Here is a 51,252-nt window from a genome sequence, read left to right on the forward strand (position 1 = left end):
TCATTCCCGTCACGAGATTCGGCTCCGGTGTCTCAAGGAGCAGGTGGAAATGGTTGCCCATCAGCACCCATGCATGAACCCGCCAGCCATGGCTGCCGCACACTTGCTCAAGTCGCGACAGAAAAGCGCGCCGGTCGTCATCTGTCTTGAAAACGACCTTCCCACCATCACCACGTGCCATCACATGATACACCGCCCCAGGATACTGGTGACGCAACGCCCTCGGCATGACCAACCCCCATCACTCTGACGAGGTCAACTCAAGCAGAAATGTTGAAATGCAGCACCTGACCCCATCCACACATACCATAACACGTAACACCTATCGACCGCGCTGAGACAAACGGTCAATCTCCCGAAGCATGCTTGTCTCGCGTATCAACCTGTGATCATCTTCCTTTCGCCCATAATATGATTTTCTTATAATATCAACAACTCTCCATCCTTGAGACGTCTTTACGAGCACGAATTCAATTTGAAGCAGGCCCCATTCATCTTCCCAATTTTGCGCTGTCCGACTAACGATCACAGATGCTTTACCTGAAAAAACTTCCACATCTGTTACCTTCTGTTCAACGTAATTAGTCATTGAAGACTCAAGGGGAAGCAAGATTCCATAGCGAATCTCGGATTCACCCAGATCACCATTGCGGACTACACCAATGAGCTTCTGCGTAGTCTCTTCCGTGAAAACCCCCTCCGGGTTATGACGTTTAAGCGCGTTATCAAGGTTTTCTTGATAGGGAACTTCCAGCTCACGGCCATCCGGCCACGTTAGCGCTTCCTCAACCTTTCCTAGCACCTTAAGGATGTCCTCCTCGTCACTGATCGCCTCTGTGTCACGAAGGTTGCGACCACGGTGCAAGTCGTTAAACCCACATCCTACAAGGAGGACGGTGATCACATACTTTAACACGGTCTTCACCATCTATTGATCCGCTGAGAGATTCCGGGAGGGAGACTACTCGGGTATGCTCGTTGCGGCGTAACACAACACAGGTGTGTCCTTTAACACAACACTCTTTTACACTTTTGACGCTATCCCCACGTGTTGCCGACCCTGCAGCAATCCGATTTGTTCAGATAACCCCACCCCTTAATGACACCCTTAGAATTAACCACGTAATACCACCGACATGACGTGCAATCATTCAACCTAAGAGAGTATCTTTTGCCGCCACTAGCATCCTGCACATCGTAAATTGCGCCAGATTTCTCCCAAGCTGATATTGGTTTTCCGATGTAGCTTTCTACCATGTACTCGAAGTTGCCCTTCGTTTTCGGAAAGCCTGAGCAGGCCACCAAGAGGCTAGACAAAGTAAGAATCAGAGCTTGAACCAAAATCTTCATAAAGAGGCAATCAGTAGGTCCTTGTGGGGAAAAGAGAGAACACTACAAAAGGCGCAGCCAAGGGAACGTTTATTCCGCCGACGATGTCGCCAGCCAAACCTGGAATCAGTCATTGCCGGTGTATTCGATGCGATCCACCCGCTGGTTGAGCACCTCGCCGGGGAAACCGGAGGTCGGATTATCGCGGGTGTAGCGGACCCGGAAGTAGTTGCCGACCGTGTCCTCGACGCGCGTCACCGACCACGAAAGCGCGCCGCCGGGATCCCCCGCTGCGTCGGCCTTCTCCACACGGGCTTCCGCAGTATCCCCGAGGGTGAGAGTCAACCCGGACTTCGTTTCGATTTGCCACCATTCAGGGCCATGGTGAAGCTGGCCTCGGGCGGTGATCCGGGCGAAGGAATCCATCTCGGTGCGGTAGACCGAATCCGCCTCGCCATAGACTCCCTCAACCAGGACAAGGCGTTCGCCGTTGAAGAAGAAGCGGTCGTTCGGATCGAAATCCACGCCATCGATCATGCCGTCCTTGGCAAGCGTGGTACGGCCGCGGGCAATTTGTTGCAATCCGTTCAGCGACCAGCCGAGACCCGCGATGCCGTTCGCTCCATTCGACGAATAGTCGAGGGAGATCTTGGGCTCCATTCCGGCGGTCCCTTTCGGGATGTCGATCGGAATGCTGTAGGCGGCTGAGCCGTCACCACCCACGGTGAGCGAGCCTTTCAGGGCACCAACCGCGGTGTGCTGCCCGAGAATGGTAAGTGGCGGCACGGCACCGACCGGAGGAGGCGTCACCGAGGGAACCACGCCTTCGCCGCCCGAAGGACTCCAGATCGAATCGAGGTAATCCTCCAACCAGCTCTTCCCGGTGGCGGGATTGATTTCGTCGCGGTCATAGACGAGAGGGTTCGACCCGTTGGCGGTCTCCCACGCGTCGGGAAGCGCGTCCTTGTCCGCATCCGGGAAAAGCATGTTGTCGGGGTTCGCGGAAAGATCGTCGACCAATACATCCACCACGTCGCTGCCGTAAAAATCGAGGCTGCTGAGCAGGGCGGCCCGACCTTCGAAGCCGACATTTGCTGCGGCAAGCTGGCCATCAACGAACAGGTCCCAGACAAGCCGGGCACTGTCGTGCCGCAGGGTCAGTCGGACGTAGTCCGCAGCACGCGGTTCGACCGGATCGATGGAGAACCCGGGCGCGAGGCGATACCATTCCCCGACCTCCGCCGGATCGGCGGCGTCATCATTTCCGTCATAGACCCAGAACTCACCGGCAGCCCCGGCGTCATCGAGCTGGAACGCGGCCTGGCTGCCGTTGACGAAGAGCGAGGCGAGGCTACCTGCGGGATTCGCCGGAGGCTTGATCCAAAGATCAACAAAAGCAACGGTCTCCACTGGATCCCAGTCGAGCATGCGGCGCAGGCGAGTCTCGCCGAGGCTGGCGGTCTGCCCGACCCGCAGCGCCTGGCCACCGCCAAGGCCCTCGCCACCGGGACTCACCTCCGCCGTGCCCGAAATCAATTCCCATTCAGAATAGGCGCTGCTGGTTCCCGAATCGACCGCATCAAACGGCTGGAAGGTCGGTGATTCAAAATCGACCGGCGGCAGGTACGCCAGGACCGAGGTTCCGAGCATCGAGAGGTTGGCAAGAACTGCACCGGTCCAAGACAACCACGGGTTTTTCATGGAACGGTCGTAGATACCCCCCCCCGCTCAGTTCAAGCCATGTAGTGCGAAATCCTTCGCGCGGTTTTGCATTGACCAGAACGTTGGCTTGCGACCGAGCAATTTCCGCTGGCTGGTCGTGCTGATTGAGGCCGAGCGAGCGGGTGCCGGGTCCATCACCGGCGCTCATCCCTCCCCCGCCCCTTCTTTGATGGCGCTATTCGGCTTGCGCCCCGGCGAATCCCGCGCAGCTTCGGCGCATGCCGATTTCCCCGAAGCCAGGCACCGCCCTTCTCATCGTCGGTCATGGCTCCACCGAAAATCCCGACTCTTCCACTCCCTACTTCGATCACGCCGACGAGATCCGTGATCGACAGCTTTTTTCGGAGGTCCACTGCTGCTTCTGGAAGGAAGAGCCATCGATGCGGGAGGCGCGCTACCTCATCGAGGCCGACGAGGTCTACGTCGTCCCGGACTTCATCAGCGAAGGGTATTTCACCCAGGAGGTCATCCCCCGCGAACTGGAGCTCGAGGGTCCGACCACCCGGCGCCATGGAAAGACCTGGCACTACACCCTGCCGGTCGGCGTCCACGCGTCGATGACCGACCTCATCCTGCGACGGGCACGGGAAGTCGCACCCGATGTGGAGGAGGAGGAAACCACCCTGTTCATCGTCGGCCACGGCACGGGCCTGAACCAGAACTCGACGAAAGCCGTAAGGGATCAGGCCGAGGCGATCGCGGCCAGTGACGCGAAGTTCGCGGCGGTCATGGACACCTACATGGAAGAGCAGCCCTTCATCGCGGACTGGGCCAAGCTTGCCGAGACGCCCAATGTCGTGGTGGTTCCCTTCTTCATTGCGGACGGTCTTCACAGCTATCAGGACATCCCCGTGCTTCTCGGGATCGAGGAGGACGAGGGGGAAGCGGCGAGCCAGCGGGAGGTCTTCCGCCACAACCCCCACCACCTCCGCGGAAAGACCCTCTATTACTCCTCGGCGATCGGCACCGAGCGCCTGATGGCCGACGTCATTCTCGACCAGATCTCGGACTTCGATTCGAAACACCGCTCATGATCATCGACCGACTCGTTCAGGCTCTCGATGCCGGCATCGACCACATCGGCGAGGTCCGGATCCTCCGGGACGTGCAGGGTGCCGCCTACGCGCTGTGTCACCACGACGACGCGGGAGCCTTGGAAGACCTTGAAGTCCATCGTGGCCCTGGTCCGGCGCGGGACATCTCCACCTGGGCTGCCGACGGACACTACCGTTTCACCAAGGGCGAACTCTCGCTCAAGCGCGGCTGGTTGTTGCTCCTCGAAGATGCCACCCAACTCCGGCAGGCGCTCGACCTCCTATATCCGGCGGCGCTCGGGTTGTGGATCGCTCACGAGAACGGAGACCTCGATGTGCAGCATCTCCGGGAGAAGCTCGACCGGCAGACGGGCATGTACAAGTTCGCCCGCAACATCAGCGACGAGGGCGCCCAGAAGCTGGTCCAGAAGGTCTGCGGCCCGGGCAATTGCTGTGTGAAGAAGATCCTCTGGCAGCTCGACGAGCAGACTCCACTGGAAGACAGCGAGGCGAGCCGCTTCGACGGCACGCTGGCTCCGAACTCGATTCCGCTGCTCTGCCGCGAGGCCTGCAATCATTTCGTCGCCGAGTGCCGGAAGGCCTCCAAGGCCGAGTTCGAGGCGGCCCAGAAAACGGATTCGTAGGCATTCCGGCTCTTCTTCAAGAGACCGGCCTCACTTCCTCCGCCTGGATCACGGGGAGCACGCCGTCCGCGGTTCGGAGCAGCAGTTCGCCCTTGGATCCGATCCCCACGACCTCGCCGGTCTGCTCACCCCGGGAGGTCCGGAGCACGACCCGCCTCCCACTGAGCACGCAGCGGCGGCGGATTTCCTCAAGCATCGCCTCGAACCCGTCGCCGATGGAAGCACTCCGGCCGGCGAGCCGCGGCAGCAGCAGGTCAAGCACCTCGGCCGCCTCCCAATGGCGGCCATCCTCGATCAGGAGCGAGGTCGCCTCGATTCCGGGGTCGAAGTCGCGCATGCCCAGATTGAGGCCGATCCCGACCACCGCTCCATCGTCGGACGATTCCACGAGAATGCCGCCCACTTTCCTCTCCCGGATCCACAGGTCGTTCGGCCACTTCAGCCCCGCCTCGTAGCCCATTTTTTCGAGCGTTTCCGCGACGGCCAGACCCGCTGCCAGGGAGAGCCGGGGCCAGAGGGCGAGCGGCACCGTCGGACGCAGGAGCACGGAAAAGGTCAGGCTCTCGCCTTCGACGGACTGCCAGCGGTTCTGTCGCCTCCCCCGCCCCTGCGTCTGCCGCTTCGCCACCACCACCGTCCCCGGCGGGTATTCACTCCGGTGGAGATGATCATTCGTGGAATCCACCTCATCCAACCAGTGGATGCTCCATCCATCAGGCAAGTGGTCCGGGCTCATGGGTCCGACTCCACGAAGTCCAGCGCAAGGTCGAGCGAGACCGCCGAATGCGTGATCGCCCCCACCGAAACGAAGTCGACCCCAGAGGCGGCAATCGCCGCGACGGTCTCGAGCGTGACCCCGCCGCTCGCCTCCAACCGCGGCACTCCCTTCTTACCGCGCATTTCCACCGCCTCCCGAAGTTCCGAAGGCTCCATGTTGTCGAGAAGGATGTAATCGACCCCGTCGAGCCCCAAGAAATCCCGCACCTGCTTGAGCGTATCCGCTTCCAGCTCCACTTCGATTCCCGGCCGCTCGCGCTTCAACCTCCGGATCGACTCCTGCAATTGCACCAGATCGGTTTTCGTGACCAGGTGATTGTCCTTCACCATCGCGCGGTCGTAGAGGCCCATTCGATGGTTGGTGCCACCGCCCGCCACCACGGCCGACTTTTCCAGCAGGCGCCAGCCCGGGGTCGTCTTGCGGGTGTCGAGGATCCGTGCGCGCGCCCCCTGGATGCGGTCGACATACTGCCGTGTGAGGGTGGCCACGCCACACATCCGCTGGAGGAAATTGAGCGCGGTCCGTTCGGCGGTGAGAACGGAACGGGCCGCGCCACGAACCTCCATGACGCGGGCTCCCTTTCCGAGGCGGACACCATCCTTGAGCAGCAGTTCCACCTCAAGCCCCGGCGCCACCCGATGGAATACCTCCCTAGCCACTTCGCCTCCGGCCAGCACCCCTTCATCGCGGGCCACCACGAAGGCGCGGACCCGTGCCTCCTCGGGCACGAAATACAGCGAAGTCACATCGCCGGACCCGACATCCTCGGCCAGGGCCGCATCGATCAGCTTCAAAACAGACTCGTCCACGGACGGAGCTTATGCCGCCGGGCGCCGTCCGCCAATCCCGATGGCTTAATAACGCATGGTCACGCCGAAGTGCGTCCGGCTCCCCCGCCCGTCCAACCACCATCCGTGGTCGGCCCACAGGTCCACGTATTCGCTGACCCTCATCCGGATTCCCACGCCCGCACCGGACACCGAGGTGGTGGCCCCGCCATCGTTGCGGAGCCAGGCGTGATCGAAGAAGCCAACCCCGCGAACCCGAACCTGATCGCCCCCCCGCCACTCGGGACTGACGACCTCGAAGCTTCCCTGCACGCCTCCGTCCGCGATGAATTCGCGCTCGCCAATCCCGCGGACGGAGCGGTAGCCACCGGCGGCAAACTGCTCCGACGGCAGCAACCGGGAGTCCGCCCACTGCGCCGCCCCACGCAGGCCGAGCCGCCAATCCCCCCCGGGCGACCACCAGCCCTGGCCGGACAACCGCCCGAGCACGTAGCTGGAGTCCGCTCGTGGATCATAGGCCCTGAAGTCCGCGTCATCATTTCCGTCGACCAAGCCACCGGGCGATGCCAGCAAGCTGGCTGCCAGGACCACGCCGGCATCATCCCAGCGCCGCTCGGCCCGGTACGAAAGCTTCCCGTGAAGCAAGCGAACCTCACCCGGCGAAAAGGCCCCTCCCCCGAAGAGCACGAACTGGTCGGTCGCCTTGAGCTCGAAGCCACTGGTGAACTCCTGCTTCCACCGCCCCAACCTCGGCAGGATCATCCGATGTCCCATCGCGACGGACCACGAGGTGCCTTCGTTGTCCAGAATCCCGACCGCCGACGGCGTCCGGTTCTCCACCCTCGCATAAGCGGCATCGATTTGGAGGGTTTGCTGCAAGCGATGAAGCGGGATCTCCCAACTGAGCGCGTGGGCGTGAAGCGACGAAACGGGAATCCCGAGGACCGTCTGCCACGCGATGATCTGCTCGCCCCGGGTCATCCCGACCGCGCCCAGAAGAAGACGTTCCCTGCCGGCGAGATCGGGCCCGCTGTTCTCATAGCCGAGACTCACCCGCCATGGCCGGCTTTCCTCCAAACCGATCAGGATGTCCGCGCTTGCAGGTTCAAGCCCCGGCGACACGAAGAGCCTCGGTTGCCGGAACGCACTCCGCCCGAACCAATCCAACTGCCGGTCAAGGTCCCCACGTCGAAGCACCTCCCCTTCGACCAGCGAGATGCCATCTTGAATCAACTCGGCGTTTCCATACCGCGGCCTCGCGACGCCCACCCGTCCGATCCGGCCGACCTCGACGAACAACACCAACAGGCCGCCCTCGAAGTCCTGCCCGAGCGCATCCACCGCCACCACGGGATAGCCCTGACGATCGTAATGAATGAGGATCAGATCAATGACCTCAAGCAGTCGCGCTTCATCGAGAGCGGCCCCGAGAACCGTCTCCAGCCGCCCCGCCAGCCGGTCCGGCGCGGGCAGAATCAGCGTCGATTCCACCTCCAAACCCGGCGAAACTCCCTCGATCCGCCCGTCCTCCTGCCACGACCGGAGCCGGATTTTTGACAATTTCTCCGCCAGACGGATGCCGCGCCGGTCACCCGCCGGTTCGCCCGGACGAACCTCGGGCAGACTCTCGACCACCTCGCCCTGGGGAACCTCGGGCGCAATTCCGGGAATCAGATCTTCGCCCCGGATCCGCTCCGCAGGAGTCAACACCAACACACCTGCCGCGAGGACGATACAGGAAAGCCCTCTACTCCAAGCATTCGCTCGCCCCTGATTTGCCACGGCAAGAAATTAACGATGAAGGGCGATCGACCCAAGCTCAAAACCAGCACATCCAAATAGTTTGGAAAGCCAGCATTCAAGTGTTCTTAATTTTAAAATAGACCAGTTATTCGAGCTTCATACATCTGTAAGTTTAAACAACTTATCATAAGGTACGAAGGAACTAGTAATTTCTCGACGGCACCCTATCTGAAAGTTATTCACAACCAAAACCAACTTCCTGCAGGGGCATGCATACAGGGAAATTTCTACCATTCGCCGCACTCGCGGCCGCCAGCCTTACCACTACGGTCGCCGTAGCAAAAGACCCGGCAACCACCGTGATTCCACACGGTGTCATCGAAGATTCCGGCTGGGCCCTCGCCCGCCTGAACGATGGAGCGAACCCATCGAGCGGAACGCTGGACTTCCGCTACCCGGAGTCCAGCCGTCCGGTGCGCCTCTACCTCATCGACTCGGCGGTCGACAACACGAGCGGCTGGTTCGACGACAACGCCAACCTCACCTTCGTCCAGGGAATTCGCGTCGCGAGCGGCACCTCCTATGATCCTGGTAGCGAGACCGCCTCACTCGACCACGGCACCCGCATGCTGTCGGTGATCGCGGGGCCGGAGTTCGGAGTGGCCTGCGGCGTTCCGGTCGAACTCTACTCCTACGATATCTATCCGAGCGAAGGCTCGAACATCGCGCTTCTGGTGAGCGCGGTGGGACAGGCGACAGCCCGACATGAGATCGACAAGCTCTCGAACCCGGACTTGCTGGGCGTCATCTGCATCGCCAACGGAACCGGCGACCCGACACGCAGCCCGACCCTTCTCGCAGCCATCGACCAGGCGCTCGGCCAGGGCCTCGTGGTAGTGGTGTCGGCCGGCAACGACAACGCCGATGCACTCAATGGTCACAACCCGGCTCAGGTGATCAATCACGTCAAGGACGCCTACCTTCCTGCAGCCTACGGATCTTCACGCGACGGCCTCATCACGGTCGGCGCCTCGACCCAGGACAATGCAAAATCCCCGACATCGAACTTCGGAGCCGCGATCGACGTCTGGGCTCCCGGCGTCGAAGTCCCCACCTTCGACACGGCGAATCCGAGCGGCGGTCAGTCCTCCCCGATGAACGGAACGAGTCCGGCGGCGGCGATGGTTGCCGCCGCAGCGATCGCCGAACTCTCGCGCCAGCCCGGGCTCGATCCCGCCGGCGTGGAAGACGAGCTGAAGTCGCGGCTTTACGCCGCCGGAAGCGTCTCCATCGTTCAGATCGATGACGATCTCGATGCCGACGGCTCGGTGGATGAGTTGGAACGCTTCTTCGGCTATCCGATTGATGATGCGACCAGCGCGCCCCCGCCGGTGGGTTTCGTCGCCTCCGGCTCGACCTCCGAGCTTTCCTTCACCATCGATGCCGACCTGTGGCAGCCCGACAACCCGCTGGAACTCTCGGACTCTTCGGCATGGCGACTCCTTGGCTCTTCGGACCTGATCAACTGGGTCGTCGTCGACCCGGTGCTCGTCATTGGATCCGAGGCCGACGGTCGCCTTCCGGTGACAGCGGTCGCATCGAACGAATCGGTTCCGCCTCCCGCAGCCCCGACCGACCCCGAAACGGCACAGACCACCAATCCGGAGGCCACCGCACCGAAGGCCTATGTGGCCACCCCCGAGGAGATCATGGCGACCCAGGAACTCATTCGCCAACTCTTCGAGTCCACTCCCGAATTGTATCCCGAATGGTATTGGGAAACCTTGGGCGTCGCCTACGAGACCCAGACCGTGCCTGGCGAGGTGTCGCTGACGGTAACCCCCACCTCTTCGCAGCGGGTCTTCTACCGCATCGAGGTGATTCCCAACCCCTGAGGCTTGGGTCACCGGTTTGTCCGGGTGCCGCCGCGGACCCCACCGAAGAATGAGCTCCGGCTCGCCAGAACCGGCTTCCGCTCGTTCCGGGCCGTCTGAATTTTCTCCTTTTTCCGGTCGCGCATTGAGTCGGCCGAGGCACTCATCGGAGCTGAATAAGTAATCCTTCTCCGGTCGCTGACCGCCGAACCATCGGGGCGCTTGAGCGCCGGGATCCCCAGGCTGGCATCCCCCACCACCCCCGGGGCATCGCCGTCGATATGAGGGCGGATGACGGCGCTTACCTCGTTGAATAAGCCATCGAAGATTGAGTCGTTCGCGATAAAGCCTTGGGATTCATTGGAGATCCGGCCGGACTCGCCCACCCCGAAAAAGACCTGGGCGTTGCCCTCGCCGATCACTCCATTGTTGAGCACCTCCGCTCCGGCTGAAACCTCAATCTTGGGTGCACGAAGGCTCCCTTCATTGAAAACCGTTCCTGCGAGGGAGTTCTGACTGAGCCGACGTTCTCCCGCGCCAAGGATCTCGATATCACTTCCACCCCCGACCATCACACGACCGTTCGGGGCATCAAGAGAGGCTCCTGAGAAGATTCTCACATTCTGCCCTGCCACCGTCACATCGCGGGCCGTGGCTTCAAGGCTACCAAAGACAAGCACGTCTCCACCACTAGCACCGCTCAGAGTGAATCCAGCGCCGCCGGCGAAGAGCCCGGCATCGACGCCGAGCGTTGCCAGCGTCACGGATTCGGCCGTGATGGACCCGGTGATGATCAAATTACCATTCGGCGCGAAGAACCCGAGATTTCCGTTCGCGGTGATGTCACCGGCGATCAAATGGGTGCCGGCCCCATTGAGGTAGTTGGTGACCGTGTCCCCGCCGACAAAGTTGAAAACCAACTCGTCGTTTCCGGCGAGATTCATCTGACCCCAGTCGAAGACACTGTCGTCGCTGATCGTGAAAATCGTCTGCGAGCCATCGGCCGTGGCGACCGTTTCCCAAGTGGCGGTTCCAGGTGTCGTCAGGACAAAATCCTGCGCCAAGACGCCGCTGCAGAGCAGCAGAGACAAGCTCGGCAATGATCGAAGGGTGTGGGACATCGGAAAGTAAGGGTGGGACAGCCGATGCAGAAGCTAGGCTTAAATTTAAGGAAACTTACAGAATTGGGAAGCGAATTCTAAAATTTATTCAGATTCGGCCGACACCCGCGGATTCCCCCCAGAACCATTGCGGATGTCGGCCGATCGCTGAACACGTGCTGCAATCCCTTGGATTCCAGCCCATGAAAGGAAGTTCCGTCGCCGGGTGCCGACTGAGGCCTCCCCCCGGAAACCCCAGTGACCCGAGCTGTCGAGAACAACCTGTCATCACCACTCCCAATCGCACCTGAAATTCCTGATTTCCAAAATTCATTGAAAAGTTCATGATCAAGGTGATCCCCGCAGCCATGGGGCTGCCATTCCGCTGATGCGCTTCGTGTTCATATTCCTCGCAATCTGGCTGCCTGCTGCGGTGGGAGCGGTGGATTTTGAACGTCCGGCCGAAGCGGAGGCCCAGCTCAAGGAGCTGGTCGGGGAATGGGAAGCCGCTTGGGAAGCCGACGCCAACCCCGAGAACGCGATCGGACTCGCCACCAGCCTTCACGCACTCGGGGTGGTTGAGCGCCAGCTCGCACGGACCAATGCCGCCATCAGCCACCTCCGGAGGGCCTGCGAACTTCTCGAGCCCCACTCCGCGGAACTCTTGGCCGAGGCCCGCGAAGCGCTGGCGGTCGCGCTTCAAGATCGAGGCGATTTCCAGGAGAGCGAGGCCCTGCTTCGGGCCGTGCTGGACTCCCGCCGGAGGTCCGGGACGGAGGCCCCCCTGGCGCTTGCCCTGACCCTCGACCACCTGGCCCTGTCCCTGCTGCTGCAGGGCAGTTACACCGAGGTGCTTCCGCTTCTCGAGGAGGCTTCCGCCCTTCTTTCGGAAAGCCATCCCGCGGAGCAGGCAAGGGTCCTCGGCCACCTCGGCCGCTACCACCACACCCTCGGCAGCCACGCCCGGGCGATCGATTACTTCGACGAGGCGCTCGCGACCGACTTCCAGCAACCGGAGTTGCGCCTTTCGCTCCGGTCCCAGCGGGCCCTCGCCCAACTGCGGCTCGGCCTCACCGATGAGGCCGTGTTGGCGACCGAGAGCGTCGCCGACGACGCGCGCACGCTCCTGGCCGATACCCCGATCCGGGCCATCCCCTACATCAACAACATGGGCGCACTGGCGCTCTCGCTCGGCCAGCCCGGGGAGGCGGCTCAAGCCTTCCGCGAAGCGCGAGCCTTGATCACCGAAAGCCTCGGCGATCAACACCCCGCGCTGGCCGGCATCCACCACAATCTCGGCGTCGCCCTCCAGCAGGAAGGGTTGCTCGGGCAGGCGAGGGAAGAACTGCTCGCCGCGCGACGGGTCCAGAAGCTGCATCTTCCCGAAATCCATCTCCGGGTGGCCGAGACCCGGCGCGAACTGGCGGTCAACGCCATCCTCGACGACCTGCCGGATGCCGGAACGATCGCGCGCGAGGCCACCGCCGCCGGCCTCGCCTTGCTTGAGCGCCTCGTCGAAAGCGGCAGCGAGACCGAACGCCTGAACTTCCTCGAACGCTTCGACCTGATATCGCTGCCCTGCGAGATCGGCGATGCCCGGCTGATCGCCGACACCCTGATCGCGAGCAAGGCCCGGCTGCTCGACTCCCTGATCGGTGCAAGCCCGTCGACCGCCCCCCGCTGGCAGGACCTCTCGGCATCGCTACCCCCCGGCTCCGCCTTCATCGACTTTTGCCGCTACCAATCGGTGCGGGTCGGCGAGGCGGAACGCTACGGAGCGATTCTGCTGGTGGCGGGCGGCGAGCCCCAATGGATCGAGCTTGCCGATGCCGATGATCTCCAACGCTGGCTGGGAGCCTTCAAGGAAAGGCTCGACTGGAATGCGGCGCAGCTCGGCGGTGATGATTCGCCGGCCCCCGCCCTGACCCTGGCCGGCATCCTGGGTTTCCTTTACCAGCAGTTCTGGGCACCCATCGATGACCGGATCCCGGGTGAAATCCAGCATCTCGCCGTCTCCCTCGACAGCACCTCCCACTTCCTCCCGCTTCCCGCCCTGCTCGACCACGAGGGCCGCACCCTCTGCCACCGCTACAAGCAGATCACCCGGGTCGCGAGTGGCCGCGATCTCCTCGATGCCCGGGAGCTGCCCCCAATCGCGGATGTGCCATGGACGGTGCTCACGATTTCCGACTACCCCCGGACACCGGAGGCGCCCACCGGGCAAAGCCGTCTCGGCGAAATCCTCGGTCGCCTGGGCCCGCTCCCCGGGACCTCAAAGGAGGCAAAAGCCATCCGCAAGGTCGCGCCCCGAGGATCCCTCTTTCTGGAGGATGACGAGGTCACGGAACCCGCGGTGACCGCCCTCCCCGGGAATCCGGGTGTTTTGCACTTCGGCGGACACGCCTTCTTCGTCGGCGACACCCGCTCGGGGGCGCCGGTCGACTTCGACCTGGAATCCGACCAGCTCCTCGCCAGCGGCCTGGTGCTCCATCGCGGACTGACCACGGTGAGCGGAGTCCCCGGCGAAACCCCCGATGACGATCTGCTGTTCCCCGGGGAAATTGCGCGGCTCCCGCTGGGCCAGACCCGGCTGGTCACCCTTTCCTCGTGCGACTCCGGCCTCGGCACCTCGGTGGATGGCGAAGGCGTGCTCGGCCTGCAGCGAGCCTTCGCCACCGCCGGTGCCCGCGAGGTGGTGGTCGCCCTGTGGCCGGTCTCCGACCTCTCCACCCCCGATTTCATGCGCCGCTTCTACGAGCTCGCCGTCCACTCCGACCGCTCGGCCCAGAGCCTGTGGCAGGCCCAGGCCGAGCGGATCCCGTCACCCGACGATCCGGACTTCGAACAGGCAGTGCTCCGCTACGCTCCGTTTTTCATGACCCAGCACCACCCTCTGCAGACAGGCGGCCCGATCGAACCCGCCAAACGACGATCCCCGCTCTGGCTCGGGCTGCTTGGCGTGATTCTCCTGGCAATCATCGCCGCGATTCGACTCATCCGCAGGCTCCGGGCTCGCCCCGAAAAGCTTTAGTTTTAAGCATTTGAAGCTAATTTTGAGAACTTTTGAACGGTTTGGCTGAAAATAAATCTAAATTGAATGCTTGAACTCTCTTTATTTTAATATTTCATGGTGGCGTTCCAGCCATGACCCCCGCTGTTTGTCCCGAACAGTTGGAACGTTGCTGGCAGGCCTGCTGGACTCGTGCCCGCCGGCCTGTCGAAGGCGTTCTGATTACCGAAGAAGAGGCCGAGCGCATCGCCGAGCAGGCGATCCGCAATGCGTCCTTTGAGTTCGAGTCGTTTGACGATGAAGTTGCCTTCACCGCCCGTGCGATCGAGATTGCGGGGGAAGCGACGCGCGAATTGGTCGCCGCCAAGCGTCGCAGCGACGCGGATCCACAGCTGCACCACGATCCTGAGGATCGACGCTACGAGCGGAATCTGGATCTCGACCGGCTGCAGCGCTACGACCCGGATCGTGGCTTCAACGACCGCGAGTGGAACGGCCTTCCCGACCTCCTGAAGCCGCTCGCCCTCCGCACACTCCAGCGCAAGGGCATTTCCGGCCACGATGCCGAAGAGGTGTTCATGGATGCCCTCGTCGAGCTCGCCAAGGTGCGAAACTCTGACAACAAGGCGCCAATCCTCGATCCGACCGTCTTCGAGGAGCTCATTCCGCTCCACCTCCGGATCGTCGGCTTCCGGGCGATCGATTGGCAGCGGCGCCGCACCACGCTGAAAAACCGGCCCAACGACGGCGAGAGCTTTGATGCGCTCACCGACGACTCCGAGCGCCCGCTGCAGTTCGAGGATCCATCGGCGGATCCCGAAGCGCCGACTTTCGAGCACATCTACAAGGAATGCCGGGAGGTCCTGGACTCCGACGAGTGGGATCTCGTCTACACCCTCTTCGTCGCCCAGGCGGCGACCATCCAGGAGTTGATCGAAGAACAGGATTTCTGCCACCGGTACGGCCTCAAGCGCTCCGCCTCTGCCTCGACCCGCCGCCGGGTCCTGAACGAGCGGATCCAGACCGCGTTGGAAAAAATTCGAAAAACTTTGGTTGATTGAAAACAGTTACGAATTTCTACGATTGGAGGACTAGCCATGAAACTTGAACTTTCACCCCCACTTGAGTCAATCCGCCGGATCCTCGAGGGAAGTCTGCGCCTGAAGCCCGACGAGCCCGTTCCCAGCGTACCCGCCGGACTCCTTCACGATCTCAACCAGCGCTTCGCAACGCAACGCATCGTGATCGAACCGAGCCGCCAGCGGCGTTGGCTCGCCAGCCTCCGCGGCCTCGTCCGGACTCCCGCCTTCGGCTTGGCGGCCGCAGCGCTCATCGTGTTCGGAGTTCTGACTCCCATCGTCGGTCATGACCGTGGGCGCACCAACGCCGAATCGTTCAGGGGCGTTTCCACCCCGGTCAGCGCCCCCACCATGATCGTTCTCGTCGACAGTCCCGCGGGACTCGCCGACACCCTCGCCCACTCCCGCTCCTTCGAGGCCGACAGCGTGGTGGCCGTGACGGACCTCGCGTCCGCCGACCAGATCGCCGCTCCCAAGGTGGTGCTCAACTTCACCGATGCCACCCTCGCCGCGATCAATGACCAGGGCTATGTGGTGCACACCGCGCCCCTGCCGAAAAGCATCGCCGAGCTCAGCCTTCTGGTGGCCGACGCCCTGAGCCACCTCTGATCCTGGCGGACTTTCCCACTTGGAAGGCGACGCGGCATCCATGCAGACTGTGTGCATGCCGCGCTTGGCCCTGCTCCAGTCCCGGGGATTTCCCACCAAAGACGGTGCCTTCGAGCACCATGAGTCACTGATCCGAAAGGCCGCGTCCGGGGGATCCGCGATCATCGCGACCCAGGAGCTCTTCCTCACGCCCTACTTCTGCACCACCGAGGATCCGGCGCGCTTCGACCTCGCGGATCCGATCCCCAACGATTACACCGACCGGCTCGGCGCGCTTGCCGCGGAACTCGGGGTGGTCATCGTTTCATCCCTGTTCGAGAAACGCGGTGCCGGGGTGTTTCACAACACGGCGGTGGTCCACGATGCCGATGGCACGATGCTGGGCTGCTACCGCAAGAGCCACATCCCCCAGGACCCCGGGTTCGAGGAAAAGTTCTACTTCACGCCGGGCGATTCCGGCTGGCCGGTGTGGTCCACGCGCCACGGGCGCATCGGGGTCCTCGTTTGTTGGGACCAGTGGTTTCCGGAGGCGGCCCGCCTGATGGCCCTCGGAGGTGCCGAGATCCTGCTTTACCCCACGGCCATCGGCTGGCTCCCGAGCGAGAAGGACAGCCTTGGAAAGGCCCAGCACTGCGCCTGGGAGACCGTCCAGCGCGGTCACGCGGTGGCCAACGGCTGCTTCGTCGCCGCGATCAACCGGGTGGGCACGGAAGACGGCACCGAGTTCTGGGGACAATCCTTCATCGCCAATCCCTACGGCGAGGTCGTCGCCCGCGCCGAAACCGGCGACGAACAAGTCCTCATCCACGAGATCGACCTGGGTCAGGTCGAAGAGTTCCGGCGCATCTGGCCGTTCTTCCGGGATCGCCGGATTGATGCCTACGCCGGGTTGGGCCAACGCTGGACAGCCGGAACGCCATGACCCCGGCCGAACTGGGGTTTGCCATGCCCCCGGAATGGGCACCGCAGGAGGCGGTCTGGCTCTCGTGGCCGGTCCCCGATCCGCGTCACTGGGGCGGCTCCAAGCGGGACCGCATCGAGGCGGGGTTTGCCGAAATCGCGGCGGCCATTTCGGCGTTTGAACTCGTGCGGATCAACGCCACCTCCTCGAACCACCAGCGCATCCGCTCCCTGTGTGAGACCGCCAGGGCCGTGCCGGAGCGGATCGAGCTCTTCGATCATGCCCACGACGATGTGTGGTGCCGGGACCACGGCCCGATCTTCGTGCGGAATGGTGCCACCGGCGAGGTCGCAATCACCGATTGGGAGTTCAACGCATGGGGTGGAAAATTTCCCCCGTGGGACTCCGACAACCGGATTCCGCGTCGGGTGGCCGACTCGCTCGGCCTGCGCCGCTTCGAGGCCGGAATGGTTCTCGAGGGCGGCGCAATCGAGGTCAATGGCCGGGGCCAGCTCCTGACCACCGAGGCGGTTCTTCTCAACCCCAACCGCAACCCCGGCCTGAGCCGGGACGACATCGAGTCGCGCTTGCGGGATCACCTCGGCGTCCGGGAGATTCTGTGGCTGGAAAAGGGCATCGAAGGTGACGACACCGACGGCCATGTCGATGACCTGGTTCGCTTCACCGACGACCACACGCTGGTAGCCGCAACCTCGGCCAGTTCGCCGGACCGGGAAACCCTCGCCGCCAACCTGGAGCGACTCCGTGGTTTCCGCGGTCCGGACGGTCGGTCGTTCCAGATCCACGAGATCCCGCTTCCCGAGTCCTGTGAGGTCCCGGGCTGGCGGCTCCCGGTACTACCTGCATCGTATGTGAACTTCCTCATCGTGAACGGCGGGGTGCTGGTCCCGACCTTCCGGCAGAAGCGCAACGACGATCGCGCGCTCGGGATCCTGAAGGAACTGTTCCCAGACCGAACCGTCGCCGGAATCGACTGCCTCGAACTGGTCGAGGAAGGTGGCTCGCTGCACTGCATCTCGCAGCAACAGCCGGCGTAGGCTCCTCAGTCGACCGGAACGAGGTCCACCTTGCCGCCCTTCCGGACGATGCTGAACTGACCCCCGGTCCGTTTCGCGAGTTCCTTCATGGCGCCCTCAGCCTTCGGCTGCATCATCGCCACGGTATTGATGATGGTGTGGGTTCGTTTGGCCTTCCGCCCGAGATCCTCGGCCAACTTGACCATGTTCCCCCCCGTGGATCCGTCGGTCATGAAGAAAATGATCTGGGGAGCCGGTTCCATGTCGAGCGCCATCAGGAGCGCATCCTCCCAATCCGTCCCCCACACCAGCTTCGTCTCCTTGACGTGCTTGAGGGACTTGGAACGGCTCCCGTCGCCCGAAAGCCAATCCGGCTTGAGTTCCTTGCCGACGGGTTCCCAGGCGTGCGCGCCACCGGTCGTCTTCCACTTGTAGTCCCTGCCCTTGTAAGTGACGGTCGCGGTCTTGTTGCCCTGCATCTTCACCTCGCTCCCCGCCACCCAGGCAGGGCCTGCGAAGAAGATCATCTGATAGGCCATGCCCGGACCGATCTGGCTGATCGATTTTTCCAGCTCGGCCCTCATCAAGCCATCGCGCTCCCCGCGCATCGAGGCCGAGTAGTCGATCACGTAGCAAACCCGCTGCGCCGCGACGCTCTGCCGGAAAAAGGTCGTTCCGCCCCCACCCATGCCATCGATCGTGCCATCGGCCCAGCCCTGCCCGAGGTCGTCGCCGTATCCGAAGTCGGGAGAAAGCTCGCTGACATCCACCTCCGGCACGGGGATTGCGGTCGGCGAGGCGGCGTCGGCGACGATCGCCTTGGCCGCCGACATCGACGGAGCCGACGGTTTCGCCTTCATCTGCGACCTCGTCTTTTGCTTCACCTCCTCGTTCTCGCTCTGCGGCCCGGCGTAGGAGACGATCGGTGGATTCTCGCGGTTCAGCGCCGGAAGAAGCACAAAGGCGAGGACCAGCATCACCAACCCCACCACCAACAGGCCGATCACGATGCTGCTGATGCTGCTCACGCGCCGCTGTTGGCGAAGCCTCGCCTCCTGAGCATCGAGGATATGACGACCGACTCGCGACATTGAAGCAAACCTCGGGCATCTTCCCTCTGGATCAAGCAACTTGTCCGAAAAGCCTGGGATTCCGCAAACCAACGGGGTCCCGTGACGCTGACGGTGCCACGTGTTGCCACCCGGGTGCCGATGCCGCGCCCAATACTGATGAACGGCAAGTCCTATTTCTCCCGCGGCGGGGCCACCGATCCTCCCTTGACGACCTCGGGCACCAGCCAGGGATTGCCTCCCGGGTTGGCGTTCCCGGCAACGAGTTGCTCAAGCCGCCGGACGACCTGCTTTGCCACCACGGCGGGATCGGAAAGGTAGCCGGTGACCTCCGGGACCAGGTACTCGAGAAACGGCTCGCGGGCCAGTGACACCAGGCTCAGGTCCTCCGGTACCCGGAGGCCCGCCCTCGCCGCGCAGCCGAAAAGCGTCGCCACCTGCCGGGCACGCGTCGCGATCAGGGCGGTCGGCGGCTCCTTGAGCCGCATCGCCCGGACGAACAGGCGCTCGATTCCCGCCGTCGTCCCGTTCTCCGCCAGTTCCATCACCTCGAAAGCCTCTTCACCCGTCTCCCTCGCACCCTTGAGCGCGGCCTCCACGCCGCGGAGGCGGTCGGGCGGGGTCATCACCCCGATCTTGCGATGGCCCATCCGCCACAGCATGCCCGCCGCGTGGCGGGCGGTCGCCTGCCAGTCGATATCGAGAAACGGCAGAGAAACTCCTTCGTACGGCGTTCCCCTCACCAGGCAAGGCATCCGGTGGTCGGCGAACCAGCGCTGCACCGGGCCGCTCGAACGATGCAGGATCCACGCCCCGCGGCGTTCCCCCTCGATAAACCCATCGAGACGGCGCCCTGGTTGATTGGATTCATACCAGCCGGGGGCGAAGACCTCGAAGCTTCCCCCTTTCTCAGCGAGCGCCCGCCGGATGTGGTCGACCTCCAACAGCATCGGCTGACTGAGGCGCTCGAGTCGCTGGGGCGATAGCATGCCGATCCGCAGGCTCTTCGCCACACCCACCGGCGACTTCCTCCGCCCGCCCGCGACACGCCGGCGCTTGCCCGCCTCGGCGGGAGCAAGCAGGCCCTCGTGCTCCAGTTCCGCCAGGGTCAGGCGCACCGTATCCCGTCCGACCTGCAGCAATTCCGCAAGACGCCTCTCTCCAGGCAGGAAATTCGACCACTCACCCGCCTCGATTCGCAGCCGCATCACGCGCACGCACTCGGCGACCAAGCTGCCCCGCTGCGGCATCCATACCCCCTCCATGGATGCGGTATGGGCTATTCCCCGCCAGAACGCAACCGGTTTGACAAGAAAACCAGAAGAAGGCTCGGTGCTCCTGGTGCAGTCCGCCTCACCGACGATCCACTGTTCTGTCGGGATGGGTCGCGCCGTTGACCGCAGATTGAGGGGATTTAAAGGATTACGCAGATTTATGGATCTCTGAAGATCCGCGTAATCCCCTTAATCTGCGGTTCCCAAAAACTCCCAAGCTGTTGGACGCACTACACTAAGGCCGTGCCCAGTCCGGGACCTCCCCGTCGCCGGTTTTCTCGCCGTCGAGAACCCAGCCGAGATTGAAGCGAGCGATGGTGCCGGCCCCTTCGGGTCCGCCCTCGAAAAGCAGGTAGATCCAGCCCTCCGACGGCGTCCCGGGACGGCCGGCATCGAGTGAGGAATAGGCGAACCTCCCCTCAAACACCCGGCGACGCACCGGCCACGTCCGGCCCCCGTCGAAGCTTGTCCAGACGTGCCCGTTCTTCCGGCCGCTGGCGCTGGCGATGTTGCTGAAGATCAACACGTCACGCCCCAGCACCGGCAGGCGGACCAGACCACCCATCAGCCCGTAAGCGCTGTCGGCATTGCCGTCGGGCAGGACCGACGAGCGCTCGGGATCGACCCAGGTCGCGCCGCCGTCGCGACTCACCGCGCTCCAGCGCCACAGCGAGTCCTCTTTCGTCGGCGCCCAGTGCCGCCGGGTGTTGTAGTGCAGCGAGCCGTCGGAAAGCTCGACGATGCAGGCCTCGCCCGTCCCCATCACCGGCACCGGCTCCGATGCCTTCCATGAACGTCCGCCGTCATCACTGAACATCGCGTTGGTGTAGTGGGTGTGGAAAATCCCGCGGGGGTAGTTGTGCCGCCCGTACCAGCGCGTCGGCCGGATCAGGCGGCCCTTGTAGCGGCCGTGGCGGAGGCAGATACCATGCTCGTTCATGTGCATCGAGGGGACGTGCCCCATCGAGTTGGGATGAATCGTCGCCCCCCTCTTTTCCCAGCTGACCCCGTGATCCTTCGAGGCAAACACCGCCAGCGGTGCCGGGGGATGGTCGGCCTCGACGAAGGCGAAGATCTCACCGGAAACCTCGTCCACGGTCACCCCGCCCCCCATGAATCCCTTGGCGACCGGGATCGGATCGCTCCACGTCTCGCCCCCATCGGTGCTGCGCCGCAGACCGACCCCGCCGAAAACCGCCAGCACCGAGCCATCGGTGGCGACCACCACATTCGGAAACCGGTCCTTCGCAAACAGCGCCTTCATGCCAAAGGACGGTTCGCCGAGAAAGGCGTCGATCTTCCCTTCAAAATCGGAGGCCGGCTTGAAGACCGCATTGTCCTCGTTCCAGCCGACGCCGTCGAGAGCGCGCAGCGGAAAGGGAAAAGGGGCCAGAAGCAGGAGGGGAAGCAGACGTTTCACGAGGGAAGTGTAGTGCATCTACCCGATGCCCGGGAGCATGATCCGTAAGGCACCTCTCGGCCGCTCATCGGAAAGCAAAATGCTATCTTGGACGCATCCGCGCTGACAACCAACCGCCATCCGGTCGGCTCAGCCAACCAGAGCGCCCGAATTCTCCAACCTTGTCAGTTTCCGTCACCCTCCACCAGTTTCCCAACCATGCTGCGCACTGCCGCCACCGTCCTGATGCTGCTTTCCCTGCTTCCGGCAAGGGCCGCGCTGTCGTGGTCGGAACTCCCGCCGCTGCCGGACGAGCACGGCTTCGCCGGGGCGTTTGCCGGGGTTTCGGAAGGTTCTTTGGTCGTGGCCGGCGGGGCGAATTTTCCCGACGGCGCCCCCTGGGCCGGTGGCGAAAAGGTCTGGCACGACCGGATTTTCGTGCTGCCCGAGAGCGGCACCGAATGGCGCGAGGCCGGCCGCCTTCCCCGCCCGCTCGGCTACGGCGTGTCGATCACCACGCCGCGGGGCGTGCTCTGCATCGGCGGCTCCGATTCGCAGCGCCATCATCGCGAGGTCTTCCTGCTGCGGGCAAAAGGCTCGGAAATCGAAACCGTGCCGCTGCCGCCACTCCCCGTGCCGCTCGCCAACATGGCCGGCTCCCTGGTCGGGGAAACCGTCCACATCATCGGCGGCTCGGTCTCGCCCGACGCCACCAGTGCCTCGAGCCAGCACTTCGCCTTCGACGGATCCGAATGGACCGTCCTCGAGCCACTCCCCGGCCCCGGCCGGATCCTTCCGGTGGCCGGCAGCCGGGCCGATTCGCTCTTCGTCTTCTCCGGTGCGTCGCTCGCCGCCGATCCCCGGGGAAACCCGGTCCGCACCTACCTGCACGACGCCTGGAAGTACGACATCTCTAATACTTGGACCCGCCTCGCCGACCTCCCCCGCCCCGCCGTCGCCGCGCCGTCTCCCGCGCCCGCGGTGGGAGCCTCGCACCTGCTCGTGATCGGCGGCGACGACGGCACACTGGTCGACTTCCAGCCGAAATCGGATCACCCCGGATTCACCCGCGGGATCCTCGCCTACGACACGGTCACGGACACCTGGGCACCCTCCTCGGAGTTGCCGGGCCCGATGCTGTCACCGGTGACCACGCCGGTCATCGGGTGGTCCGGCGGCTTCGTCGTGCCGACCGGCGAGGTGCGCCCCGCGGTTCGCTCTCCGCAGGTGCTGCTGGCCGCCCCGCAGGTCTCAAAGACCGCGTTCGGCGCGTTCAACTGGTCGGTGGTCGCCATCTATCTCGCCGGCATGATCGGCGTCGGAGTGTTCTTCATGAAACGCGAGGCCTCGGCATCGACCGAAGCCTACTTCCGCGGCGGCCAGCGGGTGCCCGCATGGGTGGCGGGCCTCTCGATCTTCGCCACCATGCTCAGCGCGCTGACCTTCATGGGCATCCCGGCCCGCGCCTACCAGACCGACATCTCGTGGTACATCGGCCAGCTGCCGATCCTGCTGATCGTCCCCATCGTGGCCGTCTTTTACCTGCCGTTCTTCCGCAAGCTCGACCTGACCTCGGCCTACGAGTACCTTGAGAAGCGCTTTTCCCTCCCCTGCCGCCTGTTCGCCTCACTCTCCTTCACCGCCTTCCACCTCGGGCGGATCGCCATCGTGCTCTACCTGCCGGCGCTGGCGCTCGCCGCGGTGTCGGACATCGGGGTTGTCACGGCGATCATCGTCATCGGCGTGCTGTGCATCATCTACACCGTGATCGGCGGGATCGAAGCGGTGGTCTGGACCGACGCCATCCAGGCCATCGTCCTGATGGCCGGTGCGCTGCTGTGCTTCGGCCTCGCGGTCGGCCATGTCGAGGGCGGCTTCGCCGGCGTGGCCGAGATTGCCCGGACCGACCACAAGCTCTTCGAGAACCTGCGCTGGGATTCCTTCAGCATCGCCGACGGGACCACCTCGGTCGTCGTGCTGTTCGTCGCCTTCTTTTTCAACTCGCTGGTGCCCTACACCTCCAGCCAGGACGTCGTGCAGCGCTACGTGACCACCCGCGACCTGAACGCCGCCCGGAAATCGCTGAAGGTCACGATGTGGATGTCGGTCTTCGGGTCCCTGGTCTTCTTCCTCCTCGGAACGGCGATCTACGCCTTCTACAAGACCCACCCCGGGCGTCTCGACGCCACCCTTCCGGCCTCCGATTCCATCCTGCCCTTCTACATCGTCCGCGAGCTTCCGGTCGGGATCTCGGGCCTGGTGATCGCCGCCATTTTCGCCGCGGCGCAGTCCACCGTGTCCTCTTCGCTGAACAGCGTGGCCACCACCTTCGTCAAGGATCTCGACAGCCGCCTGCTGCGACCCGGACGAAACGACCGCACTTATCTGCGCAGCGCCCAGACCGTCGTCGTCGTGGCGGGAGTCGTCGGTGTCGGCATCGCCATCGCCATGGCGCAATCGAACATCGAGTCGGCGTTCAAGACCTTCAACACCATGATCGGCCTGACCGCCGGCTCGCTCGGCGGGCTGTTCGCGCTCGGCATCTTCACCCGCCGGGCTCACGGCAGCGGCGCGCTCCTCGGTGCCTTCGCCGGCCTGGCCACGGTGCTCTCGCTCCATCTCTCCAAGGCTCCGGTCAGCGGGCTGCTCTATGCCTTCATCGGCTTTGCCGCCTGCTCCCTCGTCGGCTGGCTGGCCAGCCTCGTCCTCACCGGGCGCTCGGATCCCGGACTTTCCCTTCACCACCCATGAACATCCCACTCCACGGGCTCGTCGCCGCGACCCACACACCCTTCCATCCCGACGGATCCCTTGCGCCGGAGGTGGTTCCCCTTCAGGCCGCCCACCTCTCGAAGAACGGGATCCGCACGGTCTTCATCACCGGCTCGACCGGGGAAAGCCATTCGCTGACCCGCGACGAACGCCTCGCCGTCTTCCGCGCCTGGGCGGAAGCGGCTCCGGCCCACGACCTCACCGTGGTGGCCCACGCCGGCTCGAACTGCCTCGAGGACGCCAAGGTCTTCGCCGCCGCAGCCGCGGATCTGGGCTTGGACGCCGTGGCGGCCCTGGCCCCGAGCTACTACAAGCCCGACGACCTCGACACCCTGATCGATTGCTGCGCCCTGATCGCCGGTGCGGCGCCGGGCCTGCCCTTCTACTACTACGACATCCCGGCACTCACCGGGGTCTGCCTGCCCATGCGCGAGTTCCTCGCCAAAGCCCCGGAACGCATTCCCAACCTCGCCGGCGTCAAGTTCACCAACGACGATCTCGATGACTACTCACGCTGCCTGAAGGTCGGCGACTTCGACATCCCCTGGGGCATCGACGAGCAACTCCTCGCCGCGCTCCAGGCCGGAGCCAGGGGTGCGGTCGGCTCTTCCTACAACTTCGCCGCCCCGCTCTATCGCAGGCTCATCCAGGCTTTCGAGGACGGGGACCTTGAGACCGCCACCCGGCTCCAGCGGGAAGCCATCGAACTGATCGAGGCACTCGCCGCGGTGGGCTATCTCGGCGCCGTCAAAGCCATCATGGAATGGCAAGGCGTGCCGCTCGGCCCGGCCCGGCTGCCGCTCGCAAACCCAAGCCCCGCCCAACTCGAGTCGCTTCACGAGAAATTCGACTCTCCTGTCCTCCAGCCGTGAGCGCGGACCTCGCCGACTTCTACCTGCGCCAGCTCCGGGACGACTGTCTGCCGTTCTGGTTCCCCCGCGCGGTCGATGAGCAGCACGGTGGATTCCTCCACTGCTTCGATCGCGACGGCACCCTGGTCGACAGCGACAAGTCGGTCTGGGCGCAGGGCCGCATGAGCTGGATGCTGCTCACCCTCTACCTGGAGATCGAGCGCCGTCCCGAGTGGCTTGCCTGGGCGGAAAGCGGCCTGCGCTTCCTCGAGGAGAAGTGCACCGACCCCGAAGACGGACGCCTGTTCTTCCATGTCGCCCGCGACGGCACCCCGATCCGCAAGCGGCGCTACGCCTATTCGGAGAGCTTCGCTTCGATCGCCTTCGCCGCGCATGCCGCGGCCACCGGATCGGATGAATCGGCGACCAAGGCGCGCGCACTCTTCGATCGCTTCACCGACTGGCACTTCACCCCGGGCCGCATCCCGCCGAAGTTCACCGAGGCCCGCCCCCTCACCTCCCTCGGGCCGCGCATGATCACCCTGGTCACCGCGCAGGAACTCGAACTCCGCCTCGGCAAGAACGACGAGATCAGCGCCTGGATCGACCGCTGCCTCGAGGAAATCGAAACGCTTTTCGTCAAACCCGACCTCCGCGTGGTGATGGAAAACGTCGCTCCCGACGGCTCGATCTCCGATCATTTCGACGGGCGCACCCTGAATCCCGGCCACGCGATCGAGGGCGCGTGGTTCATCATGGAGGAGGCCCGCCGCCGGGGCGATTCACGCCTGGCGAAGCTCGGCTGCGACATGTTCGACTGGATGTGGGGGCGCGGCTGGGACCGGGAACACGGCGGTCTTTTCTACTTCCGCGACGTCTTCGACCGACCGGTTCAGGAATACTGGCATGCGATGAAATTCTGGTGGCCGCACGACGAGGCGCTGATCGCGACCCTCATGGCCCACCAACTCACTGGCGAGACCGGCTATCTCGCCATGCACCGGCACTGCCAGCTCTGGGCCTTCGATCACTTCAGCGACCCCGAACACGGTGAATGGTACGGATACCTGCACCAGGATGGCCGACCCTCCTCCAACCTCAAGGGCTCGCTCTGGAAATCCTTCTTCCACCACCCCCGGGCCCTGCTGCTGTGCCACCAACTCGCTTCCAGAATGATCAAAGACTGAACGAAGCGCTCCCTGCCGAGCCAGCCTCGGCTCCCGCAGATGAAGGAAACGCCGCCCGATCCACACCGGGAACGCCGACGCCAACCGTGGATTTCACCGAATAAAACAAATAGAAAGCCGAAAAAGATAGTCGCTACGCAAGCCGATCGGCTATCAACACCGGAACTATTTCCATCCTTCGAACTGTCAGGAAGGTTCTCGACGGGCGAACCTTCAAATTCATTCCTTCAGACCATTCCGAGAACGGAACCATCCAACGTGAAAGCACTTCTTCCCACCCCTGCCGCGCACCGACCGGAGCTCGACCCGGAGTTCCTTCCCGCATCCTTGTGGACGCGCCAGTACCGGAGCCTCGGCGACGAGCACGGCACCCGTCCCATCGAGATCGAGTTGCTGCGGCCCGACGGTGCCGGGACGCGGCATGACGATGCACTTCTGCCCGACACCCCCGAATTTCACGAACTCAATCGCCATCACCTCGAACGGACCATCAAGTTCCTGTTGTGGGGCCGCGGCGGCAGCCGGGTCCGCCTGAAGGGATGTGCTGAACTCTGCGACGAACTTCAGCAAGCCTACGCTCCCGGCGGCGGGCGGGCATTCGATGCCGACTTCGTGGAGCGGGTCTTCGGTGAAGCCCTCACTATTCAGGATGCCTCGTCCGGATCGTCGGACTCCCCGCCCTCGACCGCTTCCGCAAGGGGAACCGACAGTGCCCTCAAGGGCTGCCGGATCGGCTTCGACCTCGGTGGCTCGGACCGCAAGTGTGCCGCCTTGATCGACGGCGAAGTGGTCTTCTCCGAGGAGATCCCCTGGGACCCCTATTTTCAGAAGGATCCATCGTACCACTACGAGGGCATCATGGACAGCCTCCGGCGCGCCGCCGCGCACCTGCCGCGGGTCGATGCGATCGGCGGATCGGCCGCCGGTGTCTACGTCGACAACCGGGTCCGCGTGGCGTCGCTGTTCCGCGGCGTGCCCGACGAGCTTTTCAAGGACCGTGTCGAGAACATCTTCCTCGATATCGCCCGCGAGTGGAACGACGTGCCCATCCGGGTCGTCAATGATGGCGACGTGACCGCTCTCGCCGGATCGATGTCGATGAAGGACGGCGCCGTCCTCGGCTTCGCCATGGGCACCAGTTCGGCGGCAGGCTACGTCGACGGCGACGGATCGATCACCGACTGGCTTTCCGAACTTGCGTTCGTGCCCATCGACTATCGCGAGAATGCGCCGGCCGACGAGTGGTCCGGCGACATCGGCTGCGCGGTCCAGTATTTCAGCCAGCAGGGCGTCTCCCGCCTCATCCCCGCCTCCGGCCTCGAGATCGATCCCGAACTGGGCAAACCGGAGCAGCTTGTGAAGGTCCAGGAGTTCATGGAGGCCGGAGACGACCGCGCCGCCGCCATCTACCGCACCATCGGCACCTGCCTCGGATACTCGATCCCGCAGTTCGCCCGCTTTTACGAAATCCGGCATCTGCTGCTGCTGGGCCGCGTGATGAGCGGCAAGGGCGGCGACCTGATCATCGAGCACGCCGACACCGTGCTGCGCGACGAATTCCCGGCCCTCGCCTCCACGCTCCAGATCAGCACGCCCGATGAAAAGATGAAGCGCCACGGCCAGGCGATCGCCGCGGCCAGCCTCCCGGTCCTGCCGTGACGGACCCACGTCCGACAACCCACCGTCTCCCTCCCACAACTCCATCATGAGCCTGCAATCCATCGACTGGACCATCATCGGCATCTTCTTCGCCGTCGTCCTCGGCATCGGCTTCGTCGCCTCCCGGACGGCCGGCAAGAACACCCAGGAATTCTTCCTCGGAGGCCGTGGCATGCCGTGGTGGCTGCTGGGCATCTCTATGGTGGCCTGCACCTTCTCCTGCGACACGCCGAACCTGGTCACCGGCATGGTGCGCGAGGACGGCGTCTCGAAGAACTGGGCGTGGTGGGCCTTCCTGATCACCGGCATGGTCACCGTCTTCATCTACGCCAAACTGTGGCGCCGATCGGAGGTGATGACCGACCTCGAGTTCTACGAGCTCCGCTACTCGGGCAAGGGCGCGGCCTTCCTCCGCGGATTCCGGTCCCTGTATCTCGGCTTCCTCTTCAACATCCTCATCATGGGAACGGTCACCCTCGCGGCGATCAAGATCGGCGGTGTGATGCTCAACCTGACCCCGCTTCAGACCGTCGTCTATGCCTCGATCTTCGTGGTGCTCTACGCCGCCATCGGCGGCTTGAAGGGCGTGATTTGGGCCGACTTCTTCCAGTATTCGATCGCCATGTTCGGAGCGGTCTATGCCGCCTACGTGGCGGTACAACAGCCGGCGGTGCAGGAAATCGGCGGCCTCGCCGGACTGGTCGGACCCGACTCGCCGATCGCCGACAAGCTCCGCATCTTCCCCGATTTCGGCGACGCCTCGAAATGGGTCCCGCTGCTCTTCATCCCCCTCGCCGTGCAGTGGTGGGCCGCCTGGTATCCGGGTGCCGAACCCGGCGGCGGCGGCTATGTCGCCCAGCGCATGCTTGCCGCCAAGGACGAGAAGAACGCCATCGGTGCCACCCTGCTCTTCAATTTCCTGCACTACGCGATGCGCCCGTGGCCATGGATCATTGTCGCCCTCGCCTCGCTGGTCATCTATCCGATGGACCGGCCGGAAGAGCGGGAGGCCGCCGCAGCCACGCTCCGGAGCGCGCCCTACGAGAGTTTGCTGATCCAGTATCAGGCCGGCGACCCCTCGCTGACGCCCGAGCAGACCGAGGAAATCCGCGCTCTCCTGCGCTCGAAGGACGGCCTCACCAGCCTCGCCGGATCGGAGGCAGCGAGTGGCGTTGACGAGCAGTATCTGCGCCACGACATCGCCTACCCGGTGATGATCTCCAAGCTCGGCCCGGGATGGCTGGGCCTCGTCGTCGCCTCGCTCATCGCCGCCTACATGTCGACGATCGGCACCCACCTCAACTGGGGTTCGTCCTACGTCGTCAACGACTTCTACCAGCGCTTCGTCAATCCCAAGGCCTCCCAGAAGGAACTCGTGCGCGTCGGCCGGATCTGCACCGTGCTGCTGATGCTCCTGGCGGGACTCCTCTCGCTGACCGTGCTGCAGGATGCCACCCAGGCCTTCAATCTGCTGATCCTCTCCGGCGCCGGGTCGGGGATGATCTACCTCCTCCGCTGGTTCTGGTGGCGGGTCAACGCGGTCTCGGAGATCTCGGCCATGATCGTCACCACCCTGACCGCGATCACCGTCACCTTCATCGTGCCGAAATTCGTCGATGTCGGGACCGTGAAACTCGGCGTGCTCGACTGGGGCAGCCTGCAGTTCCTGATCACCGTTGCGATCACGACCGTCACCTGGCTGACCGCGACGCTCGTCACCAAGCCGTGCGAGACGAAGACCCTGCGGAACTTCTATGCCAAGGTCCGTCCCGGCGGGCCCGGCTGGAGAAAGGTCGTCCAGGAAGCCGAATCCGAGGGTCTCGATCTCGAGGGTCCCGCCAAGGGCAAGGGCTGGGAACTCCCCTACGAGATCCTCTGCGTGTTCATCGGCCTGGTCATGATCTACTGCTCCCTCTTTGCCATCGGAAACTTTGTCTACGGCAAGATGATGATGGGAACCATCCTTGGCGCGGTTGCGGTCGTCAGCTGCTTCGCGCTGTTCTCCGTGTTCAACAAGACCCGCGCCAACTGAGCCCCATGCACGACCTCGAAGCCATCTCTTCGAACTTCCTGATCCCCGCCGACTTCCAGTCGGCGGAACCGTACGGAAGCGGCCACATCAACGACACCTATGCCGTCCGATTCAGCCAGGCCGGCACCGGCGTCCGCTACATCTTCCAAAGGATCAACCATCACGTCTTTCCGGACCCGGTCGCCCTGATGAGGAACATCGAGCGGGTCTGCGCGCACTCACGCTCGAAGCTCGGCGGCCTCGACGCCTCGCGGCAAACGCTCACCCTCATCCCCACCCGCGACCTCCGGAACTGGCACGTCGACGGCGAGGATCACTGGCGTTGCTACCTGTTCATCGAGAATGCCCGCACCTACGACGCCATCCGAAGCCTCGATCAGGCGACCGAGGCGGCCCGCGCCTTCGGCCGGTTCCAGGGGATGCTCGCCGACCTGCCCGGCGGGCGTCTTTCCGAGACCATCCCCGACTTCCACCACACCCGGAAGCGCTTCGAGAACCTGGTCCGGGCTTTCGAAGCCGACGCCCATGGCAGGGCCGGCGCGGTGGCCGAGGAGATGGCCTTCATCCGCGAGCGGGAGGCCGATACCGACATCATCATCGACGCCCTCGAGTCCGGCCGCATTCCCGAGCGCATCACCCACAACGACACCAAGCTCAACAACGTCATGATCGACGATGCGACCGGCGAGGGCATCTGCGTGATCGACCTCGACACGGTGATGCCGGGCACGGCCCTCAACGACTTCGGCGACATGATCCGCACCGCCACCAATCCCGCGCGGGAGGACAGCAGGGACTTGTCCGAGATCCGGATGAGGCCGGAGTACTTCGAGGCGATCGCCCGCGGCTACCTCGAGGGGGCGTCCGGTTTCCTCACCGAATCGGAAATCGAACTGCTGCCGGTCTCGGGCAAGCTGATGACCCTCGAGGTCGGCATTCGCTTTCTGACCGACTTCCTCGAGGGCGATATTTACTTCAAGACCCAGCGTGACGGGCACAACCTCGACCGCTGCCGATCCCAACTTCGACTTGTGGAATCCATCGAAGGGCAGATGGATGACATGAAGCAACGACTCGACTCACTCACCGCTGTTTTCTGAAACCAATCCCGAACGAACATGAACGATCAACAACCCCACACTCCCGGCGAACACGCAACCCGGTCCCGCAGGGGCTTCCTCAAGGCCCTTGGCGGCGTCGGTGCCGGACTCGCCGCCATCCCCGGCCTCTCCCAGGCCGCCCCATCCCGTCCGACCGGCGCCCGCTACATGGGCGGCTTCGTGGCGCCGAAGCTGGACAAGGTCAAAGTCGCGATCATCGGCGTCGGTGCCCGCGGACCGACCCATCTCGCCCATGCCGCTGCCGCGGAAGGGACCGAGTTCGTCGGGATCTGCGATCTTTACGAGGATGCGGTCCAGCGGGCCAAGGAGCGCGTCCTCAAGGAGGACCCCGAGCGCCACAAGAACGTCAAGACCTACTCCGGTGACAAGCACGCCTACCGAAAGATGCTCGCCGAGACCAAGCCCGACGCGGTGTGGATCGCCACGCCCTGGGAATGGCACGCGCCGATGACCATCGACGCGATGAAAGCCGGTGCCCACGCCTTCGTCGAGGTGCCGCTGGCCGTCGGCATCGAGGAAATGTGGCGGATCATCGACACGTCGGAAAAGACCGGACGCCACTGCATGATGCTGGAGAACGTCAACTACGGCCGGGAAGAACTGATGTTCCTCAACATGTGCCGTCAGGAGGTTTTCGGCGAAATCCTCCACGGCGAGGCCGCCTACATCCATGAACTCCGCGGCCAGATGCGGCAGTATGAAAACGGGCGCGGCACCGGATCATGGCGCACGCTCCACTGGGCCAACGAGAACGGCAACCTCTACCCGACCCACGGCCTCGGCCCGGTCGCCCAGTACATGAACCTTGCCCGCAAGGACGACAACTTCCGGCGTTTGGTCTCCTTCTCGTCGCCGGCACGAAATCACGAACTCTACGCCAGGGAAGTGCTCGGCCCCGACTCGAAGTCGGCCAAGCTCGACTTTTCCAAGGGCGGCGACATCAACACCACGCTCATCAAGACCACCGCGGGCCGCACCCTCATGGTCCAATGGGACGAGAGCAGCCCACGCCCCTACAGCCGCCACAACCTGATCCAGGGGACCCGGGGCACCGGAGCCGGCTTCCCCAACCGGATCGCGCTGGACTACACTTGGACGAACGCCACCCCCGCCCTGCGCAAGGTGCTCGATCTTCCCGAGGACAAGCCAAACCAGCATTCGAACTACCATGCGTGGATCGAGGGCGGAGGCTTCGACGCCTTCTACGAGCACTTCGACCACCCCCTATTCAAACGGATGCAGGACATTGCGAAAAAGCACGGCGGTCACGGCGGCATGGATGCCATCATGAACTTCCGCGCGATCGAATGCCTCCGGAAGGGTGAGCCGCTCGACCAGAACGTGTACGAAGGCGTCTTCTGGTCCGCCGTCACCCCGCTGTCCCGCAAGTCGGTCGCCGAGGACGGGATGCCGCAGGACTTCCCCGACTTCACCCGCGGCGAGTGGAAGAACACCGCGCCGCTCGCCATCATCACCTGATCGCCATCATGACCGCATCCGTCTTCGAAAAACGCACCGAGGAAACGCTCCGGGGTCTCCGGGAGGCCGGCACCCTGAAGCAGCTTCGCCACGTCACCGGCCCGATGGGTCCGGTCGTCCGCCTCGAGGACGCCGGGGAGGTCATCGTGCTCTGCGCCAACAACTACCTCGGACTGGCCAACCACCCCGAAGTCGTCGAGGCCACCCGCAAGGGTCTCGGGCAATACGGGGCCGGCACCGCGTCGGTCCGCTTCATCTGCGGCACCTTCGACGCCCACCGCGAGCTCGAGCAGAAGCTTGCCGACTTCTCGGGGACCGAGGCGGCGCTCAGCTACGTCAGTTGCTGGAATGCCAACGAGGCCGCCATCGCCACGGCCGTCGGCCCGAAGGACGTCGTCCTCTCCGACGAACTGAACCACGCCAGCATCATCGACAGTTGCCGGCTTTCCCGACCGCTTCGGCGCGGTGTCTTCAAGCACCGCGACCTCGACGACCTACGTGAGAAGTTGCAGGCCGCCGCGGCCGAGGCCGAACTGATCTGGGTCATCACCGACGGCGTCTTCAGCATGGAGGGCTCGGTCGCCGACCTCGCGGCCACGCTGGAACTGTGCCGCGAGTTCAACGCGATGCTCGTGGTCGATGACTCGCACGGCGTCGGCGCGCTCGGCGCGACCGGCAAGGGCACCGCCGAACACTGCGGCGTGTGGGGCGAGATCGACGTCATCACCGGCACGCTCGGCAAGGCTCTTGGCGGAGCGGCCGGCGGCTACGTCGCCGCCAGCCAGCGCTTCATCGACCTGCTGGTTCAGCGCAGCCGCACCAGCCTGTTCTCCAACGCGCTGCCGGTGCCGGTGGCCTGCGGCGCGACCCGGGCGGTCGAGCTCATCCAGCGCGACACGACCCTGATCGATCGTCTGCGCGCGAACACCGCCGCCATCCGGACCGGGCTCACCGACCTCGGCTTCGAGCTGCAGGATTCCCCGAGCGCCATCCTGCCGATCATGATCGGCGACGAGGCCGAGGCGATCCGCAAGAGCGAACGCCTGCTGGAACTCGGCGTCTGGGTCGTCGCCTTCGGCTTTCCGGTCGTGCCCCGCGGCGAAGCCCGCCTGCGACTCCAGGTCTCCGCCGCCCTCACCAACGAGCACATCGAGCGCGTGCTCGCGGCTTTCGCCAAACTCTAACGAACGGATGAAGGCCCTGGTCAAATCCGCCGCCCGTCCGGGTCTCGACCTCGTCGAGGTTCCCGAGCCGGAACTCGGCATCAACGACGTGCTCATCCAGGTCGACCGGACCGGCATCTGCGGCACCGACCTGCATATCTACAACTGGGACGCCTGGGCCCAGTCGGCGGTCTCACCCCCGCTGGTGATCGGCCACGAGTTTGTCGGACGCATCGTCGAGATGGGCTCGAACGTCACGGACTGCCGCATCGGCGACCTCGTGAGCGGCGAAGGCCACCTCGTCTGCGGCCGCTGCCGCAACTGCATGGCCGGCCGCCGCCACCTGTGCAAGGACACCCGCGGCGTGGGCGTCAACCACCCCGGTGCCTTCGCCGAGTACATCGCGCTGCCGGTCACCAATGTCTGGCACCACCAAGCCGGCATCGACCTCGACGTCGCCGCCATCTTCGATCCCTTCGGCAACGCCGCGCACACCGCGCTCCAGTTTCCCTGCCTGGGCGAGGACGTCCTGATCACCGGAGCGGGCCCGATCGGCATCATGGCCGCCGCGATCGCCCGCCATGCGGGTGCCCGCCACGTGGTCATCACCGACGTCAACCCCTACCGCCTCGATCTTGCGCGGAAGATGGGAGTCGACCTCGCCGTGGACGTCCGGACCGAGAAGCTCGAGGACGTCCGCAAGCAACTCGGCATCCGCGAGGGCTTCGACATCGGCCTGGAGATGTCCGGGAACCCCCAGGCCTTCAAGGACATGCTCGCCCACATGTGCCACGGCGGCCGGATCGCGATGCTCGGGATTCCCAGCCAGGAGCTCGCCATCGACTGGAACCGGGTCATCTTCAACATGCTCACCCTCAAGGGCGTCTACGGCAGGGAGATGTACGAGACCTGGTACCAGATGTCGGTGCTGGTCGAAGGTGGCCTCGATCTCCGGCCCGTCATCACCCACCGTCTCCCCTACACCGATTTCGAAGCCGGATTTGCCGCGATGAACGAGGGCAGCACCGGCAAGGTCATCCTCAACTGGCTCGAAGCCTGACCCCCCAGTCCGCATGAAAATCCTCGTCACCGGCGGAGCCGGCTTCATCGGCTCCCACATCGTCGAGCACTACCAGGGCAAGGCCGACGAAATCCGGGTGCTCGACAATTTCCGCACGGGCTACGCCCGCAACCTTGAAGGACTCGACTGCACCGTCATCGAGGGCTCGATCACCGATCGCGATGCCGTCCGCAAAGCCATCGAAGGGATCGACCTGGTGTTCCACCTGGCGGCGCTGGTCAGCGTTCCCGAGTCGATGGAGCGTCCGGCCGAATGCGTGGACATCAACGTCCATGGCCTGCTCAACGTGCTCGAGGCGGCCTCCAGCGCCGGGGTGCGCAAGCTCGTCTTCGCCTCCTCGGCCGCCGTCTATGGCGACAACCCGACCGTTCCCAAGGTCGAGACCATGCTTCCCGAGCCGAAGAGTCCCTACGCCATCACCAAGCTCGACGGCGAATACTACCTCGACCTTTTCCAGGGCGAGGGACGTCTCGACACCGCGGCGATCCGCTTCTTCAACGTCTTCGGACCCCGCCAGGACCCGAAGGGTGCCTACGCCGCCGCCGTGCCCATCTTCATCGAAAAGGCCCTGGGCGATGAGGCGATCACCATCTTCGGCGACGGTGGGCAGACCCGGGATTTCATCTACGTGAAGGACATCGTCGGCGCGCTGGTCTTCGCGGCCGAAACCGCCGGGGTTTCGGGCGTGTTCAACGCCGGCTACGGGGACCAGATGACGATCAACGACCTCGCCTCCGAGGTCATCCGGATCACCGGGTCGGCCTCCGACATCATTCACGCGCCCGAGCGTCCGGGTGATGTCCGGCATTCAAGGGCGGAGGTGTCCGCTCTCACCGCCGCGGGATGGCGGGCCGAACACACCCTTGCCGAGGGGCTTGCCGCCACCGTGGCCTTCTTCGACACGCCGCGCTGAGCCCCGCCCCAACGGGAGCGGGCCCGATCGCCTGGAGATGCATCGGTTCTTCCCTTGATTGCGGAATCCCGGGAGACTACCCGTGGGATCGAAGGCAACGAAGCTCGATTGCATGCCGCAATCGAGGGAGTGGGCCGCGATCCACCCGGCCGGGCGGAACCACCCCGCGCGTCAGCAGTGCCCGGGCAATCGCTCCCCCCTCCATCCCCGTGAATCTCGAAATCCGCCATACCAGCCGCTACGCCTACAACTGCCCGGTGCAGTTGCATCCCCATCTGATCTACTTGCGGCCCAGGGAGAACTCATTGCTGCACGTCAAGAGCTTCGAACTGATCCTCGAGCCCGGCGGGACGATCCATTGGATGAGGGACGACTTCGACAACCTGCCGGCCAGCATCCACTACACCGCCATCTCCGAGACGCTGGAGATCCGGTCCGAATGCGTGGTCACGACCACCGACCTGCCTCCCTTCGATTTTCTGGTGCGCGACTATGCCCGGACTTTTCCCTTCACCTACGAGCCCCTCCATCACGGCAATCTTTCCCTCTATCTGGCTCCTCCATCGGCGGAAGTCCAACAAGCCCTCCGCCAGTGGCTGGATGCGCGCTTCATCTACCGCCCGACCGATACGGTCGCCTGGCTTCTCGCACTGGTCCAGACGCTGAACGCCAATGTTCGCTACGAGCGCCGGGACGCGCCGGGCATTCAGGAACCCATGGACACCATCCGTCTTCACTCCGGCACGTGCCGCGACTATGCCACGCTCTTCATCGCCTGCGCGCGGACCATGGGAATGGCGGCCCGCTTCGTCAGCGGCTACGTGCATGCTCCTTCGCCGGATCCGTCGCTCCCGGGGGACATGCATGCGTGGGTTGAAGTCTTTCTGCCCGGTGCGGGCTGGAGGGGCATCGATCCGACCTACGGGATTTTCTGCGACAATGCGTATGTGCCGGTCGCCCATGCAGTGGTGGCGGAAAGCATCAATCCCATCCAGGGCTCCTACTACAGCCCGGTGCCGGCGATGGCCACGATGACGAGCGACGTCCGCGTCCGCCCGGTGGATCTCGAGGGGCACTCCGCCCCCCGTGCGGTGGACCCCGCAAGCCCGGTGACACCACCCGGTCACCCGAAATCCCGGTAGCCGACGACGGCAGAATCAGGCCGGTTCACCCGCCGAAGGCAGCGGCGCTCAAAAGGCACTCGCGATTTCTACTCCCACTCGATGCTCGCCGGCGGCTTCGTCGAGACGTCGTAGAGCACGCGGTTGATCCCCGCCACTCCGTTGAGGATGTCGTTGCTCGTCTGGCGAAGCAACTGGTAGGGCAGCTCGACCCAGTCGGCGGTCATCGCGTCCTCACTGATCACCGCCCGCAGGGAAATCGCCCACTCGTAGCTGCGCTCGTCGCCCTTCACCCCGACGGTCTTGACCGGCACCAGCGCGGCGTAGGCCTGCCACACCTTGTCATACCAGCCGAACGCCTTGAGGTGATCGATGAAGATCGCGTCGCACTCGCGGATGATCCCGAGCTTTTCCTCGGTGATGTCGCCCGGGCAGCGCACCGCGAGACCGGGACCCGGGAAGGGATGGCGCTGGAGAATGTCGTTCGGAATGCCCAGCGACGCACCAAGCGCCCGGACCTCGTCCTTGAAAAACTCGGCCAACGGCTCGAGCACCTTGCCCTCGGCCTGGAGCTCGATGATGCGGTCGACCCGGTTGTGGTGGGTCTTGATCTTCGAGGCCTTCGACTTCGCATTCGAAGCGCTTTCGATGACGTCGGGATACAGCGTCCCCTGCGCCAGCAGCTCGGCATCGCCGACCGCCTCCCAGAAGACGTCGATGAACAGGTTGCCGATGATGTCGCGCTTCTTTTCCGGCTCGGAAACCCCGGCCAGCTTGCCGAGGAACAACTCGGAGGCCTCGACCGTTTCGATCGGCACGCCCATCCGGTGGAAGTTGCTGCGGACCTCCTCGCCCTCGTCCTTCCGCATCAGCCCGTGGTCCACGAAGATGGCCCGGATGTTCACCCCGGCCTCGTGGAGAAGCACGGCCAGCACCGTGCTGTCGACCCCGCCCGAGACGCCGCACACCACCTGGCGGTTCCCGACCTTTTCGCGGATGCCGTCGATGATCTCGCGCTTGAGGTCGTCGATGCGGAAGGGCTCGAGGTTCTTCGCCTGCAGCAGAAAGTTGTGGAGGATCCGGGTCCCCTCGTGGGTGTGGGTCACCTCCGGGTGAAACTGGATGCCGAAGAACTTGTCACCCCAGCGCAGCGCCACCGGCGTGCCGTGCTGGTTCCGCGCGATCACCTCGCACTCCTCGCCGAGGTCGCGGACGGTGTCGGAGTGGCTCATCCACACCTGCGACTCGTGGGCGAGCCCCTCGAAGAGTCCCTCCGGCGCGGCCGGACACAGCTTCGCCGGACCATACTCACGCTTGTCGCTCGGATGGACGCTGCCGCCGAACTTGATGTTGAGGAGCTGCATGCCGTAGCACAGGCCCAGCACCGGGACGCCGAACTTCTTGAGCGCCTCGAAGTCGAGGTCGGGCGCATCGGAGTCCGCCGTGCTCTTCGGTCCGCCGGAAAGAATGATCGCACCGGGATTCCCGATCTCCGGGAAATCCTCGATCGCGTAGAGCCGGGCGAAGTACCCGAGTTCGCGGACGCGGCGGACGATGAGCTGCGTGTACTGCGAGCCGAAATCGAGGACGGCGACGTGGTTGTCTTCGTGCTGCATGATGCCGTTAGCTGATGGGCTGGTAATTGGTCGGTTCCTCGGTGATCACGATGTCGTGAACATGGCTCTCGCGCAGGCCGCCGGGGGTGATGCGGGTGAAGCCGGCGCGCTCGCGCAACTCCTTGAGGCTGCCCGCGCCGACGTAGCCCATGCCCGAGCGCAGGCCTCCCATGAGCTGGAAAATCACGTCGGCCAGCGGCCCCTTGTAGGGCACGCGGCCCTCGACGCCCTCGGCGACGAGCTTGCCCGACGAGTTCTGGCTGTAGCGGTCGCCCGCGCCCTTCTTCATCGCGCCGATGGAGCCCATCCCGCGGTAGGTCTTGAAGCGGCGCCCCTGCGAATAAACCGTCTGGCCCGGACTCTCGCGCGTGCCGGCGAGCAGCGACCCGAGCATCACCAGGTCGGCCCCGGCGGCGAGCGCCTTGACCACGTCGCCCGAGTAGCGGATCCCGCCGTCGGCGATCACCTTCACCCCCTTCGAGCGGGCGTAAGGCGCGACGTTCTGGATCGCGGTGAACTGCGGCATCCCGACGCCGGCGATCACGCGGGTCGTGCAAATCGATCCGGGCCCGACGCCCACTTTCAGGGCACTCGCACCGGCATCGATCAGGTCGCGGGCTCCCTCCTCGGTGACCACGTTGCCCGCGACCACGGGACGATCCGAAAGGCTGCGCAATTTTTCGATCACCTCCATCACCCGGGTCGTGTGACCCGTCGCCGCATCGATGAACAAGGCATCGGCCCCCGCCTCGATCATCGCCTGTCCGCGCTCGATGCAATCGGGACCCACGCCCACGGCCGCCCCGCAGCGAAGCTGGCCGTTCGGGTCCTTGGCGGCATCGGTGAATGCCGCACGCTTCTCGATGTCGGCCCCGGTGATCAGTCCCGCGAGCTTGCCCTCGCCGTCGACGAGCGGCAGCTTCTCGATCCGGTTCTGATAGAGGATGCGGCGCGCTTCATCGAGTTCGGTGTTCGGCGGCGCGGTGACCAGCCGCTCCATCGGCGTCATCACGTCGCTGACCTTCGATCTTTCGCAGTCGAGATAGCGGATGTCGCGCCCGGTGATCATCCCCTCGAGGCGTCCTCCCTCATCGACCACCGGAAAGCCGGAAAAACCGTGCTCCTCCATGATCGCCACCACTTCGGAAACCGTCTGTTCCTTGCGGACCGTCAGCGGCTTGAGAATCACCGCGTTCTCCGAGCGCTTGACCCGTGAGACCATCGTGGCCTGGTCGCCGATGTCGCAGGCGCGGTGGATCACCCCCATGCCGCCCTCCCGGGCCAGCGCGATCGCCAGCTCGGATTCCGAAACGGTGTCCATCGCCGCGGAGACGACGGGAATGCGCAGGTCGATGCTGTCGGTGAGCGCGGTCGAGAGATCGGTGGTCGCCGGGAGCACCGCGCTCAACCGGGGCACCAGAAGGACGTCGTCGAAGGAGAGCCCGGTAGTGATGTCCGCCATGGCGGAGTCAATGGAGCACGACGCCCGGAATCAAGTCCGAATCGGTCCCCACCTCGAAATTTCCGGCGGTCGCCTCACCGACATCAGCCTTTCAACAACTCCAGCGGAGCCGGAACGGCAATCACCTGCATGCCGGCCCGCTGGGCGGCCATGATGCCCGCCGGCGCATCCTCGAAGGCCAGGCATTTCCCCGGCGCGACGCCGAGCAACTCGGCCGCCTTCAAATAGATGTCCGGGGCCGGCTTGCCGACGCGGACGTCGTCCGCCGTCACCACCTCGTCGAAGAGGTCGGAAAGCTCGAGCGCCTGCAGCGTCTTTTCGATCACCAGGCGGGTGCCGCCGGTGGCCACCGCCATCGGCAGCTTGCCGCGCAGGGAACGGGCAAGGGCCACCACCTCGTCGATCCCGTCGAGCGTGTGGAGCTGCCCCAGAAACGCCTCGCGCTTCTTCATCGCGACCGCTTCCGGATCGAGCTTCAGGCCATACTCGTCGTTGAGCTCGACCACGATGTCGGTCGTCGGCCGCCCGCCCATCGCGTAGAAGACATCCTCCTGAAACACATTGGCCGCGCCGTAGTAGGCCAGCGCCTCGCACCACGCCGCGAAATGGGCCGGCATCGAATTCACCAGGGTCCCGTCACAGTCGAAGATCACCGCTTCGACCCCGTCCATTGAAACTTTAAGCTCTCCAACCTTTGCCATCGGGCGGAGGGCGTAGCAATCGGCCCGGCGATGACAAGCGCACAAAACAGGAATGTTCGTCACATCCTGCCACCTCCTGTGGAACTCACTGAAAACCAGCACGCTTTCCCGCCTGGGAAAACACCACCGGTTCGGCCGACCCGTCGAGATGCACCTCTCCCACCACCTCCGCCCCGTCCTCGAAGCGCACTTCGCCGGTGATCGTGAGGGAATCGCACTTCGCCAGGGAAGGCACGCCGAGCGAATCAAGCGCGTCCACGAACTTGTAGCGGTCGTCCAGCCTGACCACCGGAGGCACCCCGCCCCGCTCGGGGACCAGGGCCACGCGGCCATCCTCACCGATGCGGTAGGCGTCCGATCGCAGTGCAAACAGGTCGGCGCTCGTCTTCACCGGCGCGAAGCGGGAACGCGGAACGTCGATGGCCGTCGCCCCATCGAAGCACTCGATCGCCGCTCCCATCGCCGTCTCGAGTTGAAACACGGGCGTCGATGACTTGTCGCGCGGATCCACCGTCTTGCGGTTCCGGATCATCGGCAGCGGCAGCAGGCCTCCGTTGGCCCCGAGCGTCTCCTTGAGCCGGTCGAGCCGGATCCAGATCGAGTTGGTGTTGAAATACCGGTGGCGATCGATGTTCTGGAACGCCTCCAAATCCTCATCCGGACACTGGGCAACTTCCCGCAGCAAGAGCTGGCCGTCCGACTTTCGGCGCGCCAGATGCCCGCCCTTCCGGTCGGCCTGCGTCCGCCGCGTGACCTCCATCATGAAGGGCGCGTCGGACTCCGCGAACCACGACAACAGTTCGGGCGCAAGCACCGCGCCGAGGTTGTCGGAATTCGAAACAAAGGCGTAGCGGATTCCCTCGTCCAGCAACCGGTCCAGCCAGCCGCTGCCGACCAGCGCCGGGTAAAGGTCGCCGTGACCCGGCGGGCACCATTCCAGATCGGGATTGGCAGGCCATGCCACGGGCGCAAGCGACCCGGCGTCGATCTTCGGCACCTGGTTCTGCATCAGCTCGACGTCGTCCGCCGCCCGCAGGCCCTCGGGCGCATGCCCGGCGAGATGCCCCAGCGTGTCCTCACTGGTCGCGAAGCTGTTCATCAGCAGCAGCCGCACCGGCGCACCGGTCCGCTCGCGCAGCGAAGCAACCTGCCGGACGATCAGGTCGAGGAAGGTCACCCCCGGCCGGACTTCGAGCAGGCTCTTCACCTTCTCCAATCCCATGCTGGTGCCGAGGCCGCCGTTGAGCTTGATCAAGACCGTCTGCGCCAGCAGCGCGGGATCGAAATCGTCGACCGGATCGGGATATGCCGGAAGATCGGCCGTGGGCTCGATCGCCTCCTCCGGGATCAGCCCGGTCTCGTCGCGACAGAGTGACTCGTAATTGCGGCGGAAAGTCTCGATGGCCGGGCGGGCCACCCCCGCCTCGGACATTTTGGCCTCGAATTTGGAAAAGTCGGCTTGCTTCATGCTCGGAGTATTCGCCCCCACGGCTTAGGTGGTGGCTGGCAAAGGTCACGCGAAATCCGCGGAGTCCGAGACCCGTCAAATACTTTTTTTCGCGATTGGCATATTTTCTGCTGTCGAATCAGATCGAATCGGGTAAAGAGTCCGAGCGAACCTGCGCGTTTCGCCGTCCGCTCATGCCCGAGCCCTCGCTCCATCAATCGCTCTCGCAGCAGCAGTCGCTGGCGCCCCAGATGCGGCGCAGCCTGGAAATTCTGCAGGCGAATTCGATGGAGCTCACCCACATGGTGCAGCAGGCCCTGGAAACCAATCCGGTACTTGAGGACGTGACGGAGTCGCTCTCGCTCGACGAGATGGAGCCCTCCGCGGAGGAGGCGGACTCCCTCGATGATCTCGATCGCACCGAGGACGACTGGCGCGAACTCGAAATCATGGAGCGGCGCAACCAGACCTGGACGCCGGACGACGAGGAGCGGCGCGAGCATTTCTATCAGTCCATCATCGCCCCCGAGACCCTCCAGCAGCACCTCGCCGCCCAACTCGAACTCTCGCTGCTCGAACCCTCCGTCCGGGAGGCCGCCCAGGCCCTCCTCGGCAACCTCGACTCCCGCGGTTTCTACGACCTCCCCCCTTCCGAGTTGGGGATCCGGCTCGGACTGAACAAGAAGGACGTCGAGGAAGCCGTCGCCCTGATCCGCACCTTCGACCCTGTCGGCGTCGGCGCGCTCGACCTCAAGGACTCCCTGCTCATCCAGCTCGAACGCCGGGACCGCAAGAACTCGCTCGAATACCGCATCATCAGCGACTACCTCGACGACCTCGCCCGCAAGCGCTACCCGCGCATCGCCCGCGCACTCGGAACCAGCGTCGACCGCATCTCGGAGGCCGCCGAGGCCATCGGCAAGCTGACCCCGAATCCGGGCGGCGAGTACGACCCGAGCGGCAACCCGCACATCCGGCCCGATGTAATCATTGAGAACACCGATGATGGCCTGCGCGCCCGCCTCACCAACGAGTACCTGCCGAAGCTCAGGATCAGCGACTTCTACAAGGACCTGCTCGGCCGCACCGGCTCCGATGCCAAGGCTCGCCAGTTCCTGCGTGAAAACCTGCGCGAGGGGCGGACGCTGATCCATTCGCTCTCGCTGCGCCAGAGCACCATCCTCGGCATCGCCGAAAAGCTCATCGAGCATCAGCGCGACTTCTTCGAGAAGGGCCCCCGGCACCTGCGCCCGCTGACCATGAACGACATCGCCGACGAACTCCAGCTGCACGCCACCACCGTGTCGCGGGCCGTCGCCGGAAAGTATGCGCTTACGCCCCACGGCTTGATGGAGATGCGGGCATTCTTTGCGGCGGGCTACGAAACCGCCGACGGATCGAAGGTTTCCAACGCAGGGGTTCGGGAGGCGATGCAGGAACTCATTTCCAAGGAAAACCCCGCCAAGCCGCTCTCCGACGACGCCATCGCCAAGGCCCTCAAGGCCCAGGGGATCCCGGTCGCCCGCCGCACCGTGGCGAAATATCGCGACCAACTCGGCGTCCTTCCCTCCCACCTCCGGCGCAGCTTTTCCTGACTTCGCTTTTGATCCCCGGCGAAATCCCTCTACGGGTGGGGCACGCGCATGAGCACTGACCTGATCAAACAAGCCCTCAGCCGGGTCTCCTACCCCGGCTTCTCCCGCGACATCGTCTCCTTCGGCCTCGTCAAGGACATCAGGACCGGGGACGGCGAGACCGTTGTCAGCATCCAGGTCTCCACCAAGGACCCCGAGGTTCCGGAGCGAATCTTCAAGGACTGCCACGCGGCCCTCGCCGAACTGCCCGACCTCGGCACCGTCCGGGTCGAAATCGACGTCCAGAATCCGCCCGACTCCACCGGCGCGCCCTCGACGGTCGAGGGCCAGAGTTCCATTCCCGGCGTGAAGCAGATCATCGCCGTCGCCTCCGGCAAGGGCGGCGTCGGCAAGTCCACGGTCGCCTCCAACCTCGCCATCGCGCTGGCCGCCACAGGCTCCAGGGTCGGCCTTTGCGACTGCGACCTCTACGGCCCGTCGATCGCCATGATGTTCGGCAGCCACGAACGGCCGATGGCCAACGAGCACGAAGAGATCATTCCGATCGAGGCCCACGGACTGAAACTGATGTCGATGGGCTTCCTGCTCGAGGAGCGCTCACCGGTGATCGTCCGCGGACCGATGGCCACCCGCTACACGCAGCAGTTCCTGCGGCAGGTCGCCTGGGGCGAACTCGACTACCTCATCCTCGACCTGCCGCCGGGCACCGGCGACATCCAACTCACGATCGCCCAGACCGTGTCGGTCGATGGCGCGGTGATCGTCACCACCCCCCAGGAGGTCGCCCTCATCGATGCCCGCAAGGCGGTCTCGATGTTCGCCAAGGTCAACGTCCCGATTCTGGGACTCATCGAGAACATGGCGTGGTTTGAATGCGATCATGGCACGCGATATGCCATCTTCGGCGATGGAGGCGGAGTGCGTGAGGCCGAAAAGATGAACGTCCCCATGCTCGCCCGCATCCCGATCGAACCGCCCGTCCGCGAGGGCGGCGACGAAGGCCGACCCATCGCCCTCACCCCCCCCGACCAAAGCGCCGCCTCCGCCGCCTTCCACGCCGCCGCCCAAGCGATCAAGGACCGCCGATGATGAAATCGGCACGCCCAATCAACCGACCCCCGCAACACCGAGGATAGACGACCCCTCAGTACGATCCTCCATCCGCCATCCTCCCATCCATCATGCCCCGCAAGACCAAGCTCATCGTCACCCTCGGCCCCGCCACCGAGAAGGAAGAGACCATCGGCGAGCTGCTCGATGCCGGTGCCAACATCTTCCGGCTCAACATGAGCCACGCGAAGCACGAGTGGGCACGGCAGATGACCCGGCTCATCCGCCGCCAGTCGGAGCAACGCAACCTCCACGCCGCCGTCCTCTTCGACCTCACCGGCCCCTCGATCCGTACCGGCGACCTCGACGAGCCCTACGAACTCAACATCGGCGACCTGGTCGAATTCCGGAAGGCCGGCACCGATCCGTCCATCCCGCTTTCCACGACCGTCAACTACCCGGGGATGATGGACGACGTCGTGGAAGGCCGGACACTGGTGGTCGACAACGGCACCCTGCTGATGGAAATCCGCACCAAGAAGGACGACCGCATCCTGTGCGAGGTCCGCAATGCCGGAAAGCTCGGTTCGCGCCGCCACATCAACCTCCCCGGCACCCGCCTCAACCTCCCGGCCATGACCGACAAGGACCGCAAGGACCTGGCACTGGCCGTCGAATGCGACGCCGACTTCGTCGCCGGCTCCTTCGTCCGCGACGCCGCCCACGTCCACGAACTCCGCTCCGCCACCGACGCCCTCGAGGGCACCGCCCAGATCATCGCCAAGATCGAGGACCAGGAGGCGGTGAAGCACATCGACTCGATCATTCACGCCGCCGACGGCATCATGATCGCCCGCGGCGACCTCGGCATCGAGGTCGACTTCGAGGACCTGCCGATCCTCCAGCGCCGCATCATCAAGCGCTGCCACGAGCTCAGCACCCGGGTCATCGTCGCCACGCAGTTGCTCGAGTCGATGGTGCAGAACCCGACCCCCACCCGTGCCGAGGTCACCGACTGCTCGAATGCGGTTTACGAGGAATGCGATGCGCTGATGCTTTCCGGCGAAACCAGCATCGGCAAGCACCCGCTGCGCTGCGTCGATGCCCTGGTCAAGATCACCCGCCGGATCGAACGCTCCGGCGGGCTCGGCTACGGCCAGAAGGCCCCGCTCCTCGACGAACGCCAGAAGGTCGCCCGCGCGGCCATCACCCTGGCTGACTCGTTGCCGGATTCGCTGCTCATCGTGCTCACCCGCCGCGGCGTCCTCGCCAACAAGGTCGCCATGCTGCGCCCGCGGACCCGCGGCTTCTACGCCTTCACCCCGAAGGAAACCGTCTGCCGGCAACTGTCGCTCAACCGGGGCGTCAAGGCCTTCCGCCTGCCCTTCGCCGCGGGCATGGACGAGACCATCGAGCGTGCCACGGCCTTCCTCCTCGAGCACAACCACGTGCGCCCCGGCGGACCGATGATCATCGTCTCGGACCTCCTCTCCGATCACATCGCCGCCAACTCCATCCTGCTCCACCACGCGTAGGAGTGGCGCTTTTCAAGCGCCATTACGGGGCGTGGCGATCTCCTGATCGCGGGGCTCGGTGTGGGAGTTCGGGGAGATGAAATCCTGGAATTCGCGGATGACTTGATCGAAGTCGGCTCGGGACCTCTTCGAAGACACGACCGTGTCTCCGCGGCTTGAAAGCCGCCCCGCCCCGCTATGGCGCTTCCCCCTTCGCCACCCACCCCGCCGAGGCTTCGGGGGACAGGTGGAAAGCGCCACTCCCCGCCGTCAGCCCGCTCCAGACCCACAGCGTCGGATCCAGCTCTTCCCGTGCCGCACGAATCAGCGCGGCCGCCTCTTCCGGCTCCCGAAGCACGGCAAACATCGTCGACCCCGATCCGCTCATCAGCGCGCCGGCCACCTCGCTCCGTTCCCGCAGCCATTCCTTCATTTCGGCGAGGAAATAGTGCTTCGCGAAGACCGGTCGCTCGAGGTCGTTGACCAGCTCGCCCCAATCGAAGGTCTGGGCCTCAAAACCGACGCCGGCGACCGGCCGCGCCCCCTTCCACGCCCGGTAGGCGTCGGGCGTCGCCACGCCGAAACCCGGCTTCAGCAACACCACCGGCAGCGGCGGCAGCGGCGGGCCCGCCTCGATCCGCTCGCCCCGACCGCCGACACGCCCCACCGGCGGACCGAGAAAAAACGGAATGTCCGAGCCGATCGACGCCGCCATTTCACGCAGGCGCTCCCTCTCCAGCCCGCTGCCGAAAAACTCGTTCAGCCCCCGCAGCATCGCCGCCGCGTCGCTGCTGCCGCCTCCGAGACCCGCGCCGTGGGGGACCACCTTCTCCAGGCGCACCCGAAGCGGATCCTCGGTTCCCGTCGCCTCGCGGAACAACCGCAGCGCCTTCAGCACCAGATTCGAGCCGTCGGTCGGCACTCCCGGCACATCGCACTCGAACCGATCGACCTCCGCCGCCTCGATCTCGATCCGGTCACACAGCCCCGGCAGGCTTACCATCACCGAGTCGATGTCATGGAATCCATCGTCCCGCCGCCGCAGCACGCGCAGCGAGAGATTCAACTTGGCCGGCGCCTCGACGATCACGACCGGATCATGCGGCTCCCTCCCGCATGATCAACGCCAACATGCGTCCCGTGCGCCCCTTCTCCATCCGGTAGCTGTACCACCGGTCGAGATCCGCGGCCGTGTCGACGCCCGAATCCCGGAAATCGCCGAGTCCCAGGTCCTCCGCCTGGCCCGCGATCCGGGCGGCGATGTCCACCTCGTAATGCGGCGGCCGGATGCACGGACCCAGCACCGCCACGACATCCCGCGCCCGGGTGCCAAAAGCCTCCGACATCGTTCTCACCCCGGCCTCGAGAATGTTGCCCTCGGTCCCCTTCTTTCCCGAATGCAGCAACCCGACCGCACCCGTCCGTCGATCCGCCAGCCAGATCGGCCCGCAATCGGCGACGTAGATCCCCAGCACCTCGCCCGGCTGATCCGTCACCAACCCGTCCACCCCCTCCAAAGGCTCACTCGACGCCTTCTCACCCGCCTCACCGGCAGACGACCCCACCACGGCCACCGCCGCCCCGTGGACCTGCTCCGCCCGCCACCAGCAATCCGTTCCGAACATTTCACGGACCCGCGCCTCATGGTGCGGCCGCAGGCGCTCCAGCACCTCATCGCGCTCGCCATCCACCGGAACCCCCGGCACCCGCTCAATGAAGTCCGCACGCACGCCGGGAAGCTCCCGCAGCGGCGCCAAAAAATCCTCATCCCTCGTCACCCCGACACTCCGCCACAACCCACCACCCCGGGTCACGCCCCGAATCCCCCATCAAGAATTCAAAATCTGAAATCTGAAATCGCACGATCTGAAATAAAAAAGGGCCCCTGTCACGGCACTAACGTGACAGGGGCGCTTGGGAATTCGCCAATTTGGGGGGAGTGTATTGTCCCTTAGCAGTAGCGGTTCACGCCATCTCGCGGCCCTGGAGGGCGCGCTTGGTGTGTTCGACCGATTCGACCTGGTCTTCGTCCATCTCGGACAGCAGACTGGACAAGTCCGTCGCGATTTCCGTGCGCATCTTCGAGACGAGCTCGACTCCTTTCTGGGTGATGCGAACCATAATCTTGCGGCGGTCTTCGGCGGCGTGGACGCGCTCCACATAGCCCAGCTTTTCCAGACGATCGACGAGGCCCGTGGCCGCGGCGGTCGAGTGACCCATCTTTTTCGCGATATCCGACATCGTCAGATACTCCTCGCTCGAAAGGTAGGCCAGTAGGAAGAATTGGGGGAATGATACGTTTCCTTTGTTGAGTTTCGTGGACAGGTTCAGGATGCAGCTGCGCTGCGTGAACAGGACGAAGTCAGCAAGTCGATCCGCATCGGCGTGCAGCGTTGAGCCTTTGGGGCTCGAGGTGCTCAGTTTCATGGCTGGTTGTAGTAGTGTTCATGTTTTGGGACATGTAAGGGAGCACAGCCTTTGCGGGGAAGAAGCTAGCAACCCACCCTGACCTTTAGCAAGACCGAATTGTAAAAAAACTCAGGGATTTCCGGTTTTCCTTTTATTCTTGGGGGCTGGAAGGCGGAACTTTTTGAGTATTTCCTGCTTCCGGACCCTCTTCCTCCCGCTTCGGGCGGGCAAAAACCGCGTCTCCGACCTCGATGTCGCCGGCCTTGATGTCCGCCGCACTGTAGCGGCCCGAACGCTCGCCGGTCACCATCAGGCTCCCCACCCGGTCCCCTTCCCCCTGCGTCGTGAGCAGCAGACCGACGCCCAGTTTCAGGTCGTTGAAGCCCTGGACGAGCACGAAGCCGTGGTCGGCATGCACCGCCGCGACCCTGCCGACCAACTGCGGACCGCTCGGCTCCTCGACCTCCTCCTCCTCCTCGGAGAACCAGCCGCAGGAAGACAGAAGGAGACACAGCAGGAAGCTCGGGAATCGGTGCATCGCGAGGGAAAGCGACACCGATCCGGCCCGCGGTGCAAGCGTCCGCCCACGAATGGATCGTTCAGGCAGAATCTTGCACTCCCCAAGCCCCGGCGGGGCGTCTGCACGTTTCCCCGGGGAACGGGACCTCAAAAGGATTTCAAACCCCGGCGGGGCGCAGGCGATGCCGGTAGTCAGCGACCGGCCCGATTCACGAAGCACATGGACGGTCCGATCGCGGAGGTTGGCGTTGACGACATCAACCGGTTCCTGCGGTCGCAGAAGACCCTCGGGCCGGTGTCGAAGAATGCCTATCGGCGCTGCCTCGTAACGATGTTCCGTTTTGCCCAGCGCCAGGGCTACCTCCATCCCGACCGGAAGACCGCCGCCGAACGGACAGAGACCTTTCGGGAGCCGGAAACCGAAGTCTCCATCTTCACACCGAAAGAAATGGAGAAGATCCTGCTCGCCGCCCACGCCCGGATTCTTCCCCTGCTGGCGATCGGTGCTTTTGCCGGCATCCGCACCGCCGAGATCCGCCGGCTGGACTGGAAGGACATCAAGTGGGAGCGCGGTCACATCGAAATCGCCGGACGGAAGGCGAAGACTGCGGCGCGGCGGCTGGTTCCGCTGAGCGACAACCTCCGGGGATGGCTCGCCCCGTGGCGCCACGAGACCGGCCCGATCGTCCCGATCACCGACTCGTCGGGCGCCATGAGCGACGTGGCCGCCAAGGCGAGGATCCCGGGCGGTTGGCGTCAGAATGCCCTCAGACATTCGTTCATCAGCTATCGGGTGGCCCTGACCGGAGACGTCGCCCGGACCGCCCTGGAGGCCGGCGACTCGCCGAAGATGATCTTCCGACACTACCGCGAGATCGTGGACGAGGAAGCGGCCAAGATGTGGTTCGCAATCACGCCACCCGACGACTGGGTGCCGAAGCAGCTCCCCTGGCCGATGCGGGAGCGGATCCGGCGGCCGCGCGAGATTTTTTCTGTAAATTGTGAAGAGGCACGAAGTTCTGGAGGCGGTTTGGAACGGTTGTTGGTTTTGGAGTTTGGTTCAGTTGTCGGTTGTCAGGGAGAGGTAGGCGCGGCCTGTTTCCCATTCCTCGGAGGTCTCCATGAGGATGGCGGTGACGAGGCGCAGGACCGAGGCCTCGTTGGGGAAGAGTCCGGCGACCCGGGTGCGGCGCTTGATCTGGAGGTTGAGGTTCTCGCTCATGTTCGAGGTGCGCAGGCGGCGGCGATGGGGCTCCGGAGCTTGGAAGACGGTGAGACCTTCGGGAATGTTGGTTTCCATCCAGTCGGCGAGCTTCGAGGCGGTCTTGCGATGTTTTTCAACCAGTTCGGCGAGGCGTTCCTCGGCCCTGGCCCGATCCGGGCAGTTGAAGATCGAGCGGATGTCGGCGGCGACCTGCTTGCGCATGGCGACATTGGGCACGTAGGCCTGGGCGTTCTGCTGGAGGTGGAACTGGCAGCGCTGCCAGGGGGTGGCGTTGAGGGTGGCGCGCAGGGCGGCCTTCAGGCCCTCGTGGGCGTCGGAGGTGACGAGATCCGGGATGCCGATGCCGCGGGCCTTGAGCGAGGCGAGGAACTTTCGCCAGTGCGGCTCGGCTTCGGAGATGGCCGCCGAGACGCCTAGGACCATGCGTTTGCCGGTCTCGCGGCAGACGCCGATGGCGGTGAGCACGGCGCAGTCGCGCACCGCGCCGTCGAGGCGGACCTTGATGTAGGTGGCGTCGAGGATGAGGTAGAGGATGGCCGGCAGCGGGCGGTTGCGCCATTTCTCGAATTCGGCGTCGAGTTCGGCTGTCAGGCGCGAGACCTGGGTGGAGGTGACCTCCAGTCCGCAGAGCTTCTTCATGACCTCGGTGACCCGGCGGGTGGAGACGCCTTGGAGATACATTTCGGCGATGGCGGCCTTGAGCGCGCGGTCGATGCGTGAGCCGGTTTCGAGCAGCGAGGTTCGGAACGGCTCCTCGCAGTCGCGGACCTGCGGGATGCGCAAATCCAGAGCCCCGAGGGAGGTTTGCAAGCCCCTCGGTTTGAAGCCGTTGGCGTAGCCTGTGCGGGATCCGGTGCGCTCGTGGGAGCCGGCCTGAATGTGGGCGGCACGTTCGAGGAGCATGGCGGCGTTGAGAAGCATTTCGGCGATGCGGGGCAGCCCGT

At 64.5% G+C, this 51,252-nt stretch carries 42 protein-coding genes and 1 pseudogene; 23 read left to right on the forward strand and 20 right to left on the reverse strand.

The genetic code is table 11. The features are described from left to right. From ACG2LG_RS16295 to ACG2LG_RS16305, 3 genes are all read right to left on the reverse strand, one after another. Positions 1-193: transposase (locus ACG2LG_RS16295; protein ID WP_396260733.1), on the reverse strand; the 193-nt coding region annotated here is incomplete at its 3' end. A gap of 129 nt (positions 194-322) precedes the next feature. Continuing rightward, on the reverse strand, positions 323-928 hold the full coding sequence (locus ACG2LG_RS16300) for a hypothetical protein (protein WP_396260735.1): 606 nt from the start codon (positions 926-928) through the stop codon (positions 323-325). Positions 929-1,455: 527 nt separating this feature from the next. Then, on the reverse strand, positions 1,456-3,030 hold the full coding sequence (locus tag ACG2LG_RS16305; protein ID WP_396260737.1) for a SpvB/TcaC N-terminal domain-containing protein: 1,575 nt from the start codon (positions 3,028-3,030) through the stop codon (positions 1,456-1,458). Positions 3,031-3,269: 239 nt separating this feature from the next. Here ACG2LG_RS16305 and ACG2LG_RS16310 point away from each other — a divergent pair, with 239 nt between their 5' ends. Together ACG2LG_RS16310 and ACG2LG_RS16315 are read left to right on the forward strand one after the other, a co-directional pair. Next, positions 3,270-4,085: a CbiX/SirB N-terminal domain-containing protein gene (locus ACG2LG_RS16310; RefSeq protein WP_396260738.1), complete on the forward strand. Its 816-nt coding sequence runs from the start codon at positions 3,270-3,272 to the stop codon at positions 4,083-4,085. Beyond that, the gene (locus ACG2LG_RS16315) at positions 4,082-4,729 is read left to right on the forward strand and encodes a DR2241 family protein (protein ID WP_396260740.1); all 648 of its coding nucleotides are present in this window, start codon (positions 4,082-4,084) and stop codon (positions 4,727-4,729) included. The genes ACG2LG_RS16310 and ACG2LG_RS16315 overlap by 4 nt, the downstream gene beginning before the upstream one ends. Positions 4,730-4,745: 16 nt before the next feature. Here ACG2LG_RS16315 and ACG2LG_RS16320 read toward each other — a convergent pair whose 3' ends face one another. From ACG2LG_RS16320 to ACG2LG_RS16330, 3 genes are read right to left on the reverse strand one after another with little or no spacing between them, the layout of a single operon-like run. Then, complete coding sequence (locus ACG2LG_RS16320; protein ID WP_396260742.1) at positions 4,746-5,465, reverse strand: biotin--[acetyl-CoA-carboxylase] ligase; 720 nt, start codon at positions 5,463-5,465, stop codon at positions 4,746-4,748. After that, entirely contained in the window at positions 5,462-6,316 is an 855-nt protein-coding gene (nadC, locus tag ACG2LG_RS16325; protein ID WP_396260743.1) for a carboxylating nicotinate-nucleotide diphosphorylase, read from the reverse strand. The genes ACG2LG_RS16320 and nadC overlap by 4 nt, the downstream gene beginning before the upstream one ends. 45 nt (positions 6,317-6,361) lie before the next feature. Beyond that, positions 6,362-8,005, reverse strand: a complete 1,644-nt coding sequence (locus tag ACG2LG_RS16330) for a ShlB/FhaC/HecB family hemolysin secretion/activation protein (protein ID WP_396260745.1) — start codon at positions 8,003-8,005, stop codon at positions 6,362-6,364. Positions 8,006-8,397: 392 nt separating this feature from the next. Here ACG2LG_RS16330 and ACG2LG_RS16335 point away from each other — a divergent pair, with 392 nt between their 5' ends. Then, complete coding sequence (locus tag ACG2LG_RS16335; RefSeq protein WP_396260746.1) at positions 8,398-9,933, forward strand: S8 family serine peptidase; 1,536 nt, start codon at positions 8,398-8,400, stop codon at positions 9,931-9,933. A gap of 8 nt (positions 9,934-9,941) precedes the next feature. On the opposite strand, the gene ACG2LG_RS16340 is transcribed toward ACG2LG_RS16335, so the two are convergent. Continuing rightward, positions 9,942-11,003, reverse strand: a complete 1,062-nt coding sequence (locus ACG2LG_RS16340; protein WP_396260747.1) for a hypothetical protein — start codon at positions 11,001-11,003, stop codon at positions 9,942-9,944. A gap of 397 nt (positions 11,004-11,400) precedes the next feature. Here ACG2LG_RS16340 and ACG2LG_RS16345 point away from each other — a divergent pair, with 397 nt between their 5' ends. The 5 genes from ACG2LG_RS16345 to ACG2LG_RS16365 all read left to right on the forward strand — a co-directional run bounded on the left by ACG2LG_RS16345 (position 11,401) and on the right by ACG2LG_RS16365 (position 17,669). Further along, the gene (locus tag ACG2LG_RS16345; protein ID WP_396260748.1) at positions 11,401-14,043 is read left to right on the forward strand and encodes a CHAT domain-containing protein; all 2,643 of its coding nucleotides are present in this window, start codon (positions 11,401-11,403) and stop codon (positions 14,041-14,043) included. A gap of 113 nt (positions 14,044-14,156) precedes the next feature. Next, positions 14,157-15,083, forward strand: a complete 927-nt coding sequence (locus ACG2LG_RS16350; protein WP_396260749.1) for a hypothetical protein — start codon at positions 14,157-14,159, stop codon at positions 15,081-15,083. Between the two features lie 36 nt (positions 15,084-15,119). Next, positions 15,120-15,710, forward strand: a complete 591-nt coding sequence (locus ACG2LG_RS16355) for a hypothetical protein (protein WP_396260751.1) — start codon at positions 15,120-15,122, stop codon at positions 15,708-15,710. A 55-nt stretch (positions 15,711-15,765) separates the two neighbouring features. Continuing rightward, complete coding sequence (locus tag ACG2LG_RS16360) at positions 15,766-16,632, forward strand: carbon-nitrogen hydrolase (protein ID WP_396260753.1); 867 nt, start codon at positions 15,766-15,768, stop codon at positions 16,630-16,632. Continuing rightward, the gene (locus ACG2LG_RS16365; protein WP_396260754.1) at positions 16,629-17,669 is read left to right on the forward strand and encodes an agmatine/peptidylarginine deiminase; all 1,041 of its coding nucleotides are present in this window, start codon (positions 16,629-16,631) and stop codon (positions 17,667-17,669) included. Before ACG2LG_RS16360 ends, ACG2LG_RS16365 begins: the two co-directional genes overlap by 4 nt. Before the next feature lie 5 nt (positions 17,670-17,674). Here the strand turns inward: ACG2LG_RS16365 and ACG2LG_RS16370 are convergent, their stop codons facing one another. From ACG2LG_RS16370 to ACG2LG_RS16380, 3 genes are all read right to left on the reverse strand, one after another. Then, complete coding sequence (locus ACG2LG_RS16370) at positions 17,675-18,739, reverse strand: vWA domain-containing protein (RefSeq protein WP_396260756.1); 1,065 nt, start codon at positions 18,737-18,739, stop codon at positions 17,675-17,677. A 152-nt stretch (positions 18,740-18,891) separates the two neighbouring features. Then, positions 18,892-19,983, reverse strand: coding sequence for a substrate-binding domain-containing protein (locus ACG2LG_RS16375; RefSeq protein WP_396260757.1), 1,092 nt, complete (start codon positions 19,981-19,983; stop codon positions 18,892-18,894). Between the two features lie 244 nt (positions 19,984-20,227). Continuing rightward, a complete protein-coding gene (locus ACG2LG_RS16380) occupies positions 20,228-21,430 on the reverse strand; it encodes an exo-alpha-sialidase (protein WP_396260759.1) in 1,203 nt (400 codons plus the stop codon). A 180-nt stretch (positions 21,431-21,610) separates the two neighbouring features. Here ACG2LG_RS16380 and ACG2LG_RS16385 point away from each other — a divergent pair, with 180 nt between their 5' ends. The 11 genes from ACG2LG_RS16385 (at position 21,611) to ACG2LG_RS16435 (ending at position 36,791) form a co-directional block, all read left to right on the forward strand. After that, positions 21,611-24,142, forward strand: coding sequence for a sodium/solute symporter (locus tag ACG2LG_RS16385; protein WP_396260761.1), 2,532 nt, complete (start codon positions 21,611-21,613; stop codon positions 24,140-24,142). Then, the gene (locus tag ACG2LG_RS16390; protein ID WP_396260762.1) at positions 24,139-25,035 is read left to right on the forward strand and encodes a dihydrodipicolinate synthase family protein; all 897 of its coding nucleotides are present in this window, start codon (positions 24,139-24,141) and stop codon (positions 25,033-25,035) included. Before ACG2LG_RS16385 ends, ACG2LG_RS16390 begins: the two co-directional genes overlap by 4 nt. After that, positions 25,032-26,201 (forward strand): AGE family epimerase/isomerase, encoded by a 1,170-nt coding sequence (locus ACG2LG_RS16395; protein ID WP_396260764.1) that lies wholly within the window; start codon positions 25,032-25,034, stop codon positions 26,199-26,201. The genes ACG2LG_RS16390 and ACG2LG_RS16395 overlap by 4 nt, the downstream gene beginning before the upstream one ends. Before the next feature lie 258 nt (positions 26,202-26,459). After that, positions 26,460-27,860: an ROK family protein gene (locus tag ACG2LG_RS16400; protein WP_396260766.1), complete on the forward strand. Its 1,401-nt coding sequence runs from the start codon at positions 26,460-26,462 to the stop codon at positions 27,858-27,860. Positions 27,861-27,906: 46 nt separating this feature from the next. Next, positions 27,907-29,892 carry a sodium:solute symporter family protein gene (locus ACG2LG_RS16405; RefSeq protein ID WP_396260768.1) on the forward strand — a complete coding sequence of 662 codons (1,986 nt, stop codon included), beginning with the start codon at positions 27,907-27,909 and terminating at the stop codon, positions 29,890-29,892. A gap of 5 nt (positions 29,893-29,897) precedes the next feature. Next, positions 29,898-30,992, forward strand: a complete 1,095-nt coding sequence (locus ACG2LG_RS16410) for a phosphotransferase enzyme family protein (protein WP_396260770.1) — start codon at positions 29,898-29,900, stop codon at positions 30,990-30,992. A gap of 18 nt (positions 30,993-31,010) precedes the next feature. Further along, positions 31,011-32,492 (forward strand): Gfo/Idh/MocA family oxidoreductase, encoded by a 1,482-nt coding sequence (locus tag ACG2LG_RS16415; RefSeq protein ID WP_396260772.1) that lies wholly within the window; start codon positions 31,011-31,013, stop codon positions 32,490-32,492. 8 nt (positions 32,493-32,500) lie between these two features. Continuing rightward, positions 32,501-33,676 carry a glycine C-acetyltransferase gene (locus ACG2LG_RS16420; protein WP_396260773.1) on the forward strand — a complete coding sequence of 392 codons (1,176 nt, stop codon included), beginning with the start codon at positions 32,501-32,503 and terminating at the stop codon, positions 33,674-33,676. A gap of 7 nt (positions 33,677-33,683) precedes the next feature. Continuing rightward, a complete protein-coding gene (gene tdh / locus ACG2LG_RS16425) occupies positions 33,684-34,715 on the forward strand; it encodes an L-threonine 3-dehydrogenase (RefSeq protein ID WP_396260775.1) in 1,032 nt (343 codons plus the stop codon). 13 nt (positions 34,716-34,728) lie between these two features. Continuing rightward, positions 34,729-35,649: an NAD-dependent epimerase/dehydratase family protein gene (locus ACG2LG_RS16430; RefSeq protein WP_396260776.1), complete on the forward strand. Its 921-nt coding sequence runs from the start codon at positions 34,729-34,731 to the stop codon at positions 35,647-35,649. Positions 35,650-35,858: 209 nt separating this feature from the next. Then, positions 35,859-36,791 (forward strand): transglutaminase domain-containing protein, encoded by a 933-nt coding sequence (locus ACG2LG_RS16435; RefSeq protein WP_396260777.1) that lies wholly within the window; start codon positions 35,859-35,861, stop codon positions 36,789-36,791. Between the two features lie 68 nt (positions 36,792-36,859). Here ACG2LG_RS16435 and guaA read toward each other — a convergent pair whose 3' ends face one another. The 4 genes from guaA to ACG2LG_RS16455 form a co-directional block, all read right to left on the reverse strand. After that, a complete protein-coding gene (gene guaA / locus ACG2LG_RS16440) occupies positions 36,860-38,386 on the reverse strand; it encodes a glutamine-hydrolyzing GMP synthase (RefSeq protein ID WP_396260779.1) in 1,527 nt (508 codons plus the stop codon). Positions 38,387-38,393: 7 nt separating this feature from the next. Then, positions 38,394-39,848 carry an IMP dehydrogenase gene (gene guaB / locus ACG2LG_RS16445; protein WP_396260781.1) on the reverse strand — a complete coding sequence of 485 codons (1,455 nt, stop codon included), beginning with the start codon at positions 39,846-39,848 and terminating at the stop codon, positions 38,394-38,396. Positions 39,849-39,931: 83 nt separating this feature from the next. Next, positions 39,932-40,519 (reverse strand): HAD family hydrolase, encoded by a 588-nt coding sequence (locus tag ACG2LG_RS16450; RefSeq protein ID WP_396260783.1) that lies wholly within the window; start codon positions 40,517-40,519, stop codon positions 39,932-39,934. Between the two features lie 115 nt (positions 40,520-40,634). Beyond that, positions 40,635-42,017: a UTP--glucose-1-phosphate uridylyltransferase gene (locus ACG2LG_RS16455; RefSeq protein WP_396260785.1), complete on the reverse strand. Its 1,383-nt coding sequence runs from the start codon at positions 42,015-42,017 to the stop codon at positions 40,635-40,637. A 173-nt stretch (positions 42,018-42,190) separates the two neighbouring features. On the opposite strand from ACG2LG_RS16455, the gene rpoN reads away from it, so the two are divergent. The 3 genes from rpoN to pyk all read left to right on the forward strand — a co-directional run bounded on the left by rpoN (position 42,191) and on the right by pyk (position 46,176). After that, complete coding sequence (rpoN, locus tag ACG2LG_RS16460) at positions 42,191-43,591, forward strand: RNA polymerase factor sigma-54 (protein ID WP_396260786.1); 1,401 nt, start codon at positions 42,191-42,193, stop codon at positions 43,589-43,591. Positions 43,592-43,639: 48 nt separating this feature from the next. Next, positions 43,640-44,680 carry a P-loop NTPase gene (locus ACG2LG_RS16465; protein ID WP_396260788.1) on the forward strand — a complete coding sequence of 347 codons (1,041 nt, stop codon included), beginning with the start codon at positions 43,640-43,642 and terminating at the stop codon, positions 44,678-44,680. Between the two features lie 92 nt (positions 44,681-44,772). Continuing rightward, complete coding sequence (gene pyk / locus ACG2LG_RS16470; RefSeq protein WP_396260790.1) at positions 44,773-46,176, forward strand: pyruvate kinase; 1,404 nt, start codon at positions 44,773-44,775, stop codon at positions 46,174-46,176. 175 nt (positions 46,177-46,351) lie between these two features. On the opposite strand, the gene ispE is transcribed toward pyk, so the two are convergent. The 4 genes from ispE to ACG2LG_RS16490 form a co-directional block, all read right to left on the reverse strand. Beyond that, positions 46,352-47,245, reverse strand: a complete 894-nt coding sequence (gene ispE, locus ACG2LG_RS16475) for a 4-(cytidine 5'-diphospho)-2-C-methyl-D-erythritol kinase (RefSeq protein WP_396260792.1) — start codon at positions 47,243-47,245, stop codon at positions 46,352-46,354. A gap of 7 nt (positions 47,246-47,252) precedes the next feature. Beyond that, on the reverse strand, positions 47,253-47,885 hold the full coding sequence (locus ACG2LG_RS16480; protein ID WP_396260794.1) for a polyphenol oxidase family protein: 633 nt from the start codon (positions 47,883-47,885) through the stop codon (positions 47,253-47,255). A 235-nt stretch (positions 47,886-48,120) separates the two neighbouring features. Next, positions 48,121-48,582: a MarR family winged helix-turn-helix transcriptional regulator gene (locus tag ACG2LG_RS16485; RefSeq protein ID WP_396260796.1), complete on the reverse strand. Its 462-nt coding sequence runs from the start codon at positions 48,580-48,582 to the stop codon at positions 48,121-48,123. 133 nt (positions 48,583-48,715) lie between these two features. Beyond that, positions 48,716-49,102, reverse strand: a complete 387-nt coding sequence (locus ACG2LG_RS16490; protein ID WP_396260797.1) for a hypothetical protein — start codon at positions 49,100-49,102, stop codon at positions 48,716-48,718. Between the two features lie 429 nt (positions 49,103-49,531). Here ACG2LG_RS16490 and ACG2LG_RS16495 point away from each other — a divergent pair. Then, a pseudogene (locus ACG2LG_RS16495) lies at positions 49,532-49,696 on the forward strand (hypothetical protein); the annotation flags it as partial. Here ACG2LG_RS16495 and ACG2LG_RS16500 read toward each other — a convergent pair. Both ACG2LG_RS16500 and ACG2LG_RS16505 read right to left on the reverse strand, forming a co-directional pair. Beyond that, positions 49,657-49,815 carry a hypothetical protein gene (locus ACG2LG_RS16500; RefSeq protein ID WP_396260799.1) on the reverse strand — a complete coding sequence of 53 codons (159 nt, stop codon included), beginning with the start codon at positions 49,813-49,815 and terminating at the stop codon, positions 49,657-49,659. The pseudogene ACG2LG_RS16495 and the gene ACG2LG_RS16500 overlap by 40 nt on opposite strands. Before the next feature lie 328 nt (positions 49,816-50,143). Then, positions 50,144-51,252: IS256 family transposase (locus ACG2LG_RS16505; RefSeq protein WP_396260800.1), on the reverse strand; the 1,109-nt coding region annotated here is incomplete at its 5' end.

Source organism: Haloferula sp. A504, from assembly GCF_044385805.1.
Taxonomy (GTDB): domain Bacteria; phylum Verrucomicrobiota; class Verrucomicrobiia; order Verrucomicrobiales; family Akkermansiaceae; genus Haloferula.

Excerpts from the sequence above, each read along its gene's own strand:
- ACG2LG_RS16300 (WP_396260735.1), bottom strand. The coding sequence starts at position 928 with ATGGTGAAGACCGTGTTAAAGTATGTGATCACCGTCCTCCTTGTAGGA.
- tdh (WP_396260775.1), top strand. The coding sequence starts at position 33,684 with ATGAAGGCCCTGGTCAAATCCGCCGCCCGTCCGGGTCTCGACCTCGTC.
- ACG2LG_RS16420 (WP_396260773.1), top strand. The coding sequence starts at position 32,501 with ATGACCGCATCCGTCTTCGAAAAACGCACCGAGGAAACGCTCCGGGGT.
- ACG2LG_RS16370 (WP_396260756.1), bottom strand. The coding sequence starts at position 18,739 with ATGTCGCGAGTCGGTCGTCATATCCTCGATGCTCAGGAGGCGAGGCTT.
- ACG2LG_RS16345 (WP_396260748.1), top strand. The coding sequence starts at position 11,401 with ATGCGCTTCGTGTTCATATTCCTCGCAATCTGGCTGCCTGCTGCGGTG.
- ACG2LG_RS16465 (WP_396260788.1), top strand. The coding sequence starts at position 43,640 with ATGAGCACTGACCTGATCAAACAAGCCCTCAGCCGGGTCTCCTACCCC.
- ACG2LG_RS16430 (WP_396260776.1), top strand. The coding sequence starts at position 34,729 with ATGAAAATCCTCGTCACCGGCGGAGCCGGCTTCATCGGCTCCCACATC.
- ACG2LG_RS16305 (WP_396260737.1), bottom strand. The coding sequence starts at position 3,030 with ATGAAAAACCCGTGGTTGTCTTGGACCGGTGCAGTTCTTGCCAACCTC.
- ACG2LG_RS16390 (WP_396260762.1), top strand. The coding sequence starts at position 24,139 with ATGAACATCCCACTCCACGGGCTCGTCGCCGCGACCCACACACCCTTC.
- ACG2LG_RS16415 (WP_396260772.1), top strand. The coding sequence starts at position 31,011 with ATGAACGATCAACAACCCCACACTCCCGGCGAACACGCAACCCGGTCC.
- ACG2LG_RS16365 (WP_396260754.1), top strand. The coding sequence starts at position 16,629 with ATGACCCCGGCCGAACTGGGGTTTGCCATGCCCCCGGAATGGGCACCG.
- ACG2LG_RS16320 (WP_396260742.1), bottom strand. The coding sequence starts at position 5,465 with ATGAGCCCGGACCACTTGCCTGATGGATGGAGCATCCACTGGTTGGAT.
- ACG2LG_RS16355 (WP_396260751.1), top strand. The coding sequence starts at position 15,120 with ATGAAACTTGAACTTTCACCCCCACTTGAGTCAATCCGCCGGATCCTC.
- ACG2LG_RS16450 (WP_396260783.1), bottom strand. The coding sequence starts at position 40,519 with ATGGACGGGGTCGAAGCGGTGATCTTCGACTGTGACGGGACCCTGGTG.
- ACG2LG_RS16385 (WP_396260761.1), top strand. The coding sequence starts at position 21,611 with ATGCTGCGCACTGCCGCCACCGTCCTGATGCTGCTTTCCCTGCTTCCG.
- pyk (WP_396260790.1), top strand. The coding sequence starts at position 44,773 with ATGCCCCGCAAGACCAAGCTCATCGTCACCCTCGGCCCCGCCACCGAG.
- guaA (WP_396260779.1), bottom strand. The coding sequence starts at position 38,386 with ATGCAGCACGAAGACAACCACGTCGCCGTCCTCGATTTCGGCTCGCAG.
- ACG2LG_RS16310 (WP_396260738.1), top strand. The coding sequence starts at position 3,270 with ATGCCGATTTCCCCGAAGCCAGGCACCGCCCTTCTCATCGTCGGTCAT.
- guaB (WP_396260781.1), bottom strand. The coding sequence starts at position 39,848 with ATGGCGGACATCACTACCGGGCTCTCCTTCGACGACGTCCTTCTGGTG.
- ACG2LG_RS16410 (WP_396260770.1), top strand. The coding sequence starts at position 29,898 with ATGCACGACCTCGAAGCCATCTCTTCGAACTTCCTGATCCCCGCCGAC.
- ACG2LG_RS16315 (WP_396260740.1), top strand. The coding sequence starts at position 4,082 with ATGATCATCGACCGACTCGTTCAGGCTCTCGATGCCGGCATCGACCAC.
- ACG2LG_RS16485 (WP_396260796.1), bottom strand. The coding sequence starts at position 48,582 with ATGAAACTGAGCACCTCGAGCCCCAAAGGCTCAACGCTGCACGCCGAT.
- ACG2LG_RS16455 (WP_396260785.1), bottom strand. The coding sequence starts at position 42,017 with ATGAAGCAAGCCGACTTTTCCAAATTCGAGGCCAAAATGTCCGAGGCG.
- rpoN (WP_396260786.1), top strand. The coding sequence starts at position 42,191 with ATGCCCGAGCCCTCGCTCCATCAATCGCTCTCGCAGCAGCAGTCGCTG.
- ACG2LG_RS16350 (WP_396260749.1), top strand. The coding sequence starts at position 14,157 with ATGACCCCCGCTGTTTGTCCCGAACAGTTGGAACGTTGCTGGCAGGCC.
- ACG2LG_RS16490 (WP_396260797.1), bottom strand. The coding sequence starts at position 49,102 with ATGCACCGATTCCCGAGCTTCCTGCTGTGTCTCCTTCTGTCTTCCTGC.
- ACG2LG_RS16380 (WP_396260759.1), bottom strand. The coding sequence starts at position 21,430 with ATGCACTACACTTCCCTCGTGAAACGTCTGCTTCCCCTCCTGCTTCTG.
- ACG2LG_RS16405 (WP_396260768.1), top strand. The coding sequence starts at position 27,907 with ATGAGCCTGCAATCCATCGACTGGACCATCATCGGCATCTTCTTCGCC.
- ACG2LG_RS16360 (WP_396260753.1), top strand. The coding sequence starts at position 15,766 with ATGCCGCGCTTGGCCCTGCTCCAGTCCCGGGGATTTCCCACCAAAGAC.
- ACG2LG_RS16375 (WP_396260757.1), bottom strand. The coding sequence starts at position 19,983 with ATGGAGGGGGTATGGATGCCGCAGCGGGGCAGCTTGGTCGCCGAGTGC.